Raw genomic sequence first — 56,817 nt, forward strand, 5'->3', positions numbered from 1 at the left:
TTCGGCCTGCCGATCGCCTATCACAACCGCCGCAAGGTCGAAGGCCTGGCTTACGACTATCATGCCACGCTGAAAGGCCTAGCCGAAGCTGTCGACACGCTGATCTGCATTGCCCCGGGCGGCGCTGCCACGGAGAAGGCGATCAATGCCGGGATCCTGTCGGCGCTGGGGCCGAACGGCGTCTTGGTCAACATCGGCCGCGGCTCGACGGTGGACGAGGCAGCTCTTGCCGCGGCCCTCGAGAGCGGCGCCATCGCGGCCGCCGGGCTTGATGTCTTTGCCGACGAGCCGAACGTGCCGCAGGCCCTGCTCGACGCGCCCAACACCTCGCTTCTGCCGCATGTCGGTTCGGCGTCGGACCACACCCGCCGCGCCATGGCCGATCTCTGCGTCGACAATCTCGTCGCCTGGTTCACCGAGCGCCGGCCGCTGACGCCCGTGCCGGAGACCATCAACGTCAAGGCGCGCGGCTAGAGCAGTCTCAGGGAAGCGGCTTTCCGCCCAGGATGTCGGATCGCGTCCGACGCCTTCGCCACATTTGTTAATGCTTTCGTATCGCCATTAACGCCCGCTTAACGCTTTGAAATCATTTTCCATACTGGTTGAGCGTGGAGACGCGGCGTGAAGCTCGTTGCCGGGTTGGTTGTGTCGGTTGCGTTGTTCGGGGGCGCGCATGTCCTGTATGACGGCAAGAGCCCAAGCACGGCTGTCGAGACCGCCTCCTCGAGCACCTATCGATTGACGGCCAATGGCGACGAAGCCGCTTGCGCGGTGCAGCGGGGAGCCCCGGTCTCCGACGGCCTGTCGCGGCTCGAAATTGCTCCGGATTGCCGCAAGCTGATGCCAGGCATCGAGCGGGTGAGATTCTGGCGCGAGCAGGCGGACGGCTCGGTCGCGTTCAGCGAGAACGGCGTCGACCCGATCGTCACCTTCGGCATTGCCGATGGCGATGGCTACGAATCCTATGCACCGGCCGCGCCGCTTCTGGCGCTGAACAGCGACAGTCAGTAAACCGTCAAGGCGTGGTCTTTTTGCAACTTCGGATAGGAAAACATCTCTGATGTGCTCGCCTGTCTTTGCAACGCAACCAAAGCCGAATAAATTTGGCTGAGCTTTGGGGTGCTTAAATGAAGTCCTTGCTTCTTGCTTCAACCATTCTCGCCTTGTTTCCGGCCGGCGCGTTCGCCGCCGACGCGCTCTCTGCTGCTGCTCCGGCGACTTATGAGTGGAGTGGCTTCTATGCCGGTGCCCAGCTCGGCTACGGTTGGGGAAAAGTCGACAGTCACGATTCTGAGATAGGCAGTGGCGCTTCCGACTGGGCCGATTCTTGGAACAGCGATGGAGTTCTTGGCGGTATTCATATCGGCTACAACCAGGCTTACGATCAATTCGTCCTTGGTGCCGAAGCCGACATTGAAGCCTCGGGGATGAGCGGTTCAGTGGATTCGGCATTTGCCGGGAACATCAAGACCAAGATCGACGTGCAGGGTTCGCTGCGGGCGCGCCTTGGTTATACGATGGGGCCGGCCCTCCTTTACGCCACGGGCGGTCTGGCGGTTGCTCATTTCGACACCAAGTACGATAATGGCGTAACGACTGATAGCTCATCCAACACTAAGGCCGGGTGGACGGTGGGCGCAGGTATCGAATATGCGTTCGCGCCGAACTGGACGACGCGCGTCGAGTATCGCTACAGCGACTTCGGCAAATTCACCGACAATCCGGCGACCGATAGCGGCTACCTATACCCGACGCATGTGACTACAAACGCCGTGCGCGTCGGCTTCAGCTACAAGTTCTGATCTGAGTGGCGAAAGGCGGCGCTTGAAGCGCCGCTATTTCTATTCCGCCGCTGCGCGGGCGCCGGCCTTCGCCGCCGCGTGCAGGCGCACGGCATCGCCGAAAGCCCTGAAGATCTTGGCGGAATTGCTGTCCGACTTCACCCAGTATTCGGGGTGCCATTGCACGCCGACCGCGAAGGCGCGGGCGTCCTTGACGGAGACCGCCTCGACCGTGCCGTCGGTGGCCAGAGCCTCGACCTGAAGCTTGGAGCCCAGCCGGTCGATTGCCTGGCGATGCAGCGAATTCACCTTCATCTCGCCGGCGCCGAACACGCCGGCGAGGCAGCTTCCGGGCTTGATCGAAATCGTCTGGTGGATGCCGAAGCGCTCGTCCTGATTGTCGCTCACCGGCGCGCGGTGGTCGAGCGAGCCCTCGCGCTCCTGGATTTCGGTGCCCAGCGTGCCGCCGAGCGCAACGTTCAGTTCCTGGATGCCGCGGCAGATGGCAAGCAGCGGCACGCCGCGCTCGATCGCCTTGCGGATCAGTGGCAGCGTGGTGGCATCGCGTGCCGGATCGTAAGGGCCGTTGGCCTCGCTCGGATCGCCGCCATAGAGCGAAGGATGTACATTGGACTTCGACCCGGTGACCATCACGCCATCGACCGACGACAGCAATTCGTCGAGGTCGAGCCGGTCGCCGAAGGACGGCACCAGCAGCGGGAACACGCCGGCGCCGGCGACCGCGGCTTCCAGATATTGCTGGGGTGCTGCGTGCCAGGTGTAGTTGTCGAACTGGCGGACGTCGGACGAGACTGCGACGAGCGGCTGCTGCATTTTGGGTTTGGTTTCCATCAGGCCAAGGAACTGTTCTGCCTATAAAATAAGCGATCCGCCGCGGCTTTTCCATGGCAAGTTTCGCCGCCTCGCATGGGCCAGTGAAGGGAACGTTAGACTATAGTTGCAGGCGGTTGCCGAATGGCGGCCACCGCAGCCCGCGGCGCTGGACTCGACTTCTTGCCTGTGTATGTTTCTCCCCCAACCGGTCCGGACACCGAGGAAGTCCCGGCATCGGTCAGCTGATCCGCAAGGGAGGAAACTTAATGGATCGTCGTTCATTCATCCGCAAGGCCGGGGCGTCCGGCGTGGGCGCCGCGGCAGCGGCCGCCGCGCTTGCCACGCCGGCGATTGCCCAGTCCAATCCGAAAGTGACCTGGCGGCTTGCGTCGTCCTTCCCGAAGTCGCTCGACACGATCTATGGAGGCGCCGAAGTCTTCTCCAAGATGCTGTCGGAAGCGACCGACGGCAATTTCCAGATACAGGTCTTCGCGTCGGGCGAGCTGGTGCCCGGCCTGCAGGCGGCCGATGCCACCGCCGCCGGTACCGTCGAAGCGGCCCACACCGTGGCTTATTATTACTGGGGCAAGGATCCCACCTGGGCGCTGGGCGCCGCCGTGCCGTTCTCGCTCAACGCGCGCGGCATGAACGCCTGGCACTATCATGGCGGCGGCATCGACCAGTTCAACGAATTCCTTGGGGCGCAAGGGTTGTTCGGCCTGCCGGGCGGTAACACCGGCGTCCAGATGGGCGGCTGGTTCCGCAAGGAAATCAACAGTGTCGCCGATCTGTCGGGTCTCAAGATGCGCATCGGCGGCTTTGCCGGCAAGGTCGTCGAGAAGCTCGGCGTGGTGCCGCAGCAGATCGCCGGCGGCGACATCTACCCGGCGCTGGAAAAGGGCACCATCGACGCCGCCGAATGGGTCGGCCCCTATGACGACGAGAAGCTCGGCTTCTACAAGGTCGCGCCCTATTACTATTATCCCGGCTGGTGGGAAGGCGGCCCGACCGTGCATCTCCTGTTCAACAAGGCGAAATACGAAGAACTTTCGCCGACTTACAAATCGCTGCTGCGCACCGCGGCGCAGGCGGCCGACGCCAACATGCTGCAGAAATACGACTATGTGAATCCACCGGCGGTGCGGCGGCTGGTGGCCGGCGGCGCCAAGCTCAGGCCGTTCAGCCAGGAGATCATGGCGGCCTGTTTCGAGAAGGCCAACGAGGTCTATGCCGAGATGGAATCCAACAACGCGCCGTTCAAGAAGATCTGGGAATCGATCAAGGCCTTCCGCAAGGAGCACTATCTCTGGGCCCAGGTCGCCGAATACAATTACGACACCTTCATGATGGTGCAGCAGCGCAACGGCAAGCTGTAGGCCGTCCATCACAAGTTCGTTCAAGGACCTCGGTCTGCGTCCGAGGTCCTTTTTCTTATCTGTCCTACGACCCCGGCCGGCATGGGACGCTATGGCGATAAGCTGCTACATCAAGATCATTGGCGACGACCCCAGGGTGGGAGCTGGCGTGCTGCCTGTGTTCACCTTTGGTGAAGTGCCGAGGGCGGGTGAATTTATTGGTTTTTCACGCGACGGCAAGCGCGACGACCGGGGCGTATTGAGTCAGGATTTGTACCGCGTGAAGCGCGTGATCCATACTGCTGCCACCGAGCTCAACCCCGCGATGATCATTCTCGACGTTGTCTTGGAGCAGCCTGTCGACTAGTGCATCATCGATGCCATCCGCGCCTAGCCTCTGCCCGGCACCACCAGCACCTTGACCTCGCCCGGCGCTGGCGGGTTGGCGATCACGCCCGGTGCTTCTTCCAGGCTGACCTGTTTCGAAATCAGCTTGTCGATCACGATCGCGCCGGAGGCGATCAACTGCGCCGCCCTTCCATGCGTGTACGGGTTGAGGAAGGAACCGAGCACCTTCAACTCCCGGAACAATAGATCGAACGGCTCGATCTCCACCTTCATGCCTTGCGGCACCACGCCGACGATGACGATCGTGCCGCCTGCCTTTGCCACCCGCAGCGACTGCTCGACCGTGTCGCGCACGCCGGCGCATTCCAGCACCACGTCGACGCCGCCGGGCACCAGGCCGTTTGGCCCGGCGATGGCCGCGATTGGGTCGCCGGCGCTCGGGTTGATCGTCGCGGTCGCGCCGAGCTCCTCGGCAAGCGCGCGGCGCGAGGCCTGCCGGGTCGACAGGATGATGGCCGCCGCGCCCGCGAGCTTCGCCAGTTGCACCACGAGCAGGCCGATGACGCCGCCGCCGAGCACCACGACCGACGCGCCCGGCCGGATCGCGGCAAGGTCGACGCCGTGCAGGCAGCAGGCGAGCGGCTCGCAGAAGGCGCCATGCGCCGGCTTGAGCTCCGCCGGCAGCCGAAAGGCCTGCTTGTGCGGCATCAGCACATAGTCGGCGAAGCCGCCGTCGCGGTGGATGCCGATGGCCCTGAGATTGCTGCACAGATTGACGCGGCCGGCATGGCAGTGGGCGCAGCGCCCGCAGGCGATGTTGGGATCGCCGGTGACGCGGTCACCAACGGCAATGCCGGACACCGCTTCGCCCACGGCCTCCACGATGCCGGAGAATTCATGGCCGAGCGTCACCGGCGGCGTGCAGGGAAACTCGCCATGGAAAAGGTGCCGGTCGGTGCCGCAGACGCCGCAGGCCTCGATCTTGACCAGAACATCCTCAGGCCCGGGAACGGGTTTGGGGACCTCGCGCAACCCAATGTTGCCCACCGCTTCCAGTCGCACGGCTCTCATGGCGTTGACCTCAGTTGAATTTGGGCGGCTGCGAGAGATCAGGCGCGGGGGCCGGCTTGGCCGGCGCATCGCCGAAGCTCGGTGGCTGCGACAGGTCTGGCGTGCCGGGCGCCGCCGGCGCGCCGTCATTGGCCGGGGCCGCGCCATTGTCCGCCGGCGGCGTGCCGAGCGGCGACAGCGAAGGCATGTCCGGCAGCTTGATGTCGATGGTGCTGGGCTCCACCGCCGGACCCTTGTAGCGCATGACCATCTGCGGGAAGGCGATGGTGAGTCCGATCATGATCACCTGGATCAGGACGAACGGCACGGCGCCCCAATAGATCTGGCCCGTGCTGACCGGCGCGATCTGCTTGCCGGTGATCCTGTCGAGGTAAGGCACGCGGGCCGCGACCGAACGCAGGTAGAACAGCGCGAAGCCGAAGGGCGGATGCATGAAGCTCGTCTGCATGTTGACGCCGAGCAGCACGCCGAACCAGATCAGGTCGATGCCGAGCTTGTCCGCGGCCGGCGCCAAGAGCGGCACGATGATGAAGGCGAGCTCGAAGAAATCGAGGAAGAAGGCGAGCACGAAGACCAGGATGTTGACGCCGATCAGGAAGCCGGTCTCGCCGCCGGGCAGCGAGATCAGCAGGTGCTCGACCCAGATATGGCCGTTGACGCCGTAGAAGGTGAGCGAAAAGACGCGCGCACCGATCAGGATGAACAGCACGAAGGAGGAAAGCCTGGTCGTCGAGGCCAGCGCCTGGTTGACGACGTCCCTCGTCAGGCGGCCTTTCATCGCAGCCATGATGAGCGCGCCGACGGCGCCCATGGCGCCGCCTTCGGTCGGCGTGGCGATGCCGAGAAAGATCGTGCCCAGCACCAGGAAGATCAGCGCCAGCGGCGGGATCAGCACGATCACCACCTGCTGCGCCAGCTTCGACATCATGTTGATGCGCAGGCGCTGGTCGAGGACGGCGACCACATAGATGACGATGACGCCGACGGCGAAGCCGAGGATGTCGGCATTGTCGCCCTGCGTCGGCGCAAGATAGCGATAGGCGCCGTAGGCGATGGCGCCGGTGACCAGCAGCGCCACGATCAGCGACATCACGCCATGGCCGAGTGTACGCGCCTCGGGCGGCAGCGCCGGCATCGAGTTCGGCCGGACGATCGACATGATCAGGATGTAGAGCATGTAGAGGCCGGTCAGCACGAGACCGGGGATCAAGGCGCCGGCATACATGTCGCCGACCGAACGTCCGAGCTGGTCGGCAAGCACGATCAGCACCAGCGACGGCGGAATGATCTGGGCGAGCGTGCCGGAGGCGGCAATGACGCCGGAGGCAACCCTGCGGTCATAGCCGTAGCGCAGCATGATCGGCAGCGAGATCAGGCCCATGGCGATGACTGAGGCCGCGACCACGCCGGTCGTTGCGGCAAGCAGCGCGCCGACGAAGATCACCGCATAGGCAAGGCCGCCGCGGATCGGCCCGAACAGCTGCCCGATCGTGTCGAGCAGGTCCTCGGCCATGCCGGAGCGTTCGAGCACGATGCCCATGAAGGTGAAGAAGGGTATCGCCAGGAGCGTGTCGTTGGACATCACCCTGGTGCCGTAGAAATTGTCCGGCAGCGCGTGCAGCAGCGGCCACGCAAGGTTGATCGACCCCCCGGAATAAGGCGACAGCACCACGCCGATGAAGAAGAACAGCAGGCCGTTGGCAGCGAGCGAGAAGGCGACGGGATAGCCGATCAACAGGAAGACGATCAGCGAGGCGAACATGATCGGCGCCATGTTCTGCGCGATGAATTCGATCACGGGCGCACCTCGCCCGCGATCGACTTGGCCTCTTCGGCCAGCGCCTCGGCCTCGAGCTTGGCCTGGTCATGCGCCGAGACGAAGGGATTGGGGTCCTCCATGTCGCCACGTATGATGGCGATCTTCTTGATGATCTCGGAAACCCCTTGCAGCGCGAGCAGCAAGAAACCGACGAGCAGGATGGCCTTGGCCGGCCACACGATCAGCCCGCCGGCATTGGTCGACATCTCGCCGCTGCGGACGGAGAGCGACACATAGGGCACGAAATAGATCACCATCAGCACCACGAAGGGCATCAGGAAGAACAGGTGGCCGAGCAGGTCGATCCAGTGCTGCACGCGCCGCGAGAACATGCCGTAGACGATGTCGATGCGGATATGGTCGTTCTGCTTCAGCGTGTAGGCGGCGGCGAGCATGAAGGCGGCGCCGAACAGATACCACTGCAGCTCGAGCCACGCGTTGGAGGAGGTGTCGAACACCTTGCGGATGACGGCATTGCCGGCGCTCACCAGGATCGCGAGCAGGATCAGCCAGGACACCCAGCGGCCGATGAACTCGTTGATGCGGTCGATCGTCCTGGATAGAGCGAGCAGCCCTGCCATGCATATCCTCCCTCGCGCATCGACCCGAAAACCATGTTCGATTTTCGGAAAGCACGATGCGTAGACTCAAAAGTGCCAGGCGGCGCGCCCGATTCCCCCTCCGGTGTCGCGTCGCTTGGCCCAACGATATGCAGTGCGTGGTCCGGCAGGTCAACATGACAAAGCCGCGGCAAACGGATCGGCAAGCCGCGCAGGGCCGGAATGCCGCCGCATGACGGTACGTCATGCAACGAAAGTCTGGGAGCTTAGGCGATCTTGGCCTGGTCGCGCCCGGCGCCGATCAGCACCAGCATGGCGACGAGGAAGAGATAGATCCAGGCGTCGCGCCATTCGAGCGGGAAATAGCCGGCCCAGAGCGATTCCGCCATGCCGAAGGCCGCGGCGCCAAGCGCCGCCTTGAGCGGCGACAGATAGCCGCCGACCGCCGTCACGAACAGGATCTTGAGGCCGTAGATCAGCCCGGTGCCGAAGGAGACATTGCCGTAATAGAGGCCGGCAAGCACGCCGGCCAAGGCGGCGCAGAAGCCGCCGAACAGCACGGCGCGGCGGAACACGGCGGTGACGTCGATGCCGCACATCGCCGCCGCCTTCGGGTCGTCGGAGACGGCGCGCCAGGCGCGGCCGAAGCGCGAATGCGAAAACAGCCAGGCCGCCAGCGCCACCACCGCGATGACACAAGCGCAGTCGAGCAGCTGGATGACGGTGAGCGTGACCTTGAAGCCGTCACCCTCAGCGAAGATGACCGGGGTGGCGAGCATTGGCGGCAGCCAGAGATCATGCGTGTCGGCGGCAATGCGGCTCGCCTCCGACAGGAAGAGCAGGATGCCGAGCGTCGTCACCACGATGGCGTTGGGCGAGCGGTCGGCGAGCCTCTCGAAAACGCTGCGCGACAGCACGTGGCTGATCAGCGCCGCGTAGAGAATGGCCGCGACCACGCCGAGGGCCACCGCGGCGGCGAGCGTCAGCCACAGCGCCTGGTAGCCGAAGGCGGCGGTCAGGATCATCGTCTGGCCGCAGAAGGCGAACAGCGCGCCGTAAGCCAGGTTCGTGCGGTGCAGGATGCCGTTGGTCAGCACATAGCCGAAGGCGAGCAGCGCATAGAGCGCGCCCGAATGCAGCCCGTTCAGCACCTGCTGGAAGAAATAGAGCATGCGGCATCCCTAGGCCGTCGCGTCCCCTTGGCCGCACTCGAAGCGTTACACTCGGAATCTAACTTGTCAAATACGTTTTATCGGTTAGATTTCTCTCATGACGGTATCCTGGACCCCGCACCGCTTCACCGGCGGCATCCTTGCGCTCGACACGGCGAACACCGTCGTGCTGCGCAACGATCCGCAAAAGTCCTTCGACCGTTTCGACGATCCGGCCGAGATCGCCCGCTTCGCCGAGGCGGCGAGCGGCTTTCGCGCCACCGAGCTCGGTGGCCGGCGGCTGAGGGCGCCGGAGCCGGGCGAGATAAAACCAACCGTCGTCTCTATTCGCGAGGCGACCGATCGCCTGTTTCGCCATGCCGTATCGAACGGCGCGGTCGCGACCAGCCACCTGCCGGGCTTCCTTACGGCCTGCGCTGACGGGTTGGCGGGCAGCGCGATCGAGATCGGGACGCCGGGCCAGCCTTTCGGCGATCCACGGACACCGATTGCCTTCGAAGCGGCCTTGGCCGTTTCGGCGCTGTCGCTGCTGCGCGACGAGACGATGGCGAGGCTGAGGATCTGTCCCAACTGCAGCTGGCTGTTCGTCGACCGCAGCCGCAACGCCAGCCGCTTGTGGTGCGATATGGCCGTCTGCGGCAATCGCCAGAAGGCAAACCGCTATTACCGCCGCCGTACAGCGGCGAGGGAGGTCAGCAATGCTTAGGAAATTGTCGCGCTCGGCTTTGGTCGGCGCCGCCTTGATCGCCGCGATCGCGCTCGGCGCCTGCCGCGACACCGGCAAGGACCAGCTCTTCGCCATCTCCGGCAAGCTGTTCGAGTTCAACTACCGGCTCGCCATCGCCACCTATGTCATCACGCTGAAGCCGCTGCGACCGATGGTCGACGGCCAGGTCGCGGTCGTGAGCTTCCAGAACCCGGCCGGCGGCGATCCGCTCATCGTCAACCAGAAGATCTGGCCGAAGCTGCCCCACATCACGCTCACCAGTCCGCCGCTCACTTGCGTGGTCAAGGACAAACCCTATTCCGTCTCGATCCGCATCGAGGACGCGAGCGGCGCGTTGCTGCAAGCTATCGACACCACCATGACGTCGTCCGAGGATCAGACGATGCTGCCGGATCGGCCGCTGGTGATCGGGCCGAACTACGAGCTCAATGCCGATCTGGCCGGCCATCCCAACGGCAAGCTGCCAGGCGAACCGAAGCCGGATTGCTCGAAAGCGACCTGAAACGGAGGGGCTCGCGCGAAATTTTTGTTCCTCACGAAGCGGTTAGCATGATCTTGTATGCGCCGCCGGCCACTCGCCAGACCGATTGTTGCGTGTTATTTGGCCTCTGCGATTTTGTTTGACCTCTCCCGCAAGGGAAGAAAGACTGCGGCGTCCCACTCCGACGTTGGCTGCCTGATTTGGGGCTGCCTCCGCAGAGGAAATACCTGATGACGCTGCACGACGTCGCGCTCGACGACAAGTTCGACCTTGGCAAGGAGCGCATCTTCCTATCCGGGGCACAGGCGGTCGTGCGCATGCTTCTCATGCAGCGCGAGCGCGACCGCCGTGCCGGCCTCAACACGGCGGGCTTCGTCTCCGGCTATCGCGGCTCGCCGCTGGGCGGCCTCGACATGCAGCTGTGGCGAGCCAAGAAGCAGCTCGCGCAAGCCGATATCGTCTTCCAGCCCGGCCTCAACGAGGAACTTGCCGCCACCGCCTGCTGGGGCTCGCAGCAGACCGAATTGCTGGGCGAGGGCACGCATGACGGCGTCTTTTCCGTCTGGTACGGCAAGGGGCCGGGCGTCGACCGTTCCGGCGATGTCTTCCGTCACGCCAACCTTGCCGGCTCGTCGAAGCATGGCGGCGTGCTCGCCTTGATGGGCGACGACCATATGGCCGAATCCTCGACCAATGCGCATGCCACCGAATTCCTCTTCGTAGACACCATGGTGCCGATCCTCAATCCGGCCGGCGTCCAGGAAATCATCGATTACGGCCTCTATGGCTTTGCCATGTCGCGCTTCGCCGGCACCTGGGCGGCGATCAAATGCGTCAAGGACAACATCGAATCGACGGCTTCGGTCGACGCCTCGATCGAGCGTCTGGGCATCGTCATTCCCGAATTCGACATGCCGCCGGGCGGCCTGAACATCCGCCACGAGATCGACATGCTCGGTCAGGAAGAGCGGCTGCATGAGCATAAACGCGCCGCGGCGTCGGCCTTCATTCACGCCAACGGCCTGAACCGCATCGTGTATTCCGGCGGCCGCAATCCCAAGCTCGGCGTCATCACCATCGGCAAGAGCTATCTCGACGTCCGCCAGGCGCTGGAGGATATCGGCGTCGACGAGGAGGCCGCCAACCGCATCGGCATCCGGCTGTTCAAGGTCGGCTGCCCGTGGCCGCTCGACTTGCAGCACATCGCCGAGTTCGCGCGCGGCCTCGACACCATCGTCGTCGTCGAGGAGAAGCGCTCGCTGATCGAGGTGCAACTGCGCGAGAACCTCTACGGCACCGCCACGCAGCCGGTGATCGTCGGCAAGAAGGACGAGCGCGGCGACTGGCTGTTTCCGGCCAAGGGCGCGCTCGACCCGAACGAGATCGCCATCGCGCTCGGCGAAAGGATCCTGCGCACCATCGGCTCGTCGGAAGAGATCGCCGCGCGGGTGGCGAAGCTGCGCCAGTTCCAGGCGATGCTCGCCGATACCGTCGATATCGGTTCGCGCACGCCCTTCTTCTGTTCGGGCTGCCCGCACAACTCCTCGACCAAGGTGCCGGACGGCTCGTTGGCCGCCGCCGGCATAGGCTGCCATTTCATGGCGCTGTGGATGGACAGGAACACCGTCGGCTTCACCGCCATGGGCGGCGAGGGTGCGCAATGGGTCGGCCAGGCGCCGTTCTCGAAGCGCGACCATATCTTCCAGAATCTCGGCGATGGCACCTACAACCATTCCGGCGCGCTGGCGATCCGCTTCGCGCTGTCCTCCGGCGCCAACATCACCTACAAGATCCTCTACAACGACGCGGTGGCGATGACCGGCGGCCAGCCGCATGAGGGCGGCCTGACCGTCGACATGATCGCGAGACAGGTTCGCGCCGAGGGCGTCGACCGCATCGCCGTCGTCACCGACGAGCCGGACAAATATGCCGGCAAGGCCGATTTCCCGGCCGGCATCAGCATCCATCACCGTGACGACCTCGATCTCGTCCAGCGCGAATTGCGCGATGTGAAGGGCGTCTCGGTGCTGATCTACGACCAGACCTGCGCCGCCGAGAAGCGCCGGCGCCGCAAGCGCGGCACCTTCCCCGATCCGGACAAGCGCGTCTTCATCAACGAACTGGTCTGCGAAGGCTGCGGCGATTGCGGCGTGCAGTCCAACTGCGTCTCCATTCAGCCGGTCGAGACCGAATTCGGCCGCAAGCGCCGGATCGACCAGTCGAGCTGCAACAAGGATTTTTCCTGCGTCAACGGTTTCTGCCCGTCCTTCGTCACCGTGCATGGCGGCAAGATCAGGAAGGCCGAAGGCATTGCCGGCAGGGCCGATCCTCTCGACGGCGTGCCGGCGCCGGCGGAATTCCGCATGGGCAGCCAGGGCTGGGCGGCGATCATCGACGGGGTCGGCGGCACCGGCGTCGTCACCGTCGGCGCCATGCTGGGCATGGCGGCGCATCTGGAAGGCAAGGGCTGCGGCATGATCGACATGGCCGGCCTCGCCCAGAAGGGCGGCTCGGTCTTCACCCATGTCCGCATCGCCCCGACGCCCGAGGACATCCACGCCATTCGCGTTTCGGCCGGCAAGGCCGACCTCGTGCTCGGCTGCGATCTCGTCGTCTCCGGCGCCAAGAAGGTGCTGGGCGCGGTGCGCGAGGGCCACACGATCTTCCTCGCCAACACCGCCGAGATCATGCCCGGCGAATTCACCCGTTCCGCCGATTTCTCGCTTCCGGTCGAGCGGCTGAAGAAGGCGATCCGGGCGGCTGCCGGCGACGACAAGGCCCACTTCTTCGACGCCACCCGCACGGCGACCGCTCTGTTCGGCAATTCGCTCGGCGCCAACATGTTCATGCTCGGCTTCGCTTTCCAGCACGGCGGCCTGCCGCTTTCGGCCGAAGCCGTTGAAAAGGCGATAGAATTGAACGGCGAAGCGGTGGCGATGAATGTCGCCGCCTTCCGCTGGGGCCGTCGTGCCGCGCATCAGCCCGAATTCGTGCGCGGCCTGGTCGCCCAAACCGGCAAGCCGGCGTCAAAACCCGCCGAGACGCTGGACGATGTCATCGCCCGACGCGTCGCCTTCCTCACCGCCTATCAGAACGCCGCCTACGCCAGGCGCTACGCCGACCGCGTGGCGACGCTGCGCGCCGCCGAAGCCAAGGCTGTGCCCGGCTCGACCGCGGTGACCGAGGCCGCCGCCAGGAACCTCTTCAAGCTGATGGCGATCAAGGACGAGTACGAGGTGGCGCGGCTCTACACCGACGGCACCTTCGCCGCCGACCTCGCCAAGCAGTTCCAGAGCTACGAGAAGCTCGAATTCCACCTCGCGCCGCCGATCCTCGGCCGGCGCGGCAATGACGGCAAGCCCCGGAAATCGAGCTTCGGCCCGTGGATGATGAAGGGTTTTCGGCTGCTGGCGGCGATGAAGGGCCTGCGCGGAACCGCCTTCGACCTTTTCGGCTACACCGCCGAGCGGCGCATCGAGCGGCAGTCGTTGAGGGCGTACGAAGCCGATCTCGACCTGATTGCCGGCGCGCTGGCGCCGGGCAGGGTGGAGGCCGCGACGGCCCTGGCCTCCGTGCCGGCGCTTATCCGCGGCTACGGCCATGTCCGGCAGGCCAGCGCCGAGAAGGCGGCGGGCGAGCGGACGCGCTTGGTCGAGCGTTTGGCGCAGGCTCCCGCGGAGCTGGCCCTTCGGGCAGCGGAATGATCGCGCCGGCGCGCTGACGCTGCGCCAAGCCTCCTTAATTTCCCGGTCTGTTCCGCGTGTCGCAACCCTCTGCAACCGTGGCCGAGTGCCGTTCTAAGCCTTTTTTAAGGCGGGTGTGGCATGACAAGGCGTAGTGTTGGGCCAACGGCATGGGTAGAACAAAGACCGAGAACATCCCGGCGGATGTTTATATCCAGTTTGTGCGGTCGTTGTTCGACAACGCCCACATGCTGGTGATCGGTGGCGTTTGCTACTGGATCCTCGGATTCATGATCTATTGGCGGACGCACAATCCGCTGTTTCTGGCCTTTTCCTTCGGTCTGCTCTCCATCAGCCTTTTCCGTTACTTCGGCATTCGCACCTTCCTGAAGACAGGCGGCACCATAGCCAATGTCGAAGAGGCGAGGCGGTGGGAGCGCAACTATATCCTCAAGGGCAGCCTGCAGGGCCTGGGCCTGGGTTCGCTCTGCTTCATATCGATCTACGTCTATCCCGATCCCTTCGCCGAGCTGGCCGCGACGTCGCTGACGATCGCGACCCTGGTCACGGTTGTCGGCCGCAACTACGGTTCCCCGCAGATGGTGCGGATTTTCTCCGTCACCTTCATCGGTCCGGCGGCGCTGGGACTCCTGCTGCGCATGGATTTCCCGTCGGTCCTGCTCGGCCTGATGATCATCCCGCTGACCTTCATCACCATCAACAGCGCCGACCACGTCCGCAACGTGCTCTTCTCCGCCGTCATCGGCCACAAGCAGGCCAGGAACCTGACGCGCCGGTTCGATCGCGCGCTCAACACCATGTCGCACGGCCTGGTCATGCTGGGGCCGGACGGCCGCGTCGCGGTGGCCAATGCCGAAGCCGCCCGCCTGATGTCGCTGAGATCGGGCGATGCCTTGCTTGGACGTTCGATCCACGGTCTTTTGATGCGCGGCGTCGCCGGCGGCATGCTGGCGCCGAAAGACTGCCGCTACATCGAAGCGCAGCTGACACGCGCCTTGCGCGAAGGCCGCGACCGCAAGGTGCTGGTCTCCTTAGCCAACGGCCAGCACTATGAATTCTCCGCCCGCGAAGGCAGCCAGGAGTTGGGCGTCATCACCTTCGAGGATGTGACGGCGCGCGTCGAGGCGGAGGAAAAGATCCGCTTCATGGCGCGTTACGACAACCTGACCGGACTGCCGAACCGCGCCTATTTCCACGAGCTGGTCGGCGAGGCTATGGCCTCCGGCGACCAGGACCGGCTCTGCGGCCTCGCGGTGCTCGATCTCGACGACTTCAAGAGCGTCAACGACACGCTCGGCCATCCGGTCGGCGACGGGCTGATCTATGCCGTGGCCGAGCGCCTCGCGGCGATCGCCGGGCCGGGCATCACCGTCAGCCGCTTCGGCGGCGACGAGTTCATGATCTTCTTCGACCGTGTCGAGGACGAAAGCCACCTCAGCACGCTGCTCGACCAGATTTTCGCGGACCTGCAGGGCGAGGTGGACGTCGCCGGCCACGGCCTGCGCATCCAGACCAGCGGCGGCGCCGTGCTTTCCAAGGTCAAGGACACCGACGCGGACGCCATGATCGTCAAGGCCGATCTTGCCCTCTACAAGGCCAAGGAGCTCGGCAAGAACAGCTGGCGGCTGTTCGAGGCTGCCATGGATGCCGCCTTCCGCAATCGCCAGCTGATGAAGGCCGACCTGCGCAATGCCGTGCAGGCCAGGGAGTTGCGCGTCGTCTACCAGCCGATCGTGGCCGTCAGCACCATGCGCATCGCCAGTTGCGAGGCGCTCTGCCGCTGGGACCATCCCGATCTCGGCCCGATCTCGCCCAGCGTCTTCATCCCGCTCGCCGAGGAGATGGGCATCGTTTCCGACATCAGCACGTTCGTGCTGGAGGCCGCCTGCACCGAATGCGCCAAATGGCCGGCCCAGACCAGCGTGTCGGTCAACCTCTCGGCCAAGGATTTCCGCAATCGCGATATCGTCCAGAAGGTCAGGGACGCCCTGGCCAAGTCGGGCCTGGCGGCGCACCGGCTCGAAATCGAGGTCACCGAGACCGCGCTGCTGGACGACAAGTCGCTGACGCGCGAGTCGATCGAGGAACTGAAGGCGCTCGGCGCGCGCATCGCGCTTGACGATTTCGGCACCGGCTACTCCAGCCTGAGCTATCTCCACAAGCTGCCGCTCGACAAGATCAAGATCGACCGCTCCTTCCTGGTCGACGTCAACCAGAACCGGCAGTCGCTCGATCTTCTCAAGGGCATCGTCAGCCTGTCCCGGACGCTGGGTCTTTCCGTCACCATCGAAGGGGTCGAGACCTTCGAGCAGCTGAAGACGCTAGTCCATCTGGTCAAGCCGGACTTCGTGCAGGGCTTCCTCTTCGGCGCCGCGCTCAGCGCGTCGGGCATCGAGACGATGTCGAGCGTCACATGGCCATTTGCAGCGGACCTGCATATCGCCGGCAAACGGACAGCCAGCTGACCGGGTTTCGGGGCAACGCTCTCGCTTCGAGAGTGGCATGATCCGGACTTCCAGCTCACGGAAAATGACGCTTGCCCTGGCGCAAGTTTAAACCCGCCGCGCCTTGCCGCTTTTCAAGCTCTGAATTTGAAATGATCTCGGTGATCGCCGGTAGGTCGCGTCCGACAGCCGTCGGCGCCGAGTTTTGCTTTTTCCTGTGCAGGATCGACGAAAATCTGCCCGGCCATTAACGTTAACAAGCGGTAAATCAGCAATATCGAATTTTCAGCTTGTGTCTCATTTCAACTCGAATAGCCTAATTGCAGGCGGAATTCGAGGACTGACAATGGATGCTGCGAGGAAGAGTGCGTCGGCTAGCGCCAGCGCGAGGATGGACTCCGCGCTCAACCGATCCATGATGCAATTACTGGACCACGTCGAATATCGTCTCATCACCGGGGGTGAAGATCTGGAGGCGATCTACCGGCTTCGCTACAATTCCTATCTGCGCTCAGGTATGTGTGGCCCGATCGCCAGCGGCATGTTCGAGGACCGTTGGGATAATCTGCCCAATTCCTACCGGTTCGGCGTCTATTGTTACGGTGAATTGGTCAGCACGCTGCGCTTCCACTATATTTCCAGCGAGCAGCCATACTCGCCTTCCATCGATGCCTATCCCGAAGTCTTGCTTCCCCGGCTCGCCCGCGGCGAAACCTTCATCGACGGAACCCGCTTCGCAACCGATCCCGACTGCGCGCCGGCGCCCGGAGTGCTGCCTTTCCTGACGCTCAGAATCGCCATGGTCGCCTCCTGTTACTTCGGCCAGGACTCGGTGCTCACGCCCGTCAAGCTCGAGCATTCCGCCTTCTACGCGCGCTTCTTCAATGCCGTGCAGCGGAGCGAGGCCAAGCAGTTCCCGGGCGTTCTTGCCCCGATCGCGCTGTTCGAAATTCCTGCCGGCGAAAACATGCGCCTGACGCTCGAACGGCTGCCATTCTTCAAGTCGACGGCGATGGAGCAGCGGCTGATGTTCGGCAATCCGGCCATCAACCGGCTGACGCCCCTCTCCATCGTGCCGACGGCGAAGTACTATCGCGCCGCTGCCTGAGCGCTGGCCCTGAACCTTTCGTCGGCTGCGGCGTTGTTAGAGCAATTCCAGGAAAAGTGTGAGCGGTTTTCCGTCCGGAATTGCGTCAAAACAATCCAATCCGCAGCCCGTGTGACGGGCGATCGCCTGTCAAAGGAAAGGATTCCGCCATGACCATCCATTCGCTTGCGCTGACGCCGCTGATCTCGCTGATTGCCGGCGTGCTGATCCTGGTGATGCCGCGGCTCCTCAACTACATCGTCGCGCTTTACCTGATCGTGGTCGGCCTGCTTGGCCTGTTCCCGCATCTCGCCAGCTGAAGGAACCGCCTCGGCCGCGCGGACGCAGCCACGCCGTTCAATTTCAACTTTCCTTTGACGCTGTTGTCACAGGTTGTGCGGCAATAGCGCCATTGCTCTTGGTGCGGCTTTTCGCTATGTGCCTCAAAGGCATTTTCGAAGGGGTACTTCCATGGCTGATCACTCGCCCGCAGGTCCTGTCGAGCTTGGCGCGCAGATGGACTATGCCGAGCACGACCGTACCTACAAGGGCTTCCTCGGTCTTGCCAAATACGGCTCGTTGTTCTGTGCCGCCATCCTTATCGCTATGGCCTTCGGCTTCTTCGTCGGCGGCTTCTTTTCGGCGACGATCCTGTTCATCCTGATCATGGCCGTCGGCACCCTCATTCTGCGGTAGCTTTCCCAAGCCAATTGCACTCGACGTCACCGGACGTCCCGGCCGACGCCTTGCGCAATCAAGGTTCCAGCCGAAAGGATCATCCGGTGGGACAAATAGTATTCATACCTCGTGAGGTTGACCCGAACGAGCCGCGCGTCGCGGCCTCGCCGGATACGGTCAAGCGCCTGGTGGGTCTTGGCTTCGACGTGATCGTCGAGAAGGGCGCTGGCCTCGGCTCGCGCATCCCTGACCAGGATTTCGCTGCTGCCGGCGGCGCGATCGGCACGGCGGCCGACGCCAAGAAGGCCGATGTCGTGCTGAAAGTGCGCCGGCCGACGGATGCGGAGCTGAAGGGCTACAAGTCGGGCGCCGCCGTCATCGCCATCATGGATCCCTATGGCAACGATGCCGCGGTGGCCGCGATGGCCAAGGCCGGCATCACCGCCTTCTCCATGGAATTCATGCCGCGCATCACCCGCGCGCAGGTCATGGACGTGCTGTCCTCGCAGGCCAATCTTGCCGGCTACCAGGCGGTGATCGACGCGGCCGCCGAATATGACCGCGCCCTGCCGATGATGATGACCGCGGCCGGCACCGTGCCGGCGGCGAAAACCTTCATCATGGGCGTCGGCGTCGCCGGCCTGCAGGCCATCGCGACGGCGCGCCGTCTTGGCGCCGTCGTCACCGCCACCGACGTGCGCCCGGCGGTCAAGGAGCAGGTGCAGTCGCTCGGCGCCAAGTTCCTGGCGGTCGAGGACGAGGAGTTCAAGGCGGCGGAGACCGCCGGCGGCTACGCCAAGGAAATGTCGAAGGAATACCAGGCCAAGCAGGCGGCGCTGACCGCCGAGCACATCGCCAAGCAGGACATCGTCATCACCACGGCGCTGATCCCCGGACGCCCGGCGCCCAAGCTGGTGTCGGCGGCCATGGTCGCCTCGATGAAGCCGGGTTCGGTGATCGTCGATCTTGCGGTCGAGCGCGGCGGCAATGTCGAGGGTGCGGTGCCGGGCAAGGTCGTGACGACCGAGAACGGCGTTAAGATCGTCGGCCACCTCAACGTGCCGGGCCGTGTCGCGGCGTCGGCCTCGCTGCTCTACGCCAAGAACCTCTACGCCTTCCTCGAGACGATGGTCGACAAGGCGGCGAAACAGCTTGCCATCAAGCGCGACGACGAGCTGGTCAAGGCGACCATGCTGACCGACGGCGGCAAGGTGGTGCATCCGAACTTCGCCAAGGCGGCGCAAGAGCCGCGCACCGAGCCGGCGGCCATTCCGGCGACGACCATGGTTGCCGATGCCGCCGACGCAAAGCCGGCGGCAAAGAAGAAGTCCGCAGCCAAGCCTAAGGGGACCGCGTGATGGACGCCTTGCAGAAAGCTCTCGATCAGCTCGATCAGGCGAGCGCCGCCGTAAGGCTGGCGGTGCAGGATCTCGCCAACGCGCCCGCCGGCGAGGCGGCCGGCAATGCCGCGCACGCGCTTTCGGGTGGCGCCATCGATCCTTTCGTCTTCCGCTTCGCCATCTTCGTGCTGGCGATCTTCGTCGGCTACTATGTCGTCTGGTCCGTCACTCCGGCGCTGCACACGCCGCTGATGGCCGTCACCAACGCCATCTCTTCCGTGATCGTCGTCGGCGCTTTGCTCGCCGTCGGCATCTCGGCGTCCGGCATCGCTACGGGCTTCGGCTTCGTCGCCCTGATGCTGGTCTCGGTTAATATCTTCGGCGGCTTCCTGGTCACCCAACGCATGCTGGCCATGTACAAGAAGAAGGACAAGTGAAGTGAACGCCAACTTCGCCTCTTTCCTATACCTTGTTTCCGGCATCCTGTTCATCCTGGCGCTGCGCGGCCTGTCGCATCCGACCACCAGCCGTCAGGGCAATCTCTACGGCATGATCGGCATGGGCATCGCCATCGCCACCACCCTGGCGCTGGCAGTCCCTTCGGCCGGCGGCTTCGGCCTGATCGTGCTCGGCCTCGCCATCGGTGGCTCGGTCGGGGCCGTCACCGCGCGCCGCATCGCCATGACCTCGATGCCGCAACTGGTCGCGGCCTTCCACAGCCTTGTCGGCTTTGCCGCCGTCATGGTGGCCGCCGCCGCCATCTATGCGCCTGAAAGCTTCGGCATCGGCACGGTTGCCGACATCCACGCCCAGGCGCTGGTCGAGATGAGCCTGGGCGTCGCCATCGGCGCCATCACCTTCACCGGCTCGGTCATCGCCTTCCTGAAGCTCGACGGCCGCATGTCCGGCAAGCCGATCATGATCGGCGGCCGCCACCTGATCAACATCGCGCTCGGCGTCGCCCTGGTGGTGCTGATCGTGCTTTTGGTCACCACCGAATCCAAGCTTGTCTTCTGGCTGATCGTGGCCGCCTCGCTGGTGCTCGGCGTGCTCCTGATCATCCCGATCGGCGGCGCCGACATGCCGGTCGTGGTGTCGATGCTGAATTCCTATTCCGGCTGGGCGGCGGCGGCGCTCGGCTTCACGCTCGGCAATCTGGCGCTGATCATCACCGGCGCGCTGGTCGGCTCTAGCGGTGCGATCCTGTCCTACATCATGTGCAAGGGCATGAACCGCTCCTTCATCTCCGTCATCCTCGGCGGCTTCGGCGGCGAGACGGCCGCGGCCGCCGACGACGGCATCGAGCGCACGGTCAAGCAGGGATCGGCCGAGGATGCCGCCTACCTGATGATGAACGCGCAGAAGGTGATCATCGTGCCCGGCTACGGAATGGCGGTCGCCCAGGCCCAGCACGCGTTGCGCGAAATGGCCGACAAGCTCAAGGCCAATGGCGTCGACGTCAAATACGCCATCCACCCGGTCGCCGGCCGCATGCCCGGCCACATGAACGTGCTGCTCGCCGAAGCCAACGTGCCCTATGACGAGGTGTTCGAGCTCGAGGACATCAACTCCGAGTTCGCGCAGGCCGACGTCGCCTATGTCATCGGCGCCAACGACGTCACCAACCCGTCCGCGCGCGACGACAAGTCCTCGCCGATCTACGGCATGCCGATCCTCGACGTCGACAAGGCCCGCACCTGCCTGTTCGTCAAGCGCTCCCTCGGCTCCGGCTATGCCGGCATCGACAACACGCTGTTCTACAAGGACGGCACCATGATGCTGCTCGGCGACGCCAAGAAGATGACCGAGGAAATCGTCAAGGCCATGGATCACTGATAAGCCGCAACCTTCCGCAGGAAGGTTGTCGGCCTGGCCAGCCATCGGATTCCAGAAAGCCCGGCTTCGCGCCGGGCTTTTGCTTTTGAACGGCAGCCCAGGGAGTTCAACAAATCGTCAACAAGGCCGCTTCCGCTGCCCGCATCAATTCCTTGGAAGCGCCATTTTTCCTTGCCGGGTTGGACGGACAAAATCGTTCTGAAGGAAGTCTCGGAGATGCGGAAAGCCGTAGCCATCGGCCTAATCATGCTCTCGGGCTTGTTCGCCCAGGGCGAGAGCCTGGCCGCGAATGTTCCGCAAACCGGTGCGACGTCGACCAGTGTGGCGACCAGGGATAATGCCGGTCTTTCCCCGGTAGGCTTTGAAGTCGTTCATATTCCCAACGGCGGCGAACCGCCGCTGATTGCCGGTGTCTGGTATCCGACCACCGGCGAGCCGCATGAGGTGCCCCTGGAGGGCTTCAAACAACGCGTTGCGCCATCCGGCCCGGTCGACGGCCATGCGCTGCCGCTCATCGTGATCTCGCACGGCGGCGGCGGATCCTACGCTGCGCATTATGATACGGCGCTCGCACTGGGGAGAGCCGGCTTCATTGTCGCCGCGGTCAGCCACGCCGGCGATACTTACGATGATCAGAGCAAGGTGCTGATGCTGTGGCGCCGGCCCGCCCAGTTGAGCCGGCTGATCGATTTCATGCTGGGAGACTGGCGAGGTCGCGGCGAAATCGATCCGCAGCGCATCGGGGCCTTCGGATTCTCGAATGGCGGCTTCACCGTGCTCGTCGAAGCGGGCGGAATACCGCACCTCGACAGGATCGACCCATATTGCGCGGCAAACCCCGGGCACGATCTTTGTACCGCGTTGGCGGCGGCGGGCATCCATTCGGTAGCGCAGGCGCCCCAGCCACCGCCGGAGGCCTGGAAGCCCGATCGACGTATACGCGCCATCGCGGCCGCCGCGCCAGCGTTCGGCTTCGTCTTCGACCGCACGGACCTCGCTTCGGTGGAGATACCGGTGCTGCTGTGGCGCGCGGCCGACGACCGGCATCAACCCGACCCCTGGTACGAGGAGCACGTCCGTCCAGCGCTGCCGCATCCGCCGGAATATCGTGTCGAACCCGTGGCGGGCCACTATGGGTTCCTGCCGCCATGCGGCGCCCGGTTACGCGCCATCGCGCCCCGGCAGATCCATCTACGCGCCCGGCTTCGACCGGGCGGCGTTTCACCAGCGCCTGAACACGGCGCTGGCGAGTTTCTTCGAACGAACGCTCAAATATCCAGGTTGGCCACCGACAGCGCGTTGTCCTGGATGAACTCGCGCCGCGGCTCCACTTCGTCGCCCATCAGGCGCGAGAACAGCGAGTCGGCATCGGTTGCGTCGTTGACCTTGACCTGCAGCAGCGAGCGCACATTCGGGTCGAGCGTGGTTTCCCAGAGCTGCTCGGCATTCATCTCGCCAAGGCCCTTGTAGCGCTGCATGGTGAGCCCCTTGCGGCCGGTCGCAAACACCGCGTTGAGCAGCGCCAGCGGGCCAGAAATGGTCTCGGAGGTCTCCTTGCGCCGCAGCACCGGCGGCTCGCCATAAATCTCGGCAAGGCGCGGGGCATAGCGGTCGAGCTGACGGGCATCGGCCGAGTGGATCAGTCCGGCATCGAGCTGGGCAACATCCTTGACGCCGCGCACGGTGCGCTCGAAGACATAGCCGCCCGAGCCGTCATTGGAGGTCGAGAGCCGGCCGGTCCAGCCGCGTTCGGTCTCCTCGGCGATGATGTCGAGCCGCCGGGCGACGCGCTCGGCCATGGCGTTGGCGCGGCCGAGATCGGCAAGCACGTCGGCGTTGAGCGCGCCGGCGATCGCCGCCTGCTCGACGACGCTGCGGTTGTAACGCGTGTGCAGGCCGTTGATCAGCTGGCGCACCGCCAGCGCGTCGTCAATGGCGCCACGCAGATCCTGGCCGGTCCGCACCTCACCCGAGGCGAGCGTCAGCAACGCCTCGTCGAGGCCGGATTCGATCAGATATTCCTCATAGGCGCTTTCGTCCTTGAGATATTGCGAGCTCTTGCCCCGCGTCACTTTGTAGAGCGGCGGCTGGGCGATGTAGAGATGGCCGCGCTCGATCAGCTCCGGCATCTGCCGGAAGAAGAAGGTGAGCAGCAGCGTGCGGATGTGGGCGCCGTCGACGTCGGCGTCCGTCATCAGGATGATCTTGTGGTAGCGCAGCTTGTCGGCGTTGAACTCGTCCTTGCCGATCGAGGTGCCGAGCGCGGTGATCAGCGTGCCGATCATGTCGGAGGAGAGCATGCGGTCGAAGCGCGCGCGCTCGACATTGAGGATCTTGCCGCGCAGCGGCAGGATCGCCTGGTTCTGCCGCGAGCGCCCGCCCTTGGCCGAGCCGCCGGCCGAGTCGCCCTCGACGATGAAGATTTCGGATTTGGCCGGATCGCGTTCCTGGCAGTCGGCGAGCTTGCCCGGCAGCGAGGTGACGCCGAGCGTGCTCTTGCGCGTGATGTCGCGCGCCTTGCGCGCGGCTTCGCGCGCCGCGGCCGCCTGGATCACCTTCTCGACCACCACCCTGCCTTCGCTCGGATGCTCTTCCAGCCAGGTGCCGAGCGCCTCGTTGACCAGGCTCTCCACCACCGGGCGAACCTCGGACGAGACCAGCTTGTCCTTGGTCTGCGAGGAGAATTTCGGGTCCGGCACCTTGACCGAAAGCACCGCGGTCAGGCCCTCGCGGCAATCGTCGCCGGTGAGCGAGACCTTTTCCTTCTTGGTCTGGCCGGACGATTCGCCATAGCCGGTGATCTGCCGGGTCAGCGCCGCGCGGAAGCCCGCCAGATGCGTGCCGCCGTCACGCTGCGGGATGTTGTTGGTGAAGGCCAGCACATTCTCGTGGTAGCTGTCGTTCCACCACATCGCGACCTCGACGGTGATGCCGTCGCGCTCGGCGCGGATGGCGATCGGCGCCTCGATCAGCGGCTTCTTTACCCGGTCGAGATATCTGACGAACTCTTCCAGGCCGCCGTCATAATGCAGCTCATGGCGAACCAGGTCGGCATGCCGCGCATCGGTCAGGATGATGCGCACGCCGGAATTGAGGAAGGCAAGCTCGCGCAGGCGGTGCTCCAGCGTGCCGAAATCGAACTCGACCATGGTGAAGGTCTCGGACGAGGGGAAGAAGGAGATTTCGCTGCCGCTGCGGCCTTCGTTGGTGCCGGGCTGCTTGTCCTGCACATAGCTGCCGGTGACTTTCAGCGGTGCGTCGGCATTGCCATGCGTGAAGCCCATCTCGAAGATTTCGCCGTTGCGGCGGATCTTGAGCTTGAGCCAGGCCGAAAGCGCGTTGACCACCGAGACGCCGACGCCATGTAGGCCGCCAGAAACCTTGTAGGAGTTCTGGTCGAACTTGCCGCCGGCATGCAGCTGCGTCATGATCACTTCGGCCGCCGAAACGCCCTCCGAAGGGTGGATATCGGTCGGAATGCCACGACCATTGTCGATCACCGTCACTGAACCGTCGGGGTTGAGCGTCACCGAGACGAGGTCGGCGTGGCCGGCCAGCGCCTCGTCGATGGCGTTGTCCACCACCTCGTAGACCATGTGATGCAGGCCCGAGCCGTCGTCGGTGTCGCCGATATACATGCCCGGCCGCTTGCGCACGGCATCCAACCCCTTCAAAACCTTGATGGAATCGGCGCCGTACTCGGCTTCCGCGCCATTGGCGCTTTCGGTCTGGTCGCTCATGAAAACCTGTCTGATTGATGTCGATGGTCAGGCGCGGAAAAATGGCCCCGAATCGCGCCGTTTTGATGTCCTAGATATAGGCGCAAACGGCTGCTTTTCCAAGGTTTGTGGGCATTTTGCCGGCTTGGCGGGCGCCCTCTTCACGTCCGCGCGATATGCCGGTCCGCGGCATGGGGGCGTCCGGCTGTGGAAGCTGCTCCGAAGCGCGGCCTCGCAACCTGCCTTCGTGGGGGAGTTTCGCGCCTATCCGGCGGCGCGCAGCGTCTTCAGCGCCTCGCTCCAGCGCGACAGTTCGTCGAGCATCGTCTTCGCGCCACCCAGCACCTGCTCGCTCGGATGAAAGGCGCGCTCCTGGTCGAGCAGCGTCGCATAGGCCGGCAGCGCCACGCCTTCCGGGATCGGCATGACGCCGACGGAGGTGAGCAGCGGCTTCAAGGCCTGCGCCGCGCGCAGGCCGCCGGACACGCCGCCATAGCTGAAGATCGCAGCCGGCTTGTAGCGCCATTCATGGACCAGGTAGTCGATGGCGTTCACGATCGCCGGCGCGACGAAATAGTTATACTCCGGCGCGACGAACACGAAGGCGTCGGCGGCATCGATCGCCTTCGACCAGGCCTTGGTGTGGTCGTTCTCGTATTTGCGCAAGCGCGGATGGTGCGGTTCGTCGAGCATCGGCAGGTTGAACGCGGCGATATCGGTCAGCACCGGCTCGAACTTGCCATGTTGGCGCGCGAAGCCCTCCAGCCACTCGCCGAAGATCGGGCCGGCGCGTCCCGGCCGCGTGCTGCCGATGATGATGTCCAGACGGTGCTTCATTTGCGGCTCCTGGCTTGACGGTATCCGTTGGTGACTAACGTAAGCTTCCCCCTGCAACAAGCCGGCATTCGCAGGTTCCGGTCACATTCTGGCGAGGCGTAGTATGCGGAAAGCAAAACTCCCGGTCCGCCGCCCGGCCACATGGACGCCCGCTTCGTCCGACACTACATTCGGCACTGTCAGCGGAGCATGCTTCATGGACACCAAGCCCGCCCCCTTCGTGCCACCGGCGCCGACGCCGCGCACAAAGCCGCCTTCGACGCTGGAGATGATGCGCATCATCTACCGCAACCCGCTCGAATTGTGGGGCGAGCACACCTACAACGAGCCCTGGGTTTCGGTGACCGGCGTGGGCGGGCCGCTGGTGGTCGCCAACGATCCGGGCCTCATCCGCCACGTGCTGATCGACAATGCCAAGAACTACAAGATGGCGACCGTGCGCCAGCTGGTGCTGCGGCCGATCCTGCGCGACGGGCTGCTGACCGCCGAGGGTGAGGTCTGGAAGCGTTCCCGCAAGGCCATGGCGCCGGTCTTCACGCCACGCCACATCTTCGGTTTCGCCGGGCCGATGCTGAAGCGCACGCTTGAGTTCGTAACCCGCTACGAGGCCGGCGGGGAGACCGATGTCGCCCACGACATGACGCTGCTCACCTATGACATCCTGGCCGAGACGCTGTTTTCCGGCGAGATCGCTGGCGAGCCGGGCAGCTTCGCCAGGGAGATCGATCGCCTGTTCGAGACCATGGGCCGCGTCGATCCGCTCGACCTGCTGCGCGCGCCGGAATGGCTGCCGCGCTTCACACGCATCCGCGGCCGCAAGACCATGGCCTATTTCCGCAACATCGTCGCCGGCACGGTGAGGATGCGCGAGGAGCGGATGAAGCGCGATCTCGGCGGCGTGCCGCAGGATTTCCTCACGCTTCTGCTTCGGGCCGAAGGGCCGGATGGGCTGACGCGCGCCGAAGTCGAGGACAACATCATCACCTTCATCGGCGCCGGCCATGAGACGACCGCGCGGGCGCTCGGCTGGACGATCTATTGCCTCGCCGAGGCGCCCTGGGAACGCGACAAGGTGGAACAGGAGATCGACGCGGTGCTGGCGCGCGAGCCCGATCCGACCAAGTGGCTGGATGCCATGCCGCTCACCCGCGCCGCTTTCGAGGAGGCGCTGAGGCTCTATCCGCCGGCGCCCTCGATCAACCGCGAGCCGATCGAGCCGGAGACCTGGAATGGCCTCTATATCCCGAAATACGCCGCTGTGCTGGTGATGCCTTGGGTCGTGCACCGCCACCGCAAGCTGTGGGACAGGCCGGACGCCTTCATGCCGGAGCGTTTCCACCCGGAAAACCGCGACCGGATCGACCGCTTCCAGTACCTGCCCTTCGGCGCCGGCCCGCGCGTCTGCATCGGCGCCAGCTTTGCCATGCAGGAGGCGATCATCGCGCTGGCGATCCTGTTGTCGCGTTTCCGCTTCGACGCGACGCCCGAGACGCGGCCATGGCCGGTGCAGAAGCTGACCACGCAGCCGCAGGGTGGCCTGCCGATGCAGGTCTCGCGTCGCTAAAGCAATTCCAGGGAAAGTGTGAAGCGGTTTTCCGTCCGGAATTGCGTAAAGCAAATAGTGGTTTCTTGATTACCGGTCGGCGACCGGCCGGCGCTGCTGAAACTGGCCGGCGGCGCGGAAGCGCCAGAGATAGCTGGGCAGGATGGTGGCGATCGCCTGCGGCTGGATGCCGAGGCCTGTCAGCGTCCTGGCGGCCTTGGCGGCTTCGTCCGAGACGATGTTGTGCTCGCGCAGCTGCATGACCTGGTCCTTGGTCAACAGCGGGTTGGGCAGCAGCTGGAGGATCGAGGCTTGGATGTTCGCCACCCAGAACGGCACCGGCACCAGGAGGCGGCGGCGCTCGATGACCATCAGCAGCTCTTCCATGCATTGCTTGAAGGTCAGCACCTGCGGGCCACCGAGCTCATAGGTCTGGCCGCCCTTGATCTTGCCGTCGACCGAGCGCGCGACCGCTTCGGCGACGTCGCCGACATAGACCGGCTGGAACTTGTTCTGCCCGCCGCCGATCAGCGGCAGCACCGGCGAATAGCGCGCCATGTTGGCGAAGCGGTTGAAGAAGCCGTCTTCCGGCCCGAAATTGATCGACGGCCGCAAGATGACGGCATCGCTGATCGTGTCGAACACGGCTTTCTCGCCGAGCGCCTTGGTGCGGGCATAGTCGGATGGGGAATTCAGATCGGCGCCGAGCGCCGAGATGTGGGTGAGGCCGGCGCCGACCGAGCGCGCGGCCTCGGCGACGGCGCGCGCCCCGAAATCATGCACGGCGCCGAATTTCTGTCGGCCGGTCTCATGCAGGATGGCGACGAGGTTGACGACATGGTCGGCGCCCTGCACGGCGCGGTCGACCGACCAGCGCACGCGCACATTGGCCTGCACCGGCTGGATCTGGCCGACATTGCCGAGCGGCTGCACATGGCCGGCAAGGTCGGGCCGCCGGCAGGCGACCCGGATGCGGTAGCCGCGCTTGGCCAGCGCCCGCACGACATGGCGACCGACGAAACCCGAACCGCCGAAGACGACGACGAGCTTGGGGGTCTGCAGGATTTCGGTCATGACTGGCTCCGCGCGAGTGCTTGGCTGAAGCCGTTTCTTAATCCGTTTCTCGCCAAAGGCAAAGAGCGACCGGAGGTCGCCATTGCCGGAATTGCGTCCAGGCAAGAACCGCTCAGAAAGCCTTGCCGATGCGCGCGTCGACCGACTGCCGGTTGCCGCCGCGGATGACGAAGAAGGCGAGGATCGCGGCCCACAGCAGCGACTTTTCCGCGCCCGAAAACCCTTGGCCCATCGTTACCCAGTGGAACCACACGGTGACCAGAAGCACGATCAGGCCGGCGAAGGCGGCCGGGCGGGTGAAGAGGCCGAAGGCGATCAGGATGCCGCCGAAGAATTCGGTGCAGGCAAGCAGCGGCGACCAGAAGACGCCGGGATAAAAGCCCAGCCCCTCGACCATTTCCGTGGCCCCGAACGGATTGACGATCTTTTGCGAGCCATGGATGGCCAGGAAACCGCCGGCCACAATGCGCAGCAGGGTTTCGCCGGCATCATGCAGCGAGGAATACAGCCGGCCAAGCGCCGGGATGATCAGCTTTGCGCGGGAGGGGTCGGTGGTGGCGGACATCGTAGCTCCTGTTTTGTGACGATACCCGCAAACCGCCCGACGCTCCCGCCCAAGTCAAGTTAACAAAAGTTAACTTCCATAATCATGTTTTGTGCGTGGCGACGGAAAACAGAAAACCCCGCCGAAGCGGGGTTTTCCGGGCAGTGTCCGCGCCGAAACAGGGTCCAATGAGGCGGCCTGACCTGAGACGGTATCAAGGTGGCGTGAAGCAAGCACGCCCGCCCGCCCTGAACGCCCGGCGCGGCGCCGCCAACCGCGAGCCGGACGAAGCCAACCAAGGCGGCTCGCGGCGTGGGGTGCCGCGGATGTGTCGTGTCAGGTCAGGAAAAGGTTCAGGCAGCGCAGGAAAAATCAGGCCGAATAGCGCTCGGCGAATTCCGAAATGCGCTGCACGACCGCCCTGGACGTGGTGATGCCGCGCGCCTTGGCCTTCTCCGCTGCTTCGGCGCGGGAGCGGCCGGGAATATGCACGCCATAGCGCCGCCGCAGCCGGTCGAGCTGGTCCCTCATACGCTGCTCGAAATCCGGGTCGAGCAGTTTTGGCGCGATGGCGAGAACGAAGAGACCGGTGCCGGGGCTGTCCGGCCCGCCGGTGAACCAGGGCGCGTCGAGCGACCAGTTGGCGCCGGAAATGCCGGCGGCCAGCACCTCGACCATCAACGCGATGTTGGCGCCGCGCTGGCCGCCAAAGGCAAGCATCGCCCCCTTCATCGCCGCCGCCGGATCGGTGGTCGGATTGCCGCTGGCGTCCAGCGCCCAGCCTTCGGGGATTTTCTTGCCGTCCTCGGCCGCTTTTCGGATGTTGACGAAGGCGGTGGCGCTCGACGACTGGTCGATCACCAGCGGCGGCCCGTCGGCGGCGGGCGACGCAAAGGACATCGGATTAGTGCAATAGACCGGCTTGACCGAACCTGAGCCGGCCAGCACCGCCGGCCCGTTGGTGGCGGCGAAGGAAACCAGCCCTTGCTCCGCCAGCCGCCCGGTGAAATAGCCGAGCGCGCCGCATGTATAGGCGTTCTTTTGCGAGAAGATAGCGACGCCGAACAGCTTTGCCGCCTTGACCAAATCGTCGATCGTTCGGTCGAAGCCGGTATGGGCAAGCCCGCCGCGCGCATCCGAAAGATAGACGGCGAGCGCCGGCCGGGTGATTGCCGGATCGGCATTGCCGTCGATGCGGCCGGCTTCGAACGCTTCCAGATAGTCGATGAAATGCGACAGCCCCACCGTCGACAGGCCTTCGGCCTCCGCGGCGATGATCGAGGCGGTGAGCGACTGCGCCGCTTCCTCATTGGCGCCTGCGCCGAGCGCCGCCATCCGGCATAGGCCTGTTGCCTGATCGAGACTGAGTTGCATCAGGGCTGCTCCTGAGTGAGTTGGAAAGTAGGGAGTAGTCAGTAGGGGAAAACCAGCAAGCAGCCCACTGCTCACCACTCACTATTCACTACTCACTTACCCGATCTTGACCGGGATCCGAGCCTCGATCCGGCTGAAGACGAAGACCAGGATGCCGGTGATCGTCATATAGATCAGCGCCAGCAGCAGCAAAGGCTCGTAGGTCAGGTAAGTGTCCTGGCGCACCTTGGAGGAGACGGCGAAGATATCGATGACGCTGATCGTCGCCACCAGCGGGGTCGACTTCAGCTGCAGCACGGTTTCGCCGGTCAAGGTCGGCAGCGCCCGGTAGAAGGCCTGCGGCAGCCAGATGCGGCGGAAGATTTTCCAGCGGCTCATGCCGAAGGCGCGGGCGGCCTCCAACTGTCCGCGCGGCACGCCGGCAAAGGCGCCGCGCATCACCTCGCCTTCGTAGCCGGCGAAGGAAAAGGTCAGCGCCACCACAGCGTATGGCCAGGCCTGCCTGAGATACGGCCACAGCCAGGATTCGCGGATCCACGGATATTGCGGGAAGATCGAGCCGAGGCCGTAATAGAGCAGCCAGAGCTGCAGGAGCAGCGGCGTTCCCCGGATGATGGTGCAGAAGATTTTCGCGGGCACGGCGAACCAGAACGGCCCGCCGGCCTGGGCAAGCCCTAGCGGCACCGCCAGCGCAAAGCCCAGCGCGCAGGTGACGGCGAGGATCCAGAGCGCCCGCCATATGCCCATCATGCCCATTTCCCAATACTGCGGCAGCCAGTCCCAGCGCATGAAGAAGGCGGCGCAGAAGACCAGCGCCAGCGCGATCAGGATCAGCACGATGCGGTGCGGCTTGAGCCAGATCGAGGCGCGCGCCGCCAGATTGATCGCGCTCGCTTCCGCCGACATCAGCGCGCCTCCTTGACGGAAGGCATGCCGCGCCGCGACCAGGCCTCGACACGGCCGATGATCACGTTGGAGAACAGCGACAGCGTGAGATAGAGCGCGCCCGCCGCGAGATAGAACAGAAGATAGGCCTTGGTGACGCCCGCCGCCTGGCGCGTCGCCAGCGTCAATTCGAAGAAGCCGACGACGGCAAGCAGCGCGGTGTCCTTGGTGGCGATCAGCCACAGATTGGCAAGGCCGGGAATGGCGAAGGGCAGCATCGCCGGCAACGTGATGCGCCGCAGCATCAGGCCCGGCGACATGCCGTAGGCGCGTGCGGCCTCGATCTGGCCTTGCGGGATGGCGAGGATGGCGCCGCGGATGACTTCTGTCGAATAGGCGCCCTGGACGAAACCCAGCACGAAGATGCCGGCCGCTAGCCCGCTGATGTCGACGCGGCTGTAGCCCATCCCCGTCAGCACCTGGTTGATGAGGTCGGTGCCGGCATAATAGAGCAGCAGGATCAGCACCAGTTCCGGCACCGCGCGGACCACAGTAGTGTAGACCGCGAGCAGGTCGCGGGTCACCGGGCCGCCATAGAGCTTGCCGAACGCGCCGGCGGTGCCGATCATGAGGCCGAGGCAGGTCGCGCCCAAGGCGATCTCGATCGAATGCAGCAGCCCGACCAGCAGCGTGCCGCCCCAGCCGGGCGCCACGGGTGACAGGAGTTCCATGATGCCGGCCGCGGAGGCCGGAAGAAAGGCGTCGATCAGCTTCGCCCCCGGATTGCTGGCAAGCCGCCGACCGCAAGGTCGGCGGCGGGCATGCGTGGCAAGGTTGGGCATGGCGCGGACGCCATGCCCTCACTCATGTGCGAGAGGGCTCAGTTCGACTGCGCAGCGCCGCCATAGATGTCGAAGTCGAAATACTTCTTCGAGATCTCGTCATATTTGCCGTTGGCGCGGATCGCCTTGATGCCGGCGTTGAACTTTTCCTTGAGCGCGGTGTCTTCCTTGCGGATGCCGGCGCCGACGCCCGGTCCAAGCACTTCGTCGTCCGGAGCCACCATGCCCTTCAGGTCGCAGCACGCCTTGCCCTGGTCGGTTTTCAGGAATTCGCCGAGCGCGATCGAGTCGGCCTGCACCGCGTCGATGCGGCCGGCGGCCAGATCGTTGTTGGCTTCGTCCTGCGTCTGGTATTCCTTGATTTCCTGCGCGCCGGTGAAGTGCTTCTTGGCGTAGACCGCATGCACGGTCGAGACCTGGACGCCGATCACCTTGCCCTTGAGATCGTCCGGCGTGGCGCCGAACTTCTGGTCCTTCGGTCCGATGATGGCGGTCGGGGTGTTATAGTACTTGTCGGAGAAGTCGATCGTCTTCTCGCGCTCGGCTGTGATCGACATCGAGGAGACGATGGCGTCGATCTTCTTCGTCGTCAGCGCCGGGATGATGCCGTCCCAGGCGACGGGGGTGATCACGCAATCGAGCTTCTCCTCGGCGCAGACGGCGTCGACGAAGTCGATCTCCCAGCCCACCCATTTGCCGCTGGCATCGGGCGATGTGAAGGGCGGGTAGGGCTCGGCGGCGACGCCGATCTTGACCTGCTCGGCCTTGGCCACGCCACCCATCGCCGCGACGCCGAGAAGCAGCGCGGCGGCGAATGTCTTGAGAACAGTCTTCATTTCAGGACTCCCAGTTTGTTGTTGTTCCCGGTTTTTCGCTCCGCTTGATGCCGGCTCCTAGCCGACATTGCGGAGGAATTGCTTGAGCCTTTCGGATTTGGGCGCGCCGAACAATTGCTCCGGCGAACCTTCTTCCTCGACCAGCCCGTTGTAGAGATAGACGACATGCGTCGCGACCTCGCGGGCGAACTTCATTTCATGCGTCACCAGCACCATGGTGCGCCCCTCGCGCGCCAGGTCGCCGATCACCTTCAGCACTTCGCCGACCAGTTCCGGATCGAGCGCCGACGTCGGCTCGTCGAACAGCATGACGCGCGGATTGATCGCCAGCGCCCGGGCGATCGCGGCGCGCTGCTGCTGACCGCCGGACAGGAAGGCCGGATAGACGTCGCGCTTCTCCGCCAGCCCGACGCGGGCGAGCAGCTTCTCGGCCTGGGCGATCGCTTCGTCGCGCTTGACGCCGAGCACGTGCACCGGAACCTCGATGACGTTCTCGATCAGCGTCATGTGGCTCCACAGGTTGAAATTCTGGAACACCATTCCGAGCCTCGAGCGGATGCGCTCGATCTGCCTGCGGTCGGCCGGAACGGTGTGGCCGTGGCTGTCGGCCTTGAGCTTGATCTCCTCGCCATTGACCCGGATGATGCCGCTGGTCGGGTTTTCCAGGCAGTTGATGCAGCGCAACAGCGTCGACTTGCCGGAGCCGGAGCCGCCTATGATGGCGACCACCTCGCCGTCGCGCGCCGACAGCGAAACGCCCTTCAGCACGTGCAGCTGGCCGAATTTCTTATGCAGGTTTTCGACATGGATGGCTTCGGCGGCGCCGCTTTGCGCCTTGCCGGATTGGACTGCGGCAGCTTCCGCCGCGCTCACCGGGCGACCTCGAAGGGAGGTCGTCGAACGTCTATCCGGCTAATCAACATACGCTGTGATGCCCACTCCAGACTTCAGCATGGACCCGACAGCGCGAGCCCGTCAATCCCGCTCATTACGGCACTTGCGGCGTTGTTGTGCAAGTGTATAAATAGCCTCTCATGAAATTTTTTCGATTTTTTTCAGCATAAAAGGGCATCGATGAGCGCTTTCGGATCACAGTCCATGGCGGCGCCGCTGCGGCGTGTGCTGATGCGTTCGGCGGCCAATGCCATGCGTGGCGCCGACAGGGCTGCCTGGCACTATGGCCCCGGCTTCAACCCGGCGAAAGCAGCCGAGCAGCATGCGGTCCTTGCCGAACTGGTGGCGGCCTCCGGCGCCGAAATCGAATGGATCGAGGACACGGCCGACGGTCTCGCGGATTCGGTGTTCACGCATGACCCGTCGCTGATGACCGGTCGCGGCGCGCTGATCCTGTCCATGGGCAAGCCCTTGCGCGCCGGCGAGCCCTCGCTGCATGAGGAAACCTATAAGAGGCTGGGCATTCCGATCCTCGGCCGTGTCGAAGCCCCCGGCCAGGTCGAAGGCGGCGATTGCGTGTGGCTGGATGCCCGCACGCTGGCGATCGGGCGCGGTCTGCGCTCCAACCAGGAAGGCATCCAGCAGCTTTCAAACCTACTGACGCCGCTAGGCATTTCCGTCTACGGCTTCGACCTGCCGCTGTGGCAGGGCGAAGAAGCATGCCTGCATCTGATGTCGGTGATCAGCCCGCTGGCAGACGACCTCGCGCTGGTCTATTCGCCGCTTCTGCCGGCCCCGTTCTATCAGATGCTGAAGGCGCGCGGCATCCGGCTGGTCGAAGGCGACCCGCAAGAGTTCGCCGCTTCCAACGGCCTCAGCCTTAACGTGCTTCCGACCAGCCCGCTCAAGGTCATTGCCGTGGCGGGCTTTCCCAAGACCAAGGCCGCGATGGAAGCCGCCGGTTGCACGGTCGAGATTTTCGAGGCGGATGCGCTCTGCATCGCTTGTGAGGGCGGGCCGACATGCCTGACGCGGCCGATCCTGCGCCAATGAATGCGCGCCGCAAGTTCCGCCGTGAGGGCGAGGAGCGGCGGCGGCAGGATCTGGTCGATGCGACCCTGGACAGCGTGGCCGAGCATGGCCTCGAGGGCGCCACTGTCCGCACCATCGCCTTGCGAGCCGGCGTCACCGCCGGGCTGATCCGCCACTATTTCCCCGGCAAGGAAGATTTGCTGCAGGAAGCCTATGCGGCGTTGATGGGCCGCATGACCGAGCAGGCGAAAGCGGCCTTGGTCATGGAAGACGCCTCGCCGCGCCAACGGCTTGCGGCTTTCGTCACGGCCAACCTCAACGCGCCGATCATCGACCAGCGGGTGTTTTCGCTCTGGGCGACCTTCATAGGCCGCGCCGGCGCGGATCCGTCGCTCGCTCGCGCCCATCGCGAAGGCTATCTCGGCTTCCGCAACGAGGTGGAAGCGGTCGTGGCCGAAGTGCTCGCCGCCGAACGGCGCAAGCCGGACGCAGCCGAGCTGCGCCGCCATGCCATCGCGATCAACGCGATCATCGACGGGCTCTGGATCGAAGGCTGCCTGGCCGGCGAGATGTTCTCGCCCGGCGAACTGGCGGCAATTGGCATCAAGACTGTCGAGGCCGAACTCGGCCTCGTGCCGCCAGAGCAATTCCAGGAAAAGTGAGAAGCGGTTAGGTTCGGCCACTTCGCCGTAACTTTCCGTCCGGAATTGCGTAGGAAACAAAGCTCCAAGGGGAAAAAACCAATGACCACCATCGGCGAAGCGCTGATCACCCTGCTCGAAGCGCATGGCGTCGACACAGTCTTCGGCATTCCGGGCGTGCATACGGTCGAGCTCTATCGCGGCCTGGCGCGCTCGAAGATCCGCCATGTCACGCCGCGCCACGAACAGGGCGCCGGCTTCATGGCCGACGGCTATGCGCGCGCCGGCGGGCGGCCGGGCGTCGCCTTCGTCATCACCGGGCCGGGGCTGACCAACACCATCACCGCCATGGGCCAGGCGCGCGCCGATTCGGTGCCGATGCTGGTCATCTCCGGCGTCAACGCCACCGATACGCTGGGAAAAGGGTTGGGCTTCCTGCATGAGCTGCCCGACCAGCGCGGCATGATGGAAAAGGTGGCGCTGTTTTCCGAGCGCGTCACCGAGGCCCATCAATTGCCGGGCGTGCTCGCCCGCGCCTTCGCGCTGTTCTCGTCGGCGCGCCCGGGACCGGTCCATATCGAGATCCCCACCGACGTCATGGTCAAGCCCGCCGACGGCATCGCGGCGGCGCTGAGCAACGCCGTGCCGCCCGCTCCGGTCCCGGCGGAGATTGCCGAAGCGGCAAAGCTCATCAAGGCCGCGCGGCGGCCGCTGATCCTCGCCGGTGGCGGGGCAAGGAAGGCCGACGCGGCGCTGCGGCGCTTGGCAGAGACACTTGGCGCGCCGGTCGTCGAGACCGCCAATGCGCGCGGCCTCATGCATCGCCATCCGCTATGCGTGCCGGCGAGTCCCAGCCTCAAGGCCGTGCGTGCGTTGATGGCGGACGCCGATCTGGTGATTGCCGCCGGCACCGAATTCGGCCCAACCGACTATGACGGCTATGGCGACGGCGGCTTCGTGCTGCCGAAGAACCTGATCCGCATCGATATCGGCGCCGACCAGATCGCGCGCCGGCCGGTGACGGTCGGTATCCAGGCGGATTGCGCCGACGGGATCGAGGCTTTGCTTGCGGCGATCGGGCCTGGCCATGCTGCGGCAAGCGATGGCGAAGCTCGCGCAGCCGCCGCGCGAGACGCTGCGCTGGCCGAGCTGAAGCCCGAGTACCTGGCGCAGGTGCGCGCAGTGGAGGCGATCCGCGACGCGCTGCCCGGCGCCGTCATCGTCGGCGATTCGACCCAGCCGATCTACGCCGCCAACCTCTATTACGACCACGACCGTCCCGGCGGCTGGTTCAACGCCGCGACCGGCTTCGGCGCGCTGGGCTACGGGCCGCCGGCGGCGATCGGCGCGGCGCTGGCAGTGCCGGACGCGCCGGTGGTGTGCCTCACCGGCGATGGCGGTTTCCAGTTCACCTTGCCGGAGATCGGCGCCGCGCTCGATGCCGAAGCGCCGGTGATCTTCGTCGTCTGGAACAATCGCGGTTATCGCGAGATCGAGACTTCGATGCTCGATGTCGGCGTCGAGCCGGTCGGCGTGTCGCCGGCACCGCCCGATTTCTGCAAGCTCGCCGAGGCCTATGGCATCGAGGCCGAGCGGCTGGCCGGGGCCGGCGGCCTCACCGAGGCGCTGAAGCGTGCCCGCGCAGCCGGCAAACCGCGCGTCGTAGAAATCACCGTGGACTGAAGACCTTGGCGGGACTGGTGCTGTGGTCGGCCCCGTCGGGCCGCACTGTATCACGGCCTTCGCCAACGATCTGAAGGAAAGCCGCGAACACGACACGGGTCCCCGCATCGCCGGCTACGGCATCGAGGACCAGTCGCTCGGTCAGGATCTTATCCGGCGCGGCCTGCAATACCAGCGCACCCGTGCGAGTACCACCGTAGCCCTGGCAGATATTGCCCGTCCCTATTACGATAGGAGTTGGAATAGGAGCTTTAGGTGTTCTGAGTGGGACGAGATTCGCGAGGGGCAACGCTGAAATGAAAAATGTTCAGGTGATCGATGGTGCCGACAATGCTGCATACAATGTTTATGAGATTTCAGATGATAAGTTCGAATTGATATTTCCTGATGGTCAAGATATCGAGTTTATTGAAGACTTAGTTAGACGCATTGGTCGCAAGAAATCAGGAGAAGTTATAAGTGCACTGAATAAAGGTCTAAAAAAGAAAAGTGAGATTAGTGGGATACACGGAACACTGTTCTATGAACTAAGGCGCCAGAAGAAGCGTTATTATCCGAACAAAAGGTTTTCTGATGACCCTTCAACGGCATATTGATGGCCATTGCCAATAGGTCGCCCCTGCCTCGGATTCCCCAGAATATGGTCGAATAATACCGCTTGTCCCATCAGTCGGGTCGTAGCCGCGTGACGTCGCGCGGCTGCGACACGACGCATGCAAAGACGCTGCGCCAGCCATGTCGATATTTCAATTGAGTGACAGTGCGAAAGGCGCGACGTTCGAGCCTGGGGCGGCATAACCCAAGATATAATCATAAGAAAATGACAGGAGCGGTCTAAGTATGACGGAAACGCTGAATGGCAGGCATGTCGTGGTGACGGGCGGCACTGGGGCGCTCGGCGGCGCGGTTGTCGGCAGATTGCTGGAGCAAGGCGCGATCTGCCACGTGCCCAATGCCCACGCGGCGGCCCCGCCGCATTTTCCTTACGCAGCCCACGCCAGCGTGCATCTGGCGCATAATGTCGACCTGTCGGATTCGACCAAGGTCGAAGCCTTCTACCATCAGGTCCCGGAGCTCTGGGCCTCGATCCACCTTGCCGGCGGCTTCACCATGGCGCCGGTCGAAAAGATCGAGTCCGCCTCCTTCGCCGAGATGATGGACACCAACGCCCGCACCGCCTTCCTGTGCAGCCGCGCCGCGGTGCGCTCGATGCTGGCCTCCAACACGGCCGGCCGCATCGTCAATGTCACGGCGCGCGCCGGCCTCGATCCGAGGCGCGGTTCCGGCATGGTCGCCTATGCCGCAAGCAAGGCGGCGGTCGCAGCGATGACGGTGGCCATGGCCGAGGAGTTGAAGCACAAGGGCATCCTCGTCAACGCGGTGGCGCCCTCGACGCTCGACACGCCCGCCAACCGCGCCGACATGCCCGACGCCGATTTCACCAAATGGGTCAGTCTCGAGGCTGCCGCCGAGGCCATTGCCTATCTCGCTTCGCCCGCCAACCAGGCGATGAGCGGCACGCTGGTCCCGCTCTACGGCCGCGCCTGACCGCACGAATATCCGACAAAAGAAAAACCCCGCCGGATCGCTCCGGCGGGTTTTTTTTCGGTAGGCGGAGGGACTTAGCTGCCCTGCTTCTTCAGCGCCGCGCCCAGGATGTCGCCCAGCGAGGCGCCGGAGTCGGTCGAGCCGTACTGGGCGACCGCTTCCTTCTCCTCGGCGATTTCCAGTGCCTTGATCGAGACCTGCAGCTTGCGGGTCTTCTTGTCGAAGGCGATGACGCGGGCATCGACCTTCTGGCCGACGGTGAAGCGCTCGGGGCGCTGCTCGTCGCGGTCGCGCGAAAGGTCGGAACGCTTGATGAAGGTCTCGATGCCGCTGTCGACCAGCCGCACGTCCAGACCGCCATCCTTCACGCCGATGACCTCGCAGGTGACGACGGCGTTCTTGCGCAGCTCGCCGCTGGTGGCCGCTTCGCCGACCGTGTCACGGGCCAGCTGCTTGATGCCGAGCGAGATGCGCTCCTTCTCGATGTCGACGTCGAGCACCTGCGCCTTGACCATGTCGCCGCGATTGTACTCTTCGATGACCTGCTCGCCCGGACGGGTCCAGTCGAGGTCGGAGAGATGCACCATGCCGTCCACGTCGCCTTCCAGACCGATGAACAGGCCGAACTCGGTCTTGTTCTTGACCTCGCCCTCGACCTGGCTGCCGACCGGATGGCTCGAGGCGAAAGCCTGCCACGGGTTTTCCAGCGTCTGCTTGAGGCCGAGCGAGATGCGGCGCTTGGCCGGATCGACCTCGAGCACCACCACGTCGACTTCCTGCGTCGTCGACAGGATCTTGCCGGGGTGCACGTTCTTCTTGGTCCACGACATTTCCGAAACGTGGATGAGGCCCTCGATGCCCGGCTCCAGCTCGACGAACGCGCCGTAGTCGGTGATGTTGGTGACGGTGCCCTTGATCTTCTTGCCGATCGGGAACTTGGTGCCGATATCCGACCACGGATCCGACTCGAGCTGCTTCATGCCGAGCGAGATGCGGTGGGTTTCCTGGTTGATGCGGATGATCTGCACCTTGACCGTCTGGCCGATGTTGAGGATTTCGGTCGGATGGTTGACGCGGCGCCATGCCATGTCGGTGACATGCAGCAGGCCGTCGATGCCGCCGAGGTCGACGAACGCACCGTAGTCGGTGATGTTCTTGACCACGCCTTCGACCACCTGGCCTTCCTCGAGGTTCTGCACGATTTCCGAACGCTGTTCGGCGCGGCTCTCCTCGAGCACGGTGCGGCGCGACACCACGATGTTGCCGCGACGGCGATCCATCTTGAGGATCTCGAAGGGCTGCGGGTTGTGCATCAGCGGGGTGACGTCGCGGATCGGGCGGATATCGACCTGGCTGCGCGGCAGGAACGCCACGGCGCCGTCGAGGTCGACGGTGAAGCCGCCCTTGACCTGGTTGAAGATGACGCCTTCGACGCGCTCGCCCTTGGTGAACTTCTCTTCGAGACGGACCCAGCTCTCTTCGCGGCGAGCCTTTTCGCGCGACAGCATGGCTTCGCCAAGCGCGTTTTCGATGCGCTCGACATAGACTTCGACGGTGTCGCCGACCTTGAGAACGGATTCCTTGCCCTTGGCGCCGAATTCCTTCAGCGGCACGCGGCCCTCGACCTTGAGGCCGACGTCGATGATGGCCATGTCCTTTTCGATCGCGGTGATCGTGCCCCGGACAACCTGGCCCTCGCCGGAATGGCCGGCGGTGAATGATTCTTCGAGCATGCTCGCGAAATCGTCGCGAGACGGATTAGCTACTGACATTGTTTCTCCTGGAATACCCCGCATCTCGAGCGGGGCGGGCGCCGTGGGTTAGCGTTGCGTTGAGCCTGCCGGCGTTCCGGGCTGAAAGCCCTTGGCCGCTTTTTCAGGCGGCAAGTCCGGCGCATGAGAATGCTGGCAGGCTGGTTCGTGCCCGATATGGGTATTTTCTCTGCCTCCGGCAACGGAAGCCCAAGGAAAACCCGAATCAGGCCTTGTTTCTCTTGGCAAGGACCTCGTCTACGATCGCCATCGCCGCCAGAAACGCGGCCTCTATAGCCATTTCGCTGGTATCAAGCAAGTGCGCGTCCGCCGCCGGCTTCAATGGCGAGTCCGCGCGGCCCATGTCGCGCTCGTCGCGGCGCTCGATATCGGCGAGGATGGTGGCGAAGTCGGCGCTGCCGCCCATGCTCTCAATCTCGGCCAGCCGGCGCCGCGCCCGCACCGCGGCACTTGCCGTCACATAGAGCTTGATGTCGGCATCCGGGCACACCACCGTGCCGATGTCGCGGCCGTCGAGCACCGCGCCCGGCGGCGCCGTGGCGAAGGCCCGCTGCTTCTCGACCAGGATGCGCCGCACCGTGGGGATGACCGCGACCTTGGAGGCCGCCTCGCCCACCGCATGCGCCGACAGCACGGTACGATCGAGGTTCGAGAGGTTCACCTGCCGCGCCGCGGTTTCCGCGGCCGAGACATTGTCGAGTGGCAGGCCGAGCTCGAGCAGCTTGTGGGCCACCGCGCGGTAGGTAAGGCCGGTGTCGAGCAGGTTCAGCCGGTAGTGGTCGGAAAGCCGCCGGGCCAGCGTGCCCTTGCCGGCGCCGGCGGGGCCGTCGATGGCGATGGTGAAGCCGGTCGTCATTCGAACCCTCGCTGCAAGCGCTTCATTCCACCGGCGCTCGAATTCAGCCGCCGTGGTCTCGGAGGCCTCGAACTGCCTGTCCGAATTGATCTCATCGAGATCGGGGGAAAGCTTCGGTGGAATTTCTTGTTCCACCAACCTCGGTATCATCCGATCCGTCGACAAGCTTGCCCCGGATGGCAAAGCCCACAGACCCATCGGCATAGAACTCTATAGTTCGGTTCTGGAAGCAATCGTCAGCAATTTCATACCAGAGATGAGATGGCTCTTCCTGTTTGTCATGCTTCCAATGGACGTGGACGTATCTCACTCGATCTCCGCGCCCAGGCCCTTCATCAGCCCCATGAACTCGGGAAAGCTCGTCGCGATCATGTTGGCGTCGTCGATCGTCACCGGCTTTTCTGTCGCCAGACCCATCACAAGAAAGCTCATGGCGATGCGGTGGTCGAGATGTGTTTGCACCTTCGTGTCCTGTCCGTTCGGATGCCCGCCAAGCCCCTTGCCGCCCGGCGTGCCGCGCACGGCGAGCGAAGCCTCGCCCTCGCTGCAGTCGACGCCGTTGAGTTTCAGGCCATTGGCGACCGCGGCCAGCCGGTCGGATTCCTTGACACGCAATTCCTCCAGGCCCTGCATCAGAGTCTCGCCTTCGGCAAAGCTCGCGGCGACGGCCAGCACCGGGTACTCATCGATCATCGACGGCGCGCGCTCGGCCGGCACCACGACACCCTTGAGATCGGAGGAACGGACCCGCAGGTCCGCCACGTCCTCGCCGCCGGCATTGCGCGGGTTGAGGATGTCGATGCGGCCGCCCATCTCCTGCAGCGTCAGAAGCAGCCCGGTGCGGGTCGGGTTCATCAGCACGTTCTCGATTGTAATGTCCGAGCCCGGTACGATCAGCGCCGCCACCAGCGGGAAGCCGGCCGAGGACGGGTCGCCGGGCACGGCGATCGTCTGCCCGGTGAGCTTGCCCTGGCCTTCGATGAAGATGTGGCGCACGCCGCGCTCGTCGGTCTCGACGGTCAAATTGGCGCCGAAGCCTTTCAGCATCTTCTCGGTATGGTCGCGCGTCATCACCGGCTCGATCACCGTGGTGATGCCCGGCGTGTTGAGGCCGGCAAGCAGCACCGCCGATTTCACCTGGGCGGACGCCATCGGCACGCGATAGGTGATGGGCGCGGCATGTTTCGGGCCGCGCAGCGTGATCGGCATGCGGTCGCCGGGTGCCGCCTTCAGCACCTGCACGCCCATCTGGCGCAACGGGTCGAGCACGCGGCCCATCGGCCGGCCCGAAAGCGAGGCGTCGCCGATGAAGGTCGTCTCCATGTCATAGGTGCCGACCAGGCCCATGGTGAGCCGCGAGCCGGTGCCGGCATTGCCGAAATCGAGCGGGCCTTCGGGCTGCAGCAATGCGCCGTTGCCGGTGCCGCGGATCACCCATTCGGCGCCCTTCTTCTCGACATGCGCGCCCATTGCCTGCATGGCCGCGCCCGTGCGCATCACGTCCTCGCCTTCGAGCAAACCGGTGATGCGGGTTTCGCCGGAGGCCAGGCCGCCGAACATGAAGGAGCGGTGCGAGATCGATTTGTCGCCCGGCACGCGCGCGGTGCCGGAAAGGGCAGGGGATTTGCGGGCCGTGGCTGGCTTAGCGCCGGCGGAGTGAGACATCCTCGTCTTCCAAATGAAATGCCGGCTGGCCGGCTCGGTTCGTCATGTTGCGGCGGTCTCGTATCACGGCGCGCTGCAATGGTCATCCCCTTGGCGCGGCCGTTCGAACGCGGGCTTTTACGACGCCGGCTTTTGGCTTTGACAGCGCCCGAAACTGCGGTTAAGGGGACCACTCTTTTGTTGACGAGGCCTGCTGTGGCAAAAACTGAACTTGGCACCAAGCGTGTCGACCCCGAAACGGGTCGGAAATTCTACGATCTCAACAAGGACCCGATCGTCTCGCCCTATACGGGCAAGAGCTATCCGCGCTCCTATTTCGACGAAGGCAAGATTTCTGCCATCGAGGAAGAAGAGGAGGTCGCTGACAAGGAAGTGGACGGCGACGAGGAAGAAAGCGCCGAAGTCGTTTCGCTCGAGGAAGCCGATGACGAGGCCAAGGGCGGCGGTGACGATCTTCCCGATCTCGGCGACGATGAGGATGAAGATGTCGATCTCGGCGACGATGACGACGACACCTTCCTTGCCGACGAAGAAGAAGAGGACGACGACGTCTCCGACATGATCGGCGTCGGCGACGACGAGGACGAGGTTTGATTTGATCGTTTGCCGGCCATTTTGGCCTGTGACGAAAAAGCGGCTTTTCAAGGCTTGATCTTGACCGAAGGCGGCGCTAGAAGCCGCCAGCACTAAACGACGGCGCGGTTCCCAACCGCGCCGGATCTCTTCGCCGGAAACGGCACCGGCTGACTGCCGGGAGTGGGGCCATAGCTCAGTTGGGAGAGCGCTTGAATGGCATTCAAGAGGTCGTCGGTTCGATCCCGATTGGCTCCACCAAACAGTCCTTCTAATCTAGTTGGTAGAACAAATTTTTTTGGGAATGGGCGCGGCCAACCCTCACCAAGACCCTAACTTGGACGGTTTCTGTCAGCGATGGGAGCCTCCGCGTGACCAAGCCAAACTCCGGTTCTCGCGATGACGTAAAGCGGGAGTTTGAAGGCGTTGTGGAGGAATGACCTACGCCGTCTATTCGCCAGGATGGCGAAAGTCATCAAGCAGGGACATTGTCGCCGGTCATCCAACCGTCATGCTGTTGGCTTAACATCCACAAATCTAGATGGATGGATGCATGGACAAGGCTGCTGCTCTGCTCGTGCTGGCCGCGCTTGGCCAGGACACAAGGTTAGAGGCTTTCCGGCTGCTTGTGCGAGCGGGTTCAGAAGGCGTCCCAGCCGGCGAGATCGCATCCCAGCTCGGAACAGTGCAGAACACCATGTCAGCACATCTGAAGGTCCTCGACCGCGCGGGGCTGGTTCGCGCCGAACGCGACGGGCGGATCATCCGGTATCTCGTCGACATGAACGTCTTTCGCGATCTGCTGGCCTACCTGATGGAAGACTGCTGCGGGGGCGCACCAGAGCTTTGCCAGCCGGTCATCCAAGCGGCGACCTGCAAATGCTGACCACCTCAATCTCACCGGAGCCCCGCCACAATGTCCGCTGACCTGCCGCGACGGCTCGCTGCCGAAGCACTTGGAACTGCCATGCTGGTCGCGGCTGTGATCGGGTCCGGCATCATGGCTGATCGGCTGACCCATGATATGGCGCTCGCCTTGCTTTGCAACACCCTGCCGACCGGCGCGATACTCGTCGTATTGATCACCATACTCGGCCCGATTTCCGGTGCGCACTTCAACCCTGCGGTCACGCTCGTGTTCGGCTTGAAGCACCAGATCGGCCGCGACGTCGCTTTCACCTACGTGGCAGCCCAGCTTGCTGGAGGCATTCTCGGAACGCTGGTGGCTCATGCCATGTTCGACATGCCGCTCTTCAGTCTCTCGACCACGATACGCTCGGGGTCTGGCCTGTGGATCGCCGAGGCCGTCGCGACCTTCGGGCTCGTCTTCACCATCCTTGCTGGTCTTCGCTTCCGCGCGGATGCCATCCCGTGGCTGGTTGGTCTCTACATCGTGGCCGCCTACTGGTTCACAGCCTCGACATCGTTCGCGAACCCAGCGGTGGCCGTGGCCCGTGCCCTCTCCAATACCTTCGCGGGCATCCGGCCGCTCGACGTCCCCGCCTTCGTCGCCGCTCAACTCGCTGGGGCACTGCTGGCAATGACGCTCGCCAGCTGGCTACTTGCGGAACCCCAAGCCCTCACGAAAGTGGAGCCTGCCGAATGACCATCACGATCTATCACAACCCCCAATGCGGCACTTCGCGGAACACGCTCGCCATGATCAGGCAGAGCGGCGAAGAGCCCGAGATCATCGAATATCTCAAGACGCCCCCCTCGCGTGCCAAGCTGGTTGAGCTGATCGCAGCCATGGGTATCACTCCGCGTGCCCTGCTGCGGGAGAAGGGAACGCCCTTTGACGAGCTTGGGCTTGCCGACCCGAAGTGGTCGGACGATGATCTGATCGACGCCATGCTCAAGCATCCGATCCTGATCAACCGTCCAATCGTGGTGACGCCGTTGGGTGCGGTCTTAGCGCGACCATCCGAGGCGGTGCTGCCGATCCTGCCCAATCCCGACATCGGCCCGTCCACCAAGGAGGACGGCGAGGTGGTGATCGACGAGAGCGGCAAACGGGTCGTCTGATCCTATTTCGATCATTGTCGAAATAGGTGTTGACCTGCGTTGGCGGCGGGTGCAGTCTATTTCCATGAAACTCGAACAAGCCGCCAAACAGCTCGAAGCCATCGGCAACCCGACACGGCTCAAGCTCTATCGCACACTGGTCAGAGCCGGCGAAGCAGGCCGGCCGGTGGGGTACTTGCAGGACACCCTTGGCATCGCGGCCTCGACGCTGTCCCATCACCTGCATCGCCTCATTCTGAGCGGCCTCGTGACGCAGGAGCGGCAGGCGACGACCCTGATCTGTCGGGCCAACTATCCCATCATGCGCGACTTGATCGGCTTCCTGGCTGACGAGTGCTGTGCAGACGCCGCTTGCAGCGCGACGGAGAGCGACGCGGCGGCATAGTCTCTTTTTTTGCATCGTATTTCTATGATCCCGGAAGGATGGAAAAAATGTCAATGAATGACCATGACGCCCTCCCTGTCGCCGTCATCGGAGCTGGCCCGGTCGGCCTGGCGGCTGCCGTCCAGCTTATTCGAAGGGGGCTCCCGGTGAAGGTCTATGAGGCCGGCGCCGTTATCGCCACCAATCTCAAGGACTGGGGTCATGTTCGCGTGTTCACGCCTTGGCGCTACTGCGTTGATCAGGCAGCCCGAAAGCGTCTTGAGGAGAGCGGCTGGACGATGCCCGAGCCCGAGGCTTTCCCCACCGCTGATGAACTGATCGCCCGCTACCTTGAGCCGCTCGCAAAGCTCCCTGAACTCTCCTCATCCATCGAAACCAGCGCGCGCGTGGTTGGTGTTTCCCGTTGGGGCGCAGACAAGGTTCTGAGCAAAGATCGAAGGGCGCGACCGTTCATGCTGGTGGTCGAAACCGGGGAAGGCGTCAGACGCGACAGGGCGCGGGCCGTCATCGACGCCTCAGGCACGTGGCAGACGCCAAATCCACTTGGGGCCGGTGGTATCCCAGCGGAAGGCGAAGCGGAGTGCGCAGACAAGATCGCCTATGGCATTCCCGACATTCTCGGCCGTGATCGAACCGTCTATGCCGGCCGCGCCACGCTTGTTGTCGGCTCGGGCCATTCGGCCGCCAATGCCCTGCTCGATCTCGATAGGCTGGCTGCCCTTGAGCCTGGAACCGCTTTCGTCTGGGCGACACGCGGGACCGATCTGGTTCGCATCTACAGCGGTGGAGACTTGGATCAACTGCCGGCGCGCGGCGAGCTTGGTTCCGACGTTCGCGAACTGGCGGAGAGCGGGCGCACAAAGCTCGTTACTGGCTTCGCGACACTGGTCATCCGAAGCGCAAACGGCCGCCTGGCAGTCGAAGGCCAAACGAAGGACGGCCTACAAACGCTCGGGCCTTTCGACCGCATCATCGCAGCGACGGGCCAGCGGCCCGATCTGTCCCTCACCCGTGAGCTCAGGCTTGACCTCGATCCGTGGCTTGAGGGGGTCAAGGCGCTGGGGCCTCTGATCGACCCCAACGAACACTCCTGCGGCGACGTGCCCCCGCACGGCCATCGCGAACTCGGCCATCCCGAGCCCGACTTCTACACTGTCGGCGTTAAGAGCTACGGCCGTGCTCCAACCTTCTTGCTGCTGACCGGGTATGAACAGGTGCGGTCCGTCGCGGCGGCCCTCGCTGGTGACATGGCGGCTGCGGATGCGGTGCAACTGGTGCTACCCGAAACAGGCGTCTGTACGGTTCCCCAATCGACCATACGCGCGACCGCTGGCGGATGCTGTGGTGGCCCCGCTCCTTCCAAGACTGACGCCTGTTGTGTCGCCGATGCTGAAGCGAAGGCCGCTGGCAAGGGTGGCTGCGGGTGCGGGGTAGCAGCCTAATCGCATCACGCCCCGATGGAACGCAGCCGCCGAACGATCATCACCGTCCTCGGACTGACCCAGATCATGGCCTGGGGGTCGACCTATTATCTGCCGGCGGTCATTGCACCGAGGGTCGCCGCCGACACCGGCTGGCCACTGCCTTGGGTCGTCGGTGGATTGTCGCTCGGCCTGCTCGTCGCCGGGCTGATTTCACCTCGCGTCGGCTCATCCATTGAGCGCCACGGCGGCCGGAATGTCCTTGCGTTCAGCGCCGGCTGCATCGGCGTCGGCCAGATAGGGCTCGCTGCCTCGCCGAACCTCTTCGCCTACATCGCTGCTTGGCTCGTTGTTGGACTTGGGATGGGGGCAGGCTTGTACGATGCCGCCTTCGCGACCCTCGGCCGGCTCTACGGGCATAGCGCGCGCTCGGCTATCACACCCCTTTCGTTGTTCGGCGGCTTCGCCAGCACGATCTGTTGGCCGATCTCGGCCTTCCTGATGGGTGAGACGGGCTGGCGCGGCACATGCCTCGTCTATGCTTCGGTCCAGTTGTTGTTCGCCCTGCCCCTCTATCTCGGAATGTTGCCGCGTGGGGTGCCGCTGCCCGGCGTCCCAGACCGACCGGGGAAGGCGCAGGTTGGCACTCCCGTTCAGCCGGCCTCAGTTCCGATCATGGTCGTCCTGGCTGCCACGCTGACCTTGGCGGCGGTCATTTCGTCGACGGTGTCAGTTCATCTACTCACCATCTTGCAGGCCAGCGGCATGGCGCTCGCCGCCGCCGTTGGGCTGGGGGCACTGGTCGGCCCGGCTCAGGTGTCGGCGCGTGCCGTCGAGATGGTCATCGCCCGCTACCATCATCCAATCTGGACCAAGTTCGCGTCGGTGAGCTTCGTGGCCATCGGCATTGGTGCGCTCTGGGTCGGGGTTGCGATGGTGCCTGTGGCGCTGGCGTTCTACGGTGCCGGCATCGGTCTCGAAACGATAGCGCGAGGCACGCTGCCGCTCGCCCTGTTTGGCGCTACGGGATACGCGAGGATGATGGGACGTCTCGCCATGCCCAGCTTGATTGCTCAGGCAGCAGCGCCGTCGGTCGGGGCGTTGTTGTTGGAGCATGTCGGCGCTCACGGCACGCTTGCTGCTCTGGTTGGCTTGGCGCTGCTGAATGTCGGGCTGGCGTGTGCATTGGGCTGGCTAATCTTTCGGCATCGAGCCGCCATGCTGGTTCAGGTGCATGGCGGGAGTTCGACCGGGACCTAGCCAGAAAGTCCTAAGAGCGGGAGCGTGTTCAAGCTCACCATAGATAACTCTCCGGATTTGATTTTTTTGCGGAGATTGGCTCCACCAAACAGTCCTTCTCCGACCACGAGTTTTCCGGCGGCCGAAAATAGTCCGCTGCCCTTTACAAGCCTGGACCATCGTTTCGCGAAACGCCTGAACGACGCGCGGGAGATTCGCGATTCTTCGTCAGCAATCGAAGCGATCATCTCGCAGCTGTGATGGAATCCCCGTTGACAACGAACATCGCTTTGTGAAACGGTGAGAACGTTCTCAGAGAACGTTCTCACCGCAGCTGCGACCTTACCTGGGAGGAGGTATGAGCACCGACGAGACGCGGCTAGCCGTCCGCATCGCCAAGATTGCGAAATCCTACGGGCCGACCGTCGCGCTCGATTCCGTCTCCATCGACCTGCGTCCGGGCGAAGTCCATGCGCTGCTGGGCGAGAACGGCGCCGGCAAGTCGACGCTCGTGAAGATCCTGAGCGGTGTGGTGAGGCCGGACAGCGGATCGATGTCGATCTTAGGCTCGCCCTATACGCCGCACGGCATCGTCGATGCGCGCACGCAAGGCGTGGCGACCGCTTTCCAGGAACTCAGCCTGCTGCCCAACCTCAGCATCGCCGAGAATCTGATGCTGCCGAAAATGCCGAGGGGCATGCTCGGCCTCGCCTCGCACCGCACGGCCATGGCTTCCGCCGGCAGGATCCTCCAGGATTATGGTCTCGCGCATTTCGATCCCGACACGCCGGTGGGCGTGCTTTCGCTGTCGGACCGTCAGCGGCTCGAAATCGTCCGCGCCTTCACCCATGCCGCGAAACTGCTGATCCTCGACGAGCCGACGGCGGCGCTGGCCGACGTGGAATGGCTGTTCGAGCTCGTGCGCCGGCAAAAGGCCCTGCAGACCGCCATCCTCTATATCTCCCATCGCCTCGGCGAAGTGCGCACCTTGTGCTCGCGCGCCACCATCTTGCGCAACGGCCGCAGCATCGGCACCGTCGAGCTTTCGGGCGCCTCCGACGCAAACATCTTCGAGATGATGGTTGGCCGCAGCGCGCGTGAGGCCGTCAACGCGTTGCCGGCGACGGGCGATACCGCGCCCATAGCGCTCGGCGTCAAAGGCCTCTCGGGCGGCATCCTGAGCGACGTGTCGTTCAATGTCAGGCAGGGCGAGATCGTCGGCATCGCCGCGCTCGAAGGGCAGGGCCAGCGCGACCTGTTCAGGACGCTGATCGGACTTACCAAGGCCAAGGGCGGAAGTGTCGAGATCGACGGCGTGCGCGCCCAGATCGCCAGCCCGGGCGCCGCGCTCCATTTCGGCAACGGCCTCGCCTATCTGCCCGAGGATCGCAAATCGGAAGGTATCCTCGCCGGCCTCACCACGGCCAGCAACATGGTGCTGCCGATCATCTCCCGCATCGCGCGGGGCGGTATCGTCTGGCCCGCCGGTGAGCGTCGCGTCGCGCGCGAAACCGCCGCGGCGGTCGACCTGCAGGAGCGCTACCTGCATTTCAAGATCGACGAGTTGTCCGGCGGCAACCAGCAGAAGGCGCTTTTGGCGCGCGTCATCATGACCGGCGCGCGCACGCTGCTGCTCTTCGATCCGACGCGAGGCGTCGATGTCGGAACCAAGCAGTCGATCTACGAGGCGATCCGCAAATTCGCCGCCGATGGCGGTTCCGTGCTCTTCTATTCGTCCGAGCTGCCGGAACTCGTCCATCTCGCCCATCGCTGCATCGTGCTCTATGGCGGCCGCATCTTCGCCGAATACCAGGGCGACGCGATCGACGAGCAGACGATCGTCGGCGCGCTGATCGGCCATGCCCGGGGCACGAAGACGGAAGTGGCGGCATGAGCGCGATAGCGGCAAATACGGCACCCCGCCGCTCGCCCTTCTGGCGCGCCGTCATCAGCGGCACCGGCATCGTCGCGCTGATCTATGTGCTGCTCTACGCGCTCTATGCGTTCTGGCAGCCCGATGCGCTCTCGGTCTACACATTCACCGACCTCGTCAACAATTCGACGCCGCTGGCGCTCGCGGCGGCGGGCGAGACGCTGGTCGTCATCAGCCGCGGCTTCGACCTGTCCGTCGCGGGCGTCGTCTCGCTCACCAACGTGCTGATGGCCGTCTATCCGCTCGACGGTCCGGGCGGGGCGCTGGTCAGCCTTTTGATGTGCTGCGCCATTGGCGCCTTCGTCGGCATGATCAACGGCATCCTGGTCGCCAGGCTCGGACTTCAGACCATCGCCGCGACGCTCGGCACCATGATCGTCTGCCAGGGACTGGCGCTGGTCATTCTCGACGCGCCCGGCGGCACGGTCGCCGACTTCGTCACCTACACCTTGACCGATACGCTCTTCGGCGTCGTTCCGATCGCCGGCCTGTTCCTGGTCGCCGCCGTCGTGCTGTGGCTGGCCTTCCGGCGAACCAACACCGGTATCGGCCTCTATGCGATCGGCGCCGACGAGCAGTCGGCCCGTTTCTCCGGCGTCGCCGTCTCCGGCGTTCGCATCACCGCCTTCGTCGGCGCCGGCATCCTCTACGGCGTCGCCGGCTTCATGCTGAGCGCCCAGACCGCCACCGGCAATCCGACGGCGGGCACGCCGTTCCTGATGCTCACCTTCGCCGCCGTGGCGCTCGGCGGCACGCCGCTCAGCGGCGGCCGCGGCAGCCTCGTCGGCTCCATCCTCGGCGCCGGCACGCTCATGCTTCTGCAGAAGGTGCTGTTCTCGGGCGGCGTGTCGTCTTTCTACACCGGCATCTTCCAGGGCTTCGTGCTGGTGCTTGCGATCGTCTTCGGCAACACGGTGGCGCGCCTGCTCAAGAAGGACGAAGCCCGGTGAACGCGCACAAGGACATAGCGATGCCTTTCGACGCCTCCTCCGACCAGCGCGGCAGGCAGAAGCTCGACCGGGAAACGGTGAACACGCTTGTCGTGTTCGGCCTGAGCATCGTGCTCGTGGTGTGCTCGCGGTTCATCAGCCCGGCGCTCGGCTCCTGGAGCCAGGTGCTCACGGTGCTGATCCTCGCCTCGTTCCTGATCATCCTGTCCTTCGGCCAGGGGCTGGTCATCCTCATCGGCGGACTGGATCTCTCCATCCCCGCCCTGATCACGCTCGGCGGCGTGCTGACCACGACCTGGATCGGCACGGGCGACGCCGGCATCTGGTACGTGCTGCCCGCCATCCTGGTCATCTGCGCCATGGTCGGCGCGGTCAGCGGCATCGGTATCGTCTGGCTCAAGGTGCCGCCCTTCATCATGACGATGGCGACGTCGATCGTCGTCGCCTCGGTGGCGCTCGGCTATACCAGCGGCACGCCGCGCGGCGGCTCGCCATCGGGCCTCCTGTGGCTGATGAAGGCGTGGTTCCTCGGCGTGCCGGTGGTCATCTACTTCACCCTCGCCTTCATCGTGCTCGGCTGGCTGTTGCAGAACTTCACCGCGCTCGGCCGCCGGCTGCGCGCGCTCGGCACCAACAGGAACGCCGCGCTCATCGCCGGCGTCAGCGTCAACCGGCTCGAGCTCGTTCCCTATGCCATCAGCGCCGCCTGCGCCGGCTTCGTCGGCATGATGCTGGTCGGCTACTCGAACGGCGCGACGCTCAGGATGGGCGACAGCTACATGCTGCCCTCGATCGCCGCCGTCGTCATCGGCGGCTCCTCGATCCTCGGCGGCAGCGGAACCTTCATCGGGACGGTCGGCGGCGCGATCCTTCTCACGACGCTCGGCACGATGATCTCGGCCATCGGGCTGAGTGAAGGATGGCGCACCATCATCGAGGGCGCGATCATCGTCGGGGCGCTGCTGCTGCTGCGGGGCGAGTTCCTGACCCACATCGGAAATCGGATGCTGACGCGAAGGAAATGACCATGCGCCCGCATGCCAATGCTTTTTGTCCAATTGTGAGAACGTTCTCACAAGCTCTGGTCCGGCACCTGCAAGGGCCAAATTCCAAAGGGAGGTTGATGGAAATGAAGCTGTTAAGAAGACTGGGACTGGCCGCGTCGCTGACGCTTGCCACGACCGCGGGCGTGGCGACGGTCGTCGACCATGCCGAAGCGCAGGACAAGAAGCTCAAGGTCTATCTGTCGCTGAGCTACAGCGGCAACTCGTGGCAGTCGGAGGCCGCCAACATCGTCAAGGCGCTGGCGCAGACGCCGCCCTACGACAAGACGGTGGAGCTGAAGGAGGTCATCTCCGGCACCGATCCGCAGGCGCAGATCTCCGCCTATGAAAGCATGATCCAGGATGGCGCCGACGGCATCATCAGCTTCCCGATCTCGTCGACGGCGCTGAACCGCACCATCCATCGCGGCTGCCAGAAGGGCGTGCTCTTCTTCATGTACGACGCGACGGTGACCGAGCCCTGCGCCTACAATGTCAGCTACATCACCGCTGGTTTCGGCGAGAACTCTGCCCAGGCGCTGGTCAACATCCTCGGCGGCAAAGGCAACATCTTCTTGAGCCGCGGCGTTCCGGGCAACTCGGTCGACAAGCGTCACACCGACGGCGCCATGCACATCTTCAAGCAATATCCCGGCATCAAGGTTGTCGCGGAATACTATTCCTACTGGGACGACCGCACCACGCAGCAGGAGACGGCCAAGGCGCTCGCCGCGCATCCGGACGTCGACGGCATCTGGGCCCAGGCCGGCGAATACGGCGCGATCCAGGCGCAGCTCGACAAGGGCAACAAGCTCGTGCCGATGACCGGCGAGAACTCCGACGGCTTCCGCCTTGGTCTGGCCGATCCGAAGATGCAGGGCATGGGCCTCAAGGGCGTCTCGGCCGGCTCGCCGCCCGCGACCTCCGGCTATGCCTTCAAGCTGATGATGGAGATCCTGACCAAGAAGCGCGAGCTGAAGCCGATGAACATCGAGTACCCGCTGCCGTGGGTGCCGGCCGATCAGGTCAAGCCCTGCAAGGGCGATACTTTCGCCGATGGCTGCAACGTCTTTCCGTCCGACAAGGTGCCCTCTTCCTTCGTCACCGAGGTCTTCAATCCAGAGCTCCTGCCGGAACTGTCGCTGCAGTCGGCGCTGGAAGGCAAGCCGACGCCGGGTGCGACGATCCAGCCGCTGCCGGCCGATGTGAAGCAGGCGCCCGACGCGCCCGGCATCAACTGCTCGTCCTGCAAGGCCCCGGCCGACGAATACAAGCTCACCAAGATCGAGCCGACGGTTAGGCCCTGACGATCGCAATGCGACAGATGGACGGCATCCTGCCGTCCATCCCACCCAAGACAAGGATGAGAAAATGCCGACCTTTCTGAAGCGGGGCAGGGATCCCGAGGCTGTCGCCCAGGGCGACGCGGTTGTTCGCACGACCGTCGAGACGATCCTCGCCGATATCGAGAAACGGGGCGACGCCGCCGTCCGGGAACTGTCGGAGCGTTTCGACAAATGGTCGCCGCAGAGCTTCCGGCTGAGCGACAGCGATATACAAGAGGCCATCTCCAAAGTCTCGGCGAGGGATCTGGAGGACATCCGCTTCGCCCAGGCGCAGGTCCGCAATTTCGCCGAGAAGCAGCGCGCCTGCCTGCAGGATCTCGAGGTCGAAACCCTGCCGGGTGTCGTCCTTGGCCACAAGAACATTCCCGTCGAGACGGTCGGCTGCTACGTGCCGGGCGGCAAATATCCGATGGTCGCTTCCGCGCATATGAGCGTGGTCACCGCAAGGGTCGCCGGCGTGAAGAAGATCATCGCCTGCGCGCCGCCTTTCCAGGGCGGGCCGCATCCGGCCATCGTCGCCGCCATGCACATGGGCGGCGCCGACGAAATCTACGTTCTGGGCGGCATCCAGGCCGTCGGCGCCATGGCGCTCGGAACCGAGACCATCGGTCGCGTCGACATGCTTGTCGGTCCCGGCAACGCCTTCGTCGCCGAGGCCAAGCGCCAGCTCTACGGCCGCATCGGCATCGACCTGTTCGCCGGCCCGACCGAGACGCTGGTGATCGCCGACGACAGCGTCGACGGCGAGATCTGCGCGACCGACCTGCTCGGCCAGGCCGAGCACGGCCCGACGAGCCCGGCGGTGCTTCTGACCAATTCTGAGAAGCTGGCGCGCGACACCATGGCGGAGATCGAGCGCCAGCTGAAGGTGCTGCCGACGGCCGAGATCGCCGCCAAGGCCTGGGCCGACTATGGCGAGGTGATCGTGTGCGATTCCTACGAGGAGATGGTCGCGGAAGCCGACCGGATCGCCTCCGAGCACGTGCAGGTGATGACGCGCGATCCCGACTACTTCCTGAACAACATGCGCAACTACGGCGCGCTGTTCCTGGGGCCGCGCACCAATGTCGCCTATGGCGACAAGGTCATCGGCACCAACCATACGCTGCCGACCAGGAAGGCGGCCCGCTACACCGGCGGTTTGTGGGTTGGCAAGTTCATCAAGACCTGCACCTATCAGCGCGTCTTGACCGACGAAGCGAGCGCCATGATCGGCGAATACTGTTCGCGCCTGTGTGCCCTCGAGGGTTTCTACGGGCATGCGGAGCAGGCCAACATCCGGGTCCGCCGCTACGGGGGTCGCAACGAGGCCTAAGGCAGCGCGCCAACGGAGTTTTCATGTCGATCGTCGCCCGCAACAAGAACAGCAAGCCCCGCGTGACCGTAAAGGATCTGGCGCGCGATCTGGGCATGTCTGTTTCGACCGTCTCCAGGGCTTTCCACGCCGATGCCGTAATCGCCAAGGACACCCGGGACGTGGTGCTGAACCGCGCGCGGGAGATCGGCTATTCGCCAAACCCCTTCGCGCGCAGCCTCATCACCAAGAAGACGCGCATCGTCGGCGTGGTCGTCGCCGACATCACCAACCCATTCTATCCGGAAGTGCTGACCCGGCTCACCACCGAGCTGCGCGCCATCGACATGAACGTGATGCTGGTCGCGGCCGACCAGTCGGGCGAGGTCGACCAGGCGCTGCGCCTGCTCCTCAACTACCAGCCCGACCTTGCCATCATCCTCGCGGCGACCTTGTCCTCGGAAGCCGCGCAGGAATGCCGCAGGGCCGGCACGCCGGTGATCTTCTTCAACCGGCTCTCTGCCGACGACCACGCCTTCGGCATCTCCTGCGACAACATCCTCGGCGGCCGCAGCATTGCCGATTATCTGGTCGACACCGGTCACCGGCGCCTGGCCTACATCGCCGCGCTGGCCGACGCCTCGACCAATGTGGCCCGTCACCGCGGCTTCAGCGAGCGCGCGGTCGAACGGGGGCTTGCCGCGCCCGTCGTCATCGAGGCGGGGCAGTTCAGCTACCACGCCGGCTATGAGGCCGCTCGCAAGCTGCGCGATCTCAAGGAGATGCCAGACGGCGTGTTCTGCGCCAACGACATTCTCGCCATCGGCTTCCTCGACGGGGTGCGGCGGGAGCTTGGCCTCGGCGTGCCCGAAGACATATCGATCGTCGGCTTCGATGACATCGAGATGGCTCATTGGCCCTCGCACGGGCTGACGACCGTCCAGCAGCCCATCGAAAAGATGCTGGAGGCGACGGTCTCGCTGGCCAAGGAACTCGGCACGAATGCCGGGCGGGAGCCGGTGGTGCAGATGATTCCGCCAGGTTCCGTGATCGAGCGCGCGACGACGCGCCGGAGGCATCATGGCTGACATGTCCGCCAAGCATTTCTTCGAGCGTGCCGTCACCATCCACCGCTACGACTGCGAGCTGATTGCGGCGGCGCCGTCGGATGCCGAAGGCGGCGAAACCAAGCAGGCGATCGAGAACGATCCTGCGGCCCAGGAGGCCGTCGTCCGCTATGTGGTCGCCGCCCGCCCCATCTATGACGGCCTGCGCCGGCTGATCGGGCAGGTCGCCGGCCTGCTGGTCCTGGCCGAGGCCGGCGGCCGCCGCGACGTGCTCGACCTGCCGGATATCCCGGCGGCGCGCGAGCGCTGGGCGGAGGTCGAGCAGCGCCTGGGCGCCCTGCAGGCGCCGGGCGGCCTTGAGGGCCACCTCGCCCGCCTGGAGACCGCCCACGCCACGCTCGGCGAAGTGCTCGACGATTTCGGTCTGGCCCGGCTGCAGCGCGATTGGCAGCAGCATCTCGACCGTGCAGGAGACAGGATCAAGCACGCCTATGCCTGGCTGCAGGCGGCGTCCGAACCGCGCGCCGGCATGACGCCGGTCGATTTCAATCATGCCTGC

55 protein-coding genes and 1 tRNA gene (1 of these 56 only partly in view) are annotated in these 56,817 nt (G+C 64.5%); 38 read left to right on the top strand and 18 right to left on the bottom strand.

What is annotated here, in order from left to right:
• The 3 genes from FJ471_RS06155 to FJ471_RS06165 all read left to right on the top strand — a co-directional run.
• Positions 1-474 (top strand): NAD(P)-dependent oxidoreductase (locus FJ471_RS06155; RefSeq protein WP_281408505.1); only part of this gene is annotated, 474 nt, incomplete at its 5' end.
• Between the two features lie 147 nt (positions 475-621).
• Positions 622-1,011 (top strand): hypothetical protein, encoded by a 390-nt coding sequence (locus FJ471_RS06160; protein WP_140802270.1) that lies wholly within the window; start codon positions 622-624, stop codon positions 1,009-1,011.
• A 116-nt stretch (positions 1,012-1,127) separates the two neighbouring features.
• Positions 1,128-1,802, top strand: coding sequence for an outer membrane protein (locus FJ471_RS06165; protein WP_140802271.1), 675 nt, complete (start codon positions 1,128-1,130; stop codon positions 1,800-1,802).
• Positions 1,803-1,841: 39 nt separating this feature from the next.
• Here the strand turns inward: FJ471_RS06165 and FJ471_RS06170 are convergent, their stop codons facing one another.
• Positions 1,842-2,615 carry a gamma-glutamyl-gamma-aminobutyrate hydrolase family protein gene (locus FJ471_RS06170; RefSeq protein WP_140802272.1) on the bottom strand — a complete coding sequence of 258 codons (774 nt, stop codon included), beginning with the start codon at positions 2,613-2,615 and terminating at the stop codon, positions 1,842-1,844.
• A gap of 266 nt (positions 2,616-2,881) precedes the next feature.
• Between FJ471_RS06170 and FJ471_RS06175 the strand changes: the two genes are divergently transcribed.
• Together FJ471_RS06175 and FJ471_RS06180 are read left to right on the top strand one after the other, a co-directional pair.
• The gene (locus FJ471_RS06175) at positions 2,882-3,991 is read left to right on the top strand and encodes a TRAP transporter substrate-binding protein (protein ID WP_140802273.1); all 1,110 of its coding nucleotides are present in this window, start codon (positions 2,882-2,884) and stop codon (positions 3,989-3,991) included.
• Between the two features lie 148 nt (positions 3,992-4,139).
• Positions 4,140-4,337 carry a hypothetical protein gene (locus FJ471_RS06180; protein WP_140802274.1) on the top strand — a complete coding sequence of 66 codons (198 nt, stop codon included), beginning with the start codon at positions 4,140-4,142 and terminating at the stop codon, positions 4,335-4,337.
• A gap of 23 nt (positions 4,338-4,360) precedes the next feature.
• On the opposite strand, the gene FJ471_RS06185 is transcribed toward FJ471_RS06180, so the two are convergent.
• The 4 genes from FJ471_RS06185 to FJ471_RS06200 form a co-directional block, all read right to left on the bottom strand.
• Positions 4,361-5,389, bottom strand: a complete 1,029-nt coding sequence (locus FJ471_RS06185) for a zinc-dependent alcohol dehydrogenase family protein (protein ID WP_140802275.1) — start codon at positions 5,387-5,389, stop codon at positions 4,361-4,363.
• Positions 5,390-5,399: 10 nt separating this feature from the next.
• Positions 5,400-7,184 (bottom strand): TRAP transporter large permease subunit, encoded by a 1,785-nt coding sequence (locus FJ471_RS06190; RefSeq protein ID WP_140802379.1) that lies wholly within the window; start codon positions 7,182-7,184, stop codon positions 5,400-5,402.
• Positions 7,184-7,789 carry a TRAP transporter small permease subunit gene (locus FJ471_RS06195; protein ID WP_140802276.1) on the bottom strand — a complete coding sequence of 202 codons (606 nt, stop codon included), beginning with the start codon at positions 7,787-7,789 and terminating at the stop codon, positions 7,184-7,186. Before FJ471_RS06195 ends, FJ471_RS06190 begins: the two co-directional genes overlap by 1 nt.
• 245 nt (positions 7,790-8,034) lie before the next feature.
• Complete coding sequence (locus FJ471_RS06200) at positions 8,035-8,940, bottom strand: branched-chain amino acid ABC transporter permease (RefSeq protein WP_140802277.1); 906 nt, start codon at positions 8,938-8,940, stop codon at positions 8,035-8,037.
• A 97-nt stretch (positions 8,941-9,037) separates the two neighbouring features.
• Between FJ471_RS06200 and FJ471_RS06205 the strand changes: the two genes are divergently transcribed.
• The 10 genes from FJ471_RS06205 to FJ471_RS06250 all read left to right on the top strand — a co-directional run bounded on the left by FJ471_RS06205 (position 9,038) and on the right by FJ471_RS06250 (position 21,237).
• The gene (locus FJ471_RS06205) at positions 9,038-9,646 is read left to right on the top strand and encodes a CGNR zinc finger domain-containing protein (protein WP_140802278.1); all 609 of its coding nucleotides are present in this window, start codon (positions 9,038-9,040) and stop codon (positions 9,644-9,646) included.
• Positions 9,639-10,169, top strand: a complete 531-nt coding sequence (locus tag FJ471_RS06210) for a hypothetical protein (protein ID WP_140802279.1) — start codon at positions 9,639-9,641, stop codon at positions 10,167-10,169. Before FJ471_RS06205 ends, FJ471_RS06210 begins: the two co-directional genes overlap by 8 nt.
• 209 nt (positions 10,170-10,378) lie before the next feature.
• Positions 10,379-13,852, top strand: coding sequence for an indolepyruvate ferredoxin oxidoreductase family protein (locus FJ471_RS06215; RefSeq protein ID WP_140802280.1), 3,474 nt, complete (start codon positions 10,379-10,381; stop codon positions 13,850-13,852).
• 149 nt (positions 13,853-14,001) lie between these two features.
• Entirely contained in the window at positions 14,002-16,317 is a 2,316-nt protein-coding gene (locus FJ471_RS06220; protein WP_140802281.1) for an EAL domain-containing protein, read from the top strand.
• Between the two features lie 394 nt (positions 16,318-16,711).
• Positions 16,712-17,404 (top strand): hypothetical protein, encoded by a 693-nt coding sequence (locus FJ471_RS06225; RefSeq protein ID WP_224667567.1) that lies wholly within the window; start codon positions 16,712-16,714, stop codon positions 17,402-17,404.
• A gap of 149 nt (positions 17,405-17,553) precedes the next feature.
• Entirely contained in the window at positions 17,554-17,703 is a 150-nt protein-coding gene (locus FJ471_RS06230) for a DUF3096 domain-containing protein (protein WP_127866594.1), read from the top strand.
• Positions 17,704-17,854: 151 nt separating this feature from the next.
• Positions 17,855-18,079, top strand: coding sequence for an aa3-type cytochrome c oxidase subunit IV (locus tag FJ471_RS06235; RefSeq protein ID WP_140802283.1), 225 nt, complete (start codon positions 17,855-17,857; stop codon positions 18,077-18,079).
• Between the two features lie 86 nt (positions 18,080-18,165).
• Positions 18,166-19,419 carry a Re/Si-specific NAD(P)(+) transhydrogenase subunit alpha gene (locus FJ471_RS06240; RefSeq protein ID WP_140802284.1) on the top strand — a complete coding sequence of 418 codons (1,254 nt, stop codon included), beginning with the start codon at positions 18,166-18,168 and terminating at the stop codon, positions 19,417-19,419.
• Positions 19,419-19,838: an NAD(P) transhydrogenase subunit alpha gene (locus tag FJ471_RS06245; protein ID WP_140802285.1), complete on the top strand. Its 420-nt coding sequence runs from the start codon at positions 19,419-19,421 to the stop codon at positions 19,836-19,838. The genes FJ471_RS06240 and FJ471_RS06245 overlap by 1 nt, the downstream gene beginning before the upstream one ends.
• A 1-nt stretch (position 19,839) precedes the next feature.
• A complete protein-coding gene (locus tag FJ471_RS06250; RefSeq protein WP_140802286.1) occupies positions 19,840-21,237 on the top strand; it encodes an NAD(P)(+) transhydrogenase (Re/Si-specific) subunit beta in 1,398 nt (465 codons plus the stop codon).
• On the opposite strand, the gene FJ471_RS34705 is transcribed toward FJ471_RS06250, so the two are convergent.
• From FJ471_RS34705 to FJ471_RS06265, 3 genes are all read right to left on the bottom strand, one after another.
• Positions 21,231-21,473 carry a hypothetical protein gene (locus FJ471_RS34705; RefSeq protein ID WP_181179191.1) on the bottom strand — a complete coding sequence of 81 codons (243 nt, stop codon included), beginning with the start codon at positions 21,471-21,473 and terminating at the stop codon, positions 21,231-21,233. The genes FJ471_RS06250 and FJ471_RS34705 overlap by 7 nt on opposite strands.
• A gap of 1,032 nt (positions 21,474-22,505) precedes the next feature.
• Positions 22,506-24,977 carry a DNA topoisomerase (ATP-hydrolyzing) subunit B gene (gene gyrB / locus FJ471_RS06260; RefSeq protein WP_140802287.1) on the bottom strand — a complete coding sequence of 824 codons (2,472 nt, stop codon included), beginning with the start codon at positions 24,975-24,977 and terminating at the stop codon, positions 22,506-22,508.
• Positions 24,978-25,220: 243 nt separating this feature from the next.
• The gene (locus FJ471_RS06265) at positions 25,221-25,793 is read right to left on the bottom strand and encodes an NADPH-dependent FMN reductase (RefSeq protein WP_140802288.1); all 573 of its coding nucleotides are present in this window, start codon (positions 25,791-25,793) and stop codon (positions 25,221-25,223) included.
• A 196-nt stretch (positions 25,794-25,989) separates the two neighbouring features.
• Between FJ471_RS06265 and FJ471_RS06270 the strand changes: the two genes are divergently transcribed.
• On the top strand, positions 25,990-27,357 hold the full coding sequence (locus FJ471_RS06270; protein WP_140802289.1) for a cytochrome P450: 1,368 nt from the start codon (positions 25,990-25,992) through the stop codon (positions 27,355-27,357).
• A gap of 69 nt (positions 27,358-27,426) precedes the next feature.
• On the opposite strand, the gene FJ471_RS06275 is transcribed toward FJ471_RS06270, so the two are convergent.
• The 7 genes from FJ471_RS06275 to FJ471_RS06305 form a co-directional block, all read right to left on the bottom strand.
• On the bottom strand, positions 27,427-28,410 hold the full coding sequence (locus FJ471_RS06275) for a complex I NDUFA9 subunit family protein (RefSeq protein WP_140802290.1): 984 nt from the start codon (positions 28,408-28,410) through the stop codon (positions 27,427-27,429).
• Positions 28,411-28,522: 112 nt separating this feature from the next.
• Positions 28,523-28,975 (bottom strand): DoxX family protein, encoded by a 453-nt coding sequence (locus FJ471_RS06280; RefSeq protein ID WP_140802291.1) that lies wholly within the window; start codon positions 28,973-28,975, stop codon positions 28,523-28,525.
• A gap of 351 nt (positions 28,976-29,326) precedes the next feature.
• Positions 29,327-30,328: an Ldh family oxidoreductase gene (locus FJ471_RS06285; RefSeq protein WP_181179200.1), complete on the bottom strand. Its 1,002-nt coding sequence runs from the start codon at positions 30,326-30,328 to the stop codon at positions 29,327-29,329.
• A 96-nt stretch (positions 30,329-30,424) separates the two neighbouring features.
• Positions 30,425-31,234: an ABC transporter permease gene (locus FJ471_RS06290; protein ID WP_140802292.1), complete on the bottom strand. Its 810-nt coding sequence runs from the start codon at positions 31,232-31,234 to the stop codon at positions 30,425-30,427.
• A complete protein-coding gene (locus FJ471_RS06295; protein ID WP_181179204.1) occupies positions 31,234-31,944 on the bottom strand; it encodes an ABC transporter permease in 711 nt (236 codons plus the stop codon). Before FJ471_RS06295 ends, FJ471_RS06290 begins: the two co-directional genes overlap by 1 nt.
• A 149-nt stretch (positions 31,945-32,093) precedes the next feature.
• Positions 32,094-32,891: a transporter substrate-binding domain-containing protein gene (locus tag FJ471_RS06300; protein ID WP_140802294.1), complete on the bottom strand. Its 798-nt coding sequence runs from the start codon at positions 32,889-32,891 to the stop codon at positions 32,094-32,096.
• A 57-nt stretch (positions 32,892-32,948) separates the two neighbouring features.
• On the bottom strand, positions 32,949-33,764 hold the full coding sequence (locus FJ471_RS06305; protein ID WP_140802295.1) for an ABC transporter ATP-binding protein: 816 nt from the start codon (positions 33,762-33,764) through the stop codon (positions 32,949-32,951).
• A 201-nt stretch (positions 33,765-33,965) separates the two neighbouring features.
• Between FJ471_RS06305 and FJ471_RS06310 the strand changes: the two genes are divergently transcribed.
• From FJ471_RS06310 to FJ471_RS06335, 6 genes are all read left to right on the top strand, one after another.
• A complete protein-coding gene (locus FJ471_RS06310) occupies positions 33,966-34,838 on the top strand; it encodes a dimethylarginine dimethylaminohydrolase family protein (protein WP_140802296.1) in 873 nt (290 codons plus the stop codon).
• Positions 34,808-35,479 carry a TetR family transcriptional regulator C-terminal domain-containing protein gene (locus tag FJ471_RS06315; protein WP_140802297.1) on the top strand — a complete coding sequence of 224 codons (672 nt, stop codon included), beginning with the start codon at positions 34,808-34,810 and terminating at the stop codon, positions 35,477-35,479. The genes FJ471_RS06310 and FJ471_RS06315 overlap by 31 nt, the downstream gene beginning before the upstream one ends.
• Before the next feature lie 81 nt (positions 35,480-35,560).
• Positions 35,561-37,141, top strand: a complete 1,581-nt coding sequence (locus FJ471_RS06320; protein ID WP_140802298.1) for a 5-guanidino-2-oxopentanoate decarboxylase — start codon at positions 35,561-35,563, stop codon at positions 37,139-37,141.
• Between the two features lie 22 nt (positions 37,142-37,163).
• Complete coding sequence (locus FJ471_RS06325; protein WP_140802299.1) at positions 37,164-37,436, top strand: hypothetical protein; 273 nt, start codon at positions 37,164-37,166, stop codon at positions 37,434-37,436.
• Position 37,437: 1 nt separating this feature from the next.
• Positions 37,438-37,737, top strand: a complete 300-nt coding sequence (locus tag FJ471_RS06330; RefSeq protein ID WP_140802300.1) for a hypothetical protein — start codon at positions 37,438-37,440, stop codon at positions 37,735-37,737.
• 244 nt (positions 37,738-37,981) lie between these two features.
• Positions 37,982-38,689, top strand: coding sequence for an SDR family NAD(P)-dependent oxidoreductase (locus tag FJ471_RS06335; RefSeq protein WP_140802301.1), 708 nt, complete (start codon positions 37,982-37,984; stop codon positions 38,687-38,689).
• Between the two features lie 74 nt (positions 38,690-38,763).
• Here the strand turns inward: FJ471_RS06335 and rpsA are convergent, their stop codons facing one another.
• From rpsA to aroA, 3 genes are all read right to left on the bottom strand, one after another.
• Positions 38,764-40,461, bottom strand: a complete 1,698-nt coding sequence (gene rpsA, locus FJ471_RS06340) for a 30S ribosomal protein S1 (RefSeq protein ID WP_140802302.1) — start codon at positions 40,459-40,461, stop codon at positions 38,764-38,766.
• A 205-nt stretch (positions 40,462-40,666) separates the two neighbouring features.
• Positions 40,667-41,317 (bottom strand): (d)CMP kinase, encoded by a 651-nt coding sequence (cmk, locus tag FJ471_RS06345; RefSeq protein ID WP_140802381.1) that lies wholly within the window; start codon positions 41,315-41,317, stop codon positions 40,667-40,669.
• 306 nt (positions 41,318-41,623) lie between these two features.
• Positions 41,624-42,982, bottom strand: a complete 1,359-nt coding sequence (gene aroA / locus FJ471_RS06350) for a 3-phosphoshikimate 1-carboxyvinyltransferase (RefSeq protein ID WP_140802303.1) — start codon at positions 42,980-42,982, stop codon at positions 41,624-41,626.
• A 195-nt stretch (positions 42,983-43,177) separates the two neighbouring features.
• Between aroA and FJ471_RS06355 the strand changes: the two genes are divergently transcribed.
• The 16 genes from FJ471_RS06355 to FJ471_RS06430 form a co-directional block, all read left to right on the top strand.
• Positions 43,178-43,576: a TIGR02300 family protein gene (locus FJ471_RS06355; protein WP_140802304.1), complete on the top strand. Its 399-nt coding sequence runs from the start codon at positions 43,178-43,180 to the stop codon at positions 43,574-43,576.
• Positions 43,577-43,740: 164 nt separating this feature from the next.
• Positions 43,741-43,816, top strand: a tRNA-Ala gene (locus tag FJ471_RS06360).
• A 292-nt stretch (positions 43,817-44,108) separates the two neighbouring features.
• Positions 44,109-44,441: a metalloregulator ArsR/SmtB family transcription factor gene (locus tag FJ471_RS06365; protein WP_140802305.1), complete on the top strand. Its 333-nt coding sequence runs from the start codon at positions 44,109-44,111 to the stop codon at positions 44,439-44,441.
• Positions 44,442-44,471: 30 nt separating this feature from the next.
• A complete protein-coding gene (locus FJ471_RS06370; protein ID WP_140802306.1) occupies positions 44,472-45,161 on the top strand; it encodes an MIP/aquaporin family protein in 690 nt (229 codons plus the stop codon).
• Positions 45,158-45,580: an arsenate reductase (glutaredoxin) gene (gene arsC, locus FJ471_RS06375; RefSeq protein WP_140802307.1), complete on the top strand. Its 423-nt coding sequence runs from the start codon at positions 45,158-45,160 to the stop codon at positions 45,578-45,580. Before FJ471_RS06370 ends, arsC begins: the two co-directional genes overlap by 4 nt.
• Before the next feature lie 64 nt (positions 45,581-45,644).
• Positions 45,645-45,965, top strand: coding sequence for a metalloregulator ArsR/SmtB family transcription factor (locus FJ471_RS06380; protein ID WP_140802308.1), 321 nt, complete (start codon positions 45,645-45,647; stop codon positions 45,963-45,965).
• Between the two features lie 53 nt (positions 45,966-46,018).
• The gene (locus FJ471_RS06385) at positions 46,019-47,407 is read left to right on the top strand and encodes an NAD(P)-binding protein (protein WP_140802382.1); all 1,389 of its coding nucleotides are present in this window, start codon (positions 46,019-46,021) and stop codon (positions 47,405-47,407) included.
• A gap of 15 nt (positions 47,408-47,422) precedes the next feature.
• The gene (locus FJ471_RS06390) at positions 47,423-48,646 is read left to right on the top strand and encodes an MFS transporter (RefSeq protein ID WP_140802309.1); all 1,224 of its coding nucleotides are present in this window, start codon (positions 47,423-47,425) and stop codon (positions 48,644-48,646) included.
• A 24-nt stretch (positions 48,647-48,670) separates the two neighbouring features.
• Positions 48,671-48,886 carry a hypothetical protein gene (locus FJ471_RS06395; RefSeq protein WP_140802310.1) on the top strand — a complete coding sequence of 72 codons (216 nt, stop codon included), beginning with the start codon at positions 48,671-48,673 and terminating at the stop codon, positions 48,884-48,886.
• 97 nt (positions 48,887-48,983) lie between these two features.
• The gene (locus FJ471_RS06400) at positions 48,984-50,519 is read left to right on the top strand and encodes a sugar ABC transporter ATP-binding protein (protein ID WP_140802311.1); all 1,536 of its coding nucleotides are present in this window, start codon (positions 48,984-48,986) and stop codon (positions 50,517-50,519) included.
• Entirely contained in the window at positions 50,516-51,508 is a 993-nt protein-coding gene (locus FJ471_RS06405) for an ABC transporter permease (RefSeq protein WP_140802312.1), read from the top strand. Before FJ471_RS06400 ends, FJ471_RS06405 begins: the two co-directional genes overlap by 4 nt.
• Complete coding sequence (locus FJ471_RS06410; protein ID WP_140802313.1) at positions 51,505-52,533, top strand: ABC transporter permease; 1,029 nt, start codon at positions 51,505-51,507, stop codon at positions 52,531-52,533. Before FJ471_RS06405 ends, FJ471_RS06410 begins: the two co-directional genes overlap by 4 nt.
• A 104-nt stretch (positions 52,534-52,637) precedes the next feature.
• Complete coding sequence (locus FJ471_RS06415; protein WP_140802314.1) at positions 52,638-53,858, top strand: sugar ABC transporter substrate-binding protein; 1,221 nt, start codon at positions 52,638-52,640, stop codon at positions 53,856-53,858.
• Positions 53,859-53,922: 64 nt separating this feature from the next.
• Positions 53,923-55,212 (top strand): histidinol dehydrogenase, encoded by a 1,290-nt coding sequence (hisD, locus tag FJ471_RS06420; protein WP_140802315.1) that lies wholly within the window; start codon positions 53,923-53,925, stop codon positions 55,210-55,212.
• A gap of 23 nt (positions 55,213-55,235) precedes the next feature.
• Positions 55,236-56,279: a LacI family DNA-binding transcriptional regulator gene (locus FJ471_RS06425; protein ID WP_140802317.1), complete on the top strand. Its 1,044-nt coding sequence runs from the start codon at positions 55,236-55,238 to the stop codon at positions 56,277-56,279.
• On the top strand, positions 56,272-56,817 hold the 5' portion of the coding sequence (locus tag FJ471_RS06430) for a hypothetical protein (RefSeq protein WP_140802318.1). Its footprint extends 69 nt past the window's final position; 546 of the gene's 615 nt are visible here — the first part of the coding sequence; the start codon lies at positions 56,272-56,274; its stop codon lies beyond the right edge, outside the window. Before FJ471_RS06425 ends, FJ471_RS06430 begins: the two co-directional genes overlap by 8 nt.

Source organism: Mesorhizobium sp. B2-7-1, assembly GCF_006440735.1.
GTDB lineage: Bacteria > Pseudomonadota > Alphaproteobacteria > Rhizobiales > Rhizobiaceae > Mesorhizobium.

Coding starts and splice junctions, on each gene's coding strand:
- FJ471_RS06165 (WP_140802271.1), top strand. CDS start 1,128: ATGAAGTCCTTGCTTCTTGCTTCAACCATTCTCGCCTTGTTTCCGGCC.
- FJ471_RS06170 (WP_140802272.1), bottom strand. CDS start 2,615: ATGCAGCAGCCGCTCGTCGCAGTCTCGTCCGACGTCCGCCAGTTCGAC.
- FJ471_RS06175 (WP_140802273.1), top strand. CDS start 2,882: ATGGATCGTCGTTCATTCATCCGCAAGGCCGGGGCGTCCGGCGTGGGC.
- FJ471_RS06185 (WP_140802275.1), bottom strand. CDS start 5,389: ATGAGAGCCGTGCGACTGGAAGCGGTGGGCAACATTGGGTTGCGCGAG.
- FJ471_RS06195 (WP_140802276.1), bottom strand. CDS start 7,789: ATGGCAGGGCTGCTCGCTCTATCCAGGACGATCGACCGCATCAACGAG.
- FJ471_RS06200 (WP_140802277.1), bottom strand. CDS start 8,940: ATGCTCTATTTCTTCCAGCAGGTGCTGAACGGGCTGCATTCGGGCGCG.
- FJ471_RS06205 (WP_140802278.1), top strand. CDS start 9,038: ATGACGGTATCCTGGACCCCGCACCGCTTCACCGGCGGCATCCTTGCG.
- FJ471_RS06210 (WP_140802279.1), top strand. CDS start 9,639: ATGCTTAGGAAATTGTCGCGCTCGGCTTTGGTCGGCGCCGCCTTGATC.
- FJ471_RS06215 (WP_140802280.1), top strand. CDS start 10,379: ATGACGCTGCACGACGTCGCGCTCGACGACAAGTTCGACCTTGGCAAG.
- FJ471_RS06220 (WP_140802281.1), top strand. CDS start 14,002: ATGGGTAGAACAAAGACCGAGAACATCCCGGCGGATGTTTATATCCAG.
- FJ471_RS06225 (WP_224667567.1), top strand. CDS start 16,712: ATGATGCAATTACTGGACCACGTCGAATATCGTCTCATCACCGGGGGT.
- FJ471_RS06230 (WP_127866594.1), top strand. CDS start 17,554: ATGACCATCCATTCGCTTGCGCTGACGCCGCTGATCTCGCTGATTGCC.
- FJ471_RS06235 (WP_140802283.1), top strand. CDS start 17,855: ATGGCTGATCACTCGCCCGCAGGTCCTGTCGAGCTTGGCGCGCAGATG.
- FJ471_RS06245 (WP_140802285.1), top strand. CDS start 19,419: ATGGACGCCTTGCAGAAAGCTCTCGATCAGCTCGATCAGGCGAGCGCC.
- FJ471_RS34705 (WP_181179191.1), bottom strand. CDS start 21,473: ATGGCTACGGCTTTCCGCATCTCCGAGACTTCCTTCAGAACGATTTTG.
- gyrB (WP_140802287.1), bottom strand. CDS start 24,977: ATGAGCGACCAGACCGAAAGCGCCAATGGCGCGGAAGCCGAGTACGGC.
- FJ471_RS06265 (WP_140802288.1), bottom strand. CDS start 25,793: ATGAAGCACCGTCTGGACATCATCATCGGCAGCACGCGGCCGGGACGC.
- FJ471_RS06270 (WP_140802289.1), top strand. CDS start 25,990: ATGGACACCAAGCCCGCCCCCTTCGTGCCACCGGCGCCGACGCCGCGC.
- FJ471_RS06275 (WP_140802290.1), bottom strand. CDS start 28,410: ATGACCGAAATCCTGCAGACCCCCAAGCTCGTCGTCGTCTTCGGCGGT.
- FJ471_RS06280 (WP_140802291.1), bottom strand. CDS start 28,975: ATGTCCGCCACCACCGACCCCTCCCGCGCAAAGCTGATCATCCCGGCG.
- FJ471_RS06285 (WP_181179200.1), bottom strand. CDS start 30,328: ATGCAACTCAGTCTCGATCAGGCAACAGGCCTATGCCGGATGGCGGCG.
- FJ471_RS06290 (WP_140802292.1), bottom strand. CDS start 31,234: ATGTCGGCGGAAGCGAGCGCGATCAATCTGGCGGCGCGCGCCTCGATC.
- FJ471_RS06295 (WP_181179204.1), bottom strand. CDS start 31,944: ATGGAACTCCTGTCACCCGTGGCGCCCGGCTGGGGCGGCACGCTGCTG.
- FJ471_RS06300 (WP_140802294.1), bottom strand. CDS start 32,891: ATGAAGACTGTTCTCAAGACATTCGCCGCCGCGCTGCTTCTCGGCGTC.
- FJ471_RS06310 (WP_140802296.1), top strand. CDS start 33,966: ATGAGCGCTTTCGGATCACAGTCCATGGCGGCGCCGCTGCGGCGTGTG.
- FJ471_RS06315 (WP_140802297.1), top strand. CDS start 34,808: ATGCCTGACGCGGCCGATCCTGCGCCAATGAATGCGCGCCGCAAGTTC.
- FJ471_RS06320 (WP_140802298.1), top strand. CDS start 35,561: ATGACCACCATCGGCGAAGCGCTGATCACCCTGCTCGAAGCGCATGGC.
- FJ471_RS06330 (WP_140802300.1), top strand. CDS start 37,438: ATGAAAAATGTTCAGGTGATCGATGGTGCCGACAATGCTGCATACAAT.
- FJ471_RS06335 (WP_140802301.1), top strand. CDS start 37,982: ATGACGGAAACGCTGAATGGCAGGCATGTCGTGGTGACGGGCGGCACT.
- rpsA (WP_140802302.1), bottom strand. CDS start 40,461: ATGTCAGTAGCTAATCCGTCTCGCGACGATTTCGCGAGCATGCTCGAA.
- cmk (WP_140802381.1), bottom strand. CDS start 41,317: ATGACGACCGGCTTCACCATCGCCATCGACGGCCCCGCCGGCGCCGGC.
- aroA (WP_140802303.1), bottom strand. CDS start 42,982: ATGTCTCACTCCGCCGGCGCTAAGCCAGCCACGGCCCGCAAATCCCCT.
- FJ471_RS06365 (WP_140802305.1), top strand. CDS start 44,109: ATGGACAAGGCTGCTGCTCTGCTCGTGCTGGCCGCGCTTGGCCAGGAC.
- FJ471_RS06370 (WP_140802306.1), top strand. CDS start 44,472: ATGTCCGCTGACCTGCCGCGACGGCTCGCTGCCGAAGCACTTGGAACT.
- arsC (WP_140802307.1), top strand. CDS start 45,158: ATGACCATCACGATCTATCACAACCCCCAATGCGGCACTTCGCGGAAC.
- FJ471_RS06380 (WP_140802308.1), top strand. CDS start 45,645: ATGAAACTCGAACAAGCCGCCAAACAGCTCGAAGCCATCGGCAACCCG.
- FJ471_RS06385 (WP_140802382.1), top strand. CDS start 46,019: ATGAATGACCATGACGCCCTCCCTGTCGCCGTCATCGGAGCTGGCCCG.
- FJ471_RS06390 (WP_140802309.1), top strand. CDS start 47,423: ATGGAACGCAGCCGCCGAACGATCATCACCGTCCTCGGACTGACCCAG.
- FJ471_RS06400 (WP_140802311.1), top strand. CDS start 48,984: ATGAGCACCGACGAGACGCGGCTAGCCGTCCGCATCGCCAAGATTGCG.
- FJ471_RS06405 (WP_140802312.1), top strand. CDS start 50,516: ATGAGCGCGATAGCGGCAAATACGGCACCCCGCCGCTCGCCCTTCTGG.
- FJ471_RS06415 (WP_140802314.1), top strand. CDS start 52,638: ATGAAGCTGTTAAGAAGACTGGGACTGGCCGCGTCGCTGACGCTTGCC.
- hisD (WP_140802315.1), top strand. CDS start 53,923: ATGCCGACCTTTCTGAAGCGGGGCAGGGATCCCGAGGCTGTCGCCCAG.
- FJ471_RS06425 (WP_140802317.1), top strand. CDS start 55,236: ATGTCGATCGTCGCCCGCAACAAGAACAGCAAGCCCCGCGTGACCGTA.